The sequence below is a fragment of the Curvibacter lanceolatus ATCC 14669 genome, from assembly GCF_000381265.1.
Classification (GTDB): Bacteria; Pseudomonadota; Gammaproteobacteria; order Burkholderiales; family Burkholderiaceae_C; genus Curvibacter; species Curvibacter lanceolatus.
This window is the reverse complement of sequence record NZ_KB906259.1, coordinates 225399-280616: the sequence shown is the minus strand read 5'-3', so window position 1 is coordinate 280616 and position 55218 is coordinate 225399. Positions and strand designations below refer to the sequence as shown.

The window sequence follows — 55218 nt, the reverse complement described above, 5'->3', positions numbered from 1 at the left end:
GAGATGCTGGGGCAGCCCTTGTTGCGGCTGTTTCCGCCGGAACGGCAGAACGAAGAAAGCTTCATCCTCGAAAAGATCGTGCAGGGCGAGTGGGTGGACCACTTCGAGACCGTGCGCCTGCACAAGAGCGGCCGGCGCCTGCATGTGTCGGTCACCATCTCGCCGATCCGCGATGCCGGCGGGCGCATCGTGGGGGCCTCGAAGATCGCGCGCGACATCAGCGAGCGGGTCGAGCTGTGGCACCGCTCCCAGTTGTTCCAGGCCATCGTCGAATCCACCGACGACGCGGTGATCAGCAAGACCACGCAAGGCATCGTCACCAGCTGGAACGCCGCCGCCGAGCAGTTGTTCGGCTACCGCGCCGACGAGATGATCGGCCAGCCCATGCTGCGCCTGCTGCCGCCCGACCGCCAGAGCGAAGAGGCGCAGATCCTGCGCCGCATCGCGGCGGGCCAGCGCATCGCGCATTTCCAGACCCAGCGCTGCCACCGCGACGGGCACCGCCTGGCCGTGTCCGTCACCATCTCGCCGGTGCGCGACCCCCTGGGGCGGGTGTCGGGGGCCTCCACCATCATGCGCGACGTGTCGCAACAGAAGCGGCTGGAAGAGCAACTGCGGCTCACGGCCAGCGTGTTCACCCATGCCAACGAGGGGGTGGTCATCACCGACCCACAGGGGCGCATGGTGGATGTAAACCAGGCTTTTGAGCGCATCACCGGCTATTCGCGTGAGGAGGCATTGGGCCGCACCGCCCAGTTCCTGCGCTCCGGGCGCGATGGTCCGGACGTGGTGCAGCCACTGCTGGCCGAGCTGCAGGCCCGTGGCCGCTGCCAGGGCGAGGTGTGGAGCCGGCGCAAGAACGGTGAGGCCTACGCCGGCCTGCTCACCGTGAGCCGGGTCGATGACGCCGCAGGCCAGCCGCAGAACTACGTGGCCTTGTTTGCCGACGTGACCTCGATGCGGGTGCAGCAGGAGCGGCTGGAGCACTTGGCCCATTTTGACGCCCTGACCGGTCTGCCCAATCGCCTGCTGCTGTCCGATCGCCTGCGTCAGAGCATGGCGCACAGCCGTCGCCACAGCCAGGCCCTGGCGGTGCTGTACCTGGATCTGGACGGCTTCAAGGCCATCAACGACAGCCATGGTCACGACGTGGGCGATGCCCTGCTGGTGGCGGTGGCTGGCCAGATGAAGATGGCGCTGCGCGAATCCGACACCCTGGCGCGCATGGGCGGCGATGAATTCGTGGTGGTGCTGGGCCAGTTGCCCGGTGCCGAGGCCTGCCTGCCCCTGGTGGAACGCCTGCTGTTGGCCTGTGCCGCCCCCTTGAGGGTGGGTGAGCGGCTGTTGCAGGTGTCGGCCAGCATCGGCATCACCCTGTTCCCGCAGGACGATTCCGATGTCGATCAGCTGCTGCGCCATGCCGACCAGGCCATGTACCAGGCCAAGCAACTGGGCAAAAACCGCTACCACCTGTTCGATCCGGTGCACGACGCCCGCATGCGCAGCCGCGCCGGCGTGCTGGCCGCCCTGCGCCTGGGGCTGGAGCAGCAGCAGTTCGAGCTGTATTACCAGCCCAAGGTCAACATGCGCACGGGCGCGGTGGTGGGGGTGGAGGCGCTGCTGCGCTGGCATCACCCGAGCAGCGGCCTGCTGCACCCGCCCGCCTTTCTGCCCCTGATCAGCGGGCAGGACCTGGAAGACACCCTGGCCGACTGGGTGTTGCGCGAGGCCTTGCGCCAGTTGGAGGATTGGTCGCGCCAGGGCCTGGTGCTGGGCCTGAGTGTCAACGTGGGGGCACGCCAGATGCTGCAAGGCGGTTTTGCCGCCCACCTGCGGGCCTGCCTGGCCGATTTCCCCGAAGTGGACCCGAGCCGGCTCGAGCTGGAGGTGCTGGAGAGCAGCGCCCTCGAAGACATCCACCTGGCCTCGCGGGTGATGCGCGAATGCCGCGACATGGGCGTGCACTTTGCGGTGGACGACTTTGGCACCGGCTACTCCTCGCTCACTTACCTCAAGCGGCTGCCCGCCGAAACCCTCAAGATCGACCAGAGCTTTGTGCGCGACATGCTGGTGGACGAGGAAGACCTGGCCATCGTGCAGGGCGTGATCAGCCTGGCCAAGGCCTTCAACCGGCAGGTGGTGGCCGAAGGGGTGGAGCACATCGACCAGGGCAGCCGCCTGCTGACCATGGGCTGTGAGCTGGCCCAGGGCTATGTGATCGCCCGCCCCATGCCGGCGGCGGCCTTTCTGGATTGGTTGGCCCATTGGCAACCCTGTGCCGCCTGGACGACCCAGTAGCCCGAAGCCCATTGACGGGCGGGCACAATACATGGATGCCCAGCCTTTACGAAGCCATGAACTCTGCTCTTCAGTCGCACTGGAAGCAGCATCAGAACCAATACCCCCGATTCATCCTGTCGCCCGAAGACCATGCCTCGCTGATGCACGAGATTGCCGTGGTCCGTGAGGTGTTCGGCCCCTCGGCCCTGGAGTTTCCGCGCGACCAATACCATGGCGCGCCGATCGAGCTGCGGCCTGGGGCGGCGCCCACGGTGGTGGCGCTGGACGGCAGCGAGACCCTGCTGGAGCTCTGAGCGCGGCGGGCGGCCCAGGCCCCGGGGCGCGCCCTGTTTTGTGGCGTGGCCAGCCCGGTTCACCCGGTTTTGCACCAAACCAGGGCGTTCGGGCGGGCCTGTCAGGGCAGGCAGACATCTTGCATGGCAGTGGGTCAGGCACCGCCCCGGCGGTGATCTTCCATCACCCACGACCACAGGACCCCGTCATGATTCCCTGCAAACGCCAATCGCTGATCACACTGGCCGGTGCCACCCTGGCCCTGGGCCTGAACCTGGGCCTATTGCAAGGCGCCCATGCCCAGAACGCCCTCGACGAGGTGCTGAAGAACAAGACCCTGCGCCTGGCCATCCCGACCGACTTTCCGCCCTATGGCTTTGTGGGCACCGACCTCAAGCCCCAGGGCCTGGACATCGATGTGGGCCTGCTGATCGCCGACAAGCTGGGCGTGAAGGCCGAGCTGCTGCCGGTCACCAGCTCCAACCGCGTGCCCTACCTGCAGACCCACAAGGCCGATCTGGTCATCTCCACCCTGGGCAAGAACGCCGAGCGCGAGAAGGTGATCGACTTCACCGTGGCCTATTCGCCCTTCTTCATCGCCGTCTTCGGCCCCAAGACCCAGGCCCTGAAGGCGCCCGCCGAGCTGGCCGGCAAATCCATCGGCGTGACCCGGGGCTCGGTGGACGACACCGAACTCACCAAGGTGGCCCCGGCCAGCGCCGAGGTGCGCCGCTTCGAGGACAACACCGCCACCATCTCGGCCTTCGTGGCGGGCCAGACCCAGTTCATCGCCACCAGCGCCCAGGTGGCGGGCGCCATGATGGCGCGCAACCCGCAACTGGGCACCGAATACAAGTTCGTGCTCAAGGACTCGCCCAACTACATCGGCCTCGCCAAGGGCGAAGACAAGCTGCGCCTGCGCGTCAACGAGATCCTGCTGGAGGCCAAGAAGAGTGGCGATCTGGACCGCCTGGCCGTGAAGTGGCTGGGCCGCCCCGCGGGCGACCTGCCGCAATGAGCGGCCTCACCCGAACAAGCTGCATCCCATGACCGGCGCAGCGCTCTGGCGCCTGGATGCCACCGCACTGGTGGCCGGATACCGCGCGGGCCGCTTCACACCCGAGCAGGCCTTGCAGGCCTGCCTGGCGCGGGATGCGGCCACCCGGGAGTGCCTGAACGCGCTGATCTGGCGCGACCCCGAGGGCGCACTGGCTGCCGCCCGGGCCAGCACCCGGCGCTGGGCCCAGGGGCAGCCTTTGAGCGAGCTTGACGGCGTGCCCGTCACGGTCAAAGACAACCTGCATGTGCAGGGCTGGCCCACCCGCTGGGGCAGCCGCCTGCTGCCCGAGCAGCCCCGCCCGGCCGACGAACTGCCGGTGGCCCGGCTGCGCGCCGCCGGTGCCGTGCTGTGGGCCAAGACCCACCTGCCTGAATTTGCCATGCAGGGCATCACCGACAACCTCTTGCACGGCCCCTGCCACAACCCCTGGGACCTGGGCCGCACGCCCGGCGGCTCGTCGGGCGGTGCCGCGGCCGCCGTGGCCGCGGGCCTGGGCCCGCTGGCGCTGGCCACCGATGGGGGCGGCTCGATCCGCCGGCCGGCCGCCCACTGCGGCGTGCTGGGCTTCAAGCCCTCGGCCGGCCGGGTGCCGCGGGCGGGCGGCCTGCCCGAGATCTTTCTGGACTACGAGGTGGTGGGTGGGCTGGCCCGCAGCAGCCGCGACCTGCAGACCTTGCTGGGGGTGCTGGCCGGTGGCGCGAAGGCCGCTCTGCCCGAGCCGCCCTCCCGACCGGCCCGCATCCTGGTGCTGCCCCGTTTCGGCCAGCACCCGGTGCAGGCCGGGGTGCGTGAGCGCCTGGCCCAGGTGACCGAGGGCTTGCAGGCGCTGGGCCATGAGCTGGTGCAGCCCGCCTCGTTCGATCTGGCCGACGATTTGAATCAGCACTGGTCCAGCCTCAACGGCGTGGGCCTGGCCTGGTTGCTGGACACGCCCGCGGCCTGGGCCCGCCTTGGAACCGGGCAGCCGGCCCCGGCCGATCTGCGCCTGGCTGGCCCGGTGGCGCAGGCCGCCTTGGCCGCCGGGCGCCAGGGCACGGCGCAAAGCCTGTTTCGCCTGCTGGCAGCCATCCATGTGCTGCAGCAGACGATGCGGGCCCTGTTCGAGCAGGCCGACTTTGTGCTCACCCCGAGCACGGCCTGCGTGGCCTGGCCGCTGGGCGCCAGCCACCCCGAACAGATCGATGGCCAGGCCGTGGGCCCGCGCGGGCATGCGGTGTTCACCGCGCTCGCCAATGCCGCCGGCCTGCCCGCCATCAGCCTGCCGACCGGCTTGGTGGATGGGCTGCCCTGTGGCCTGCAATTGATCGGCCCGGCCGGCGCTGACGCCGCCGTGCTGGCCCTGGCCCGCGAGTGGGAGCCCGTGCTGCGCCAGGGCCCGCTCTGGCCGCCCGGCCTGGAGCCCGCGCCCGCTGAGGCCCTGGCATGACGCCTGCGGCCCTGGCCCAGGTCTTGTGGCAGGCCCGGCAGCCCGGCCAGCCCCGGGTCAGCGGCCCGGTCTGCGATGCCTCTACCTTGCCCGATGCGGCCGCCGCCTATGCCGTGCAGGACCAGAGCCTGCGTTGGCTGGGCCCGGTCGGGGGCTGGAAAGTGGGCGCGGCCGGCCCCACCCAGAACCCCACCCACACTCCCATCTGCGCGCCCCTGCCCGCGGCCGGCCTGCTGGCTTCGGGCCTGGCCCTGAGCCCACCCCGGGGTGCCTTGCGGGGGCTGGAGGTGGAGCTGGCCCTGCGCGTGGCGCACGACCTGCCGCCCCAGCAGCAGGGGCTGGGCGATGCCCTCTTGTGCACGGTGTTCGATGCGGTGCTGCCGGCCATCGAGTGGGTGGACTCGCGCTTGGCCGGGGGGCAGGCCAGCCCGGCCCTGCTGCGACTGGCCGATCTGCAAAGCCACGGCGCTTTGATCCTGGGGCCCGCGCGCCCGCTGGGCCCGGCCGAACCCGAACCCGATCTGCCGACCCTGGGCGCCACGCTGTGCTGGAACGGCCAGACGGTGGCCAGCACGGTGGGCGGCAACCCGGCGCAAGACCTGCGCCGGCTGGTGGATTGGCTGATCGGGCACACGGCACGGCGGGGCCTGCCGCTGCGCGGCGGCCAGATCGTGACCACAGGCTCCTGCACCGGCCTGCTGTGGGCGCCGGAAGGTGCGGTGAGCGTTCAGGGCCGGCTCGGGTCCTGGGGCGAGGTGGGGCTGAGTCTGATCTCTTAATCTTCAGCCGGCGGGCTGTTCTGCGCCTTGCGGATCAGCAAGGTCATCAGCAGGGCGGCCGCTGCCGAGGAGGCCAGCACCGGTGATTTGCCGATCACATCGGCCAGGCGCAGCAGGGCGTCGGTGCCCACCAACTGCACGCGGTCGGCCAGGGCGACCACGTCATCCGCGCTGATTTTCTGCAATTCGGGGGCCAGGCTTTGCAAGTCATGCCAGCCTGTCTGAAGTTTGAGGCGCGCAAATGCCCCATGCGCCACCGCCACAGCGGCCAGCACACCCAGCGGGGCGATCATTCGCTGCAGCAGGCGCGCCTTCAACGGCGGGCTGGCGGATTCATACACCTGACCGATCAACAGGGACAAGGCCTTGCCTTGCTCTTCGGGCGCTTCAGCCGTCACGGCGCGGGCCAATTCGGGGCCGCCGATCTGGCGCGCCAGCACCGCGGTGGGCAGGCCGGCAGGCACCAGCGTGGGCTCAGTGTTCAAGCTCATGGACATGCTCCTTGAAAGAGGGTTTCCTTGAAGCAGGGAGAGCTGGAATCATCGTCGTGAACGGCTGCTTTTCAATGACGATCGTAGTAACGGCATGTAATGTATTTGTGATTTGGCGAACTGCTGTGAGCACTTGCGGCGCGCACGTTCGGGTGTGATCGGGTTGGGGGATCGCAGTCTGGTGTTGCAGCGATGCCAGAATGAACAAAGCCCGCTGTCGTTTCCGAAGCGGGCTTTGGGGTTGCCTGTGAGGCTGTATGAGTGGTGGGTCCTGAGTGACTCGAACACTCGACCTACGGATTAAGAGTCCGCTGCTCTACCAACTGAGCTAAGAACCCACTCTTTGTTTTCTTGCCGCTTTGCTGTTCTGCACTGCGTCAAGACCTCTATTATGCATGGAAAAATTCGGGCTTTGCAAGCTTTCGAACAAAATTTTTAAAAAATCTTGTTCGGGGCCGAATCGGGTCAGCTCATGCCGTTGCGGCTGGCCAGTTCGACGAACAGGCCGGAGTGGTCCAGATCGGTCAGGCCGTGCTCGATGCCGCTGGCGTAGAGCGATTCGAACAGGGCGGTGACCGGGGCATCGAAGCCGATGTCCTGGGCGGTGTCCAGGGCGTTGCGCATGTCCTTGAGTTGCACCGACATGCGCGCACGCGGTGCAAAGTCGCGTTCGACCATGCGTTGGCCGTGCAGTTGCAGGATGCGGCTCTCGGCAAAGCCGCCGCCGATGGCTTCGCGCACCTTGGCCATGTCGGCCCCGCCCTTGGCGGCAAACAGCAGGGCTTCGGCGACGGCGCCGATGGTGATGCCCACGATCATCTGGTTGGCGAGCTTGGCCAACTGGCCGGCGCCATGCGGGCCCACATGGGTGGCGCGGCCAAACACCTTGAAGACGGGCAGGGCGCGTTCGTAGTCGGCGGCGCGCCCGCCCGCCATGATGGCCAGCGTGCCCTGCTCGGCCCCCACCGTGCCCCCTGAGACCGGGGCGTCCAGGTGGGCCACGCCCTGTTCACTGAGGCGGGCGGCGTGGTCGCGTGCCTCGGCGGGCTTGATCGAGGCCATGTCCACCACCAGGGTGCCGGGGCGCATGGCGGAGGCCGCCCCTTGCTTGAACAGCACGTCGCCGACCACGGCGCCGTTTTCCAGCAGGCTCACCACCAGGTCGGCCTGGGCCACGGCGGCGCCCGGGCTGTCATGCACGGTGGCGCCAAAGGGCAGCAGACGCTCGGCCTTGTCTCGGCTGCGGTTCCAGGCATGCACGGCAAAGCCGGCCTCGCACAGCCGGCGCGCCAGCGGGAAGCCCATGAGGCCGATGCCGAGCACGGCGATGGTGGGTTGGGGGGAGGGGGTGGCGGTGGTCATGGGCTGAAGCGGTGGATCGAACAGGGCCCTGTGAGGGCAGTTTCCGGCGACGGGCCACAGCAAGGGCCCGTCCATGACCCTGAATGATCGTGCAATTTGCCCCCGCCTCGCTGTCAGGGGGCTGTCAACCCGGTGCCGCGCAGGGCTTCAGGCGCCCTGCGGCGGGCATGGCTCACATCAGCAGGTGCTCGCCGGCGTTGTCGCCGCCCAGGATCACGTAATTCACCTTGCGGATGTCCATCAGCTTCTTGCCGCCCGAGTAGCTGATCGAGCTTTGCACGTCCTGCTCCATCTCGATCAGGGTGTCGGCCAGTTGGCCCTTGACGGGTTCCAGGATGCGCTTGCCTTCCACGTGGCGGTATTCACCCTTGTTGAAGTCGGAGGCCGAGCCGTAGTACTCCTTGTAGAGGCGGCCATCCACCTCGACCGTGGCGCCGGGCGATTCCTCGTGGCCGGCCAGCATGGAGCCGATCATCACGAAGGTGGCGCCAAAGCGGATGCTCTTGGCGATGTCGCCATGCTCGCGGATGCCGCCGTCGGCAATGATGGGCTTGGTGGCCACCCGGGCACACCACTTCAGGGCCGACAGCTGCCAGCCGCCGGTGCCAAAGCCGGTCTTGAGCTTGGTGATGCACACCTTGCCCGGGCCGATGCCCACCTTGGTGGCGTCGGCGCCCCAGTTTTCGAGGTCGATGATGGCCTCGGGCGTGCCCACGTTGCCGGCAATCACGAATGCTGTGGGCAGCTTGTTCTTGATGTGGGCAATCATGTTCTTCACGCTCTCGGCATGGCCGTGGGCGATGTCGATGGTGATGTACTCGGGCACCAGTTCGCTGGCGGCCAGGGTGTTGACGGTCTCGTAGTCGGGGGCCTTGACGCCCAGCGAGATCGAGGCATACGCGCCCTGTTCATGCATGTCGCGCACGAACTTCACGTTGTCGATGTCAAAGCGGTGCATCACGTAGAAGTAGCCGTGCTGCGCCAGCCACAGGCAGATGCTTTCATTGACCACCGTCTTCATGTTGGCCGGCACCACCGGCAGGCGGAAGCGCCGTCCGCCCAGTTCGACGCTGGCGTCGCACTCGGACCGGCTCTCCACGCGGCATTGGCGCGGCAGCAGAAGGATGTTGTCGTAGTCGAAAATTTCCATGAGAAAACCAAGCTCCAGAAGGGTCGTTGAAAAACGATTGAGCGCTTGGCTTGAGACCGGCCTGAGCGGCGCGGGCATCGCAGACGTCGTGTAGGACGCAGATACCGGCCACAAAAAACCGGGCGCAAGAATCTTGGGCCCGGTGCTTGATTCTATCGACCTGCCCCGGTTTCCGGGGTGTTTTCGCATACGGTTTCACTTATGGCCAGCATACGGCCACGGGCATCCTGCACCCAGCCCAGCAGCTGCAGCCGCTCGGGGTTGGCCCCTTCGGGGATGCGCATGGCGCGCAGCTCTCGCCAGGGCTTGGAGGCAGGGCGGGGCAGCTCGAGGTTCAGGCTGTTGCGCACCAGCAGCCGGGCCACGGGCGAACCCTCGGTGCCGGCCGGCAGTGCCTCGACCAGCAGCAGCCAAAGGCTTTGGCCAGCTTGTTTTTGGGGGGATTGCCATTGCACCGAGGTGCCGATGTAGTCGTTCACGGCCCGCCCCTGGGCCACGCGCAGGCGGCCTTGCCGGGTGGCTGGCGGGTGGGTTTTTTCGAGGGCGGTGGTGGTGCTTTGCCGCACGGCTTCTTCTGTCAGGCCCCAGCGGGGCAGGCGCTCGAGGCTGTCTCGGGTGGCTGCCGCCGACAGCGGGGCCTCATCACCTTGTTCGGCCGAGGGCACGATCCAGTCGAGTGCCACGGTGCCGGCCGGCACGGCCGAGCCGGCGGTGGCCCAGCAGTCGGCGCATTGCGCCGACAGAAAGCGCTCGCGCACGGCGCGCGGGCTGGCCTGGCCGTCGCTGCTGCAGGTGGATTGGGCGTGGGCCGCCGCAGAGGCCAGCAGCGCGGTCAGAACCGCCAGACCGACGAGGGCCGGGGCGCGAAGAAACATGGTGCAACTCCAGGGCGGGGGATGCACCATGGTCGCACAGGCGGCCCGGCCCCTGCCGGGCGGGGCCTATTCGGGCTTCAGGTTCATTCGGGCTTCACGTTGGCGCGGCGCACCACGTCGCCATACACCACCAGGCGATCGGCCATCATCTTCTCGAAGTCCTTGGGCGACATCTCCTCGGGGGCGATCACGCCACGCTGCTTCAGGGTGTCTTGCATGGCGGCGCTGGTGGCCACCTCGCGCACGGCCTTGTACAGGGCCTGCACCACCGGGGCGGGGGTGTTGGCCGGCGCGGCCAGACCGGTCCAGGAGGTCTGGTTCAGGTTGGCGTGGCCCAGCTCGGTGAAGGTGGGCACATCGGGCAACTGGGGCAGGCGGGTGGGCGAGGCCACGGCCAGGGCGCGCATCTTGCCGGCCTGGATGTGGGGCACCATGATCACCAGGTTGTCGAGGGCAAACTGAACCTCGTTGCTCAGGATGGCCGTGATCAGCGGCGAGCCGCCCTTGTAGGGCACGTGGGTGGCCTTGATGCCGGTGTTGAGCATCAGCATCTCGACGTTCAACTGACCCATGCTGCCAGCCCCTGCCGAGCAGAAGTTGAGCTGGCCCGGGCGCTCCTTCACATAGGCCAGAAACTCCTGGAAGGTGCGCACCGGCAGGCTGGGGTGCACCACCAGCACGTTGGGCTGGCGGCCCAGGATGGCGATCGATTCGAAATCCTTGATCGGGTCGTAGCCCAGCTTGGGTTGCACCAGTGGGTTGGCCAGGTGGCTGCTTTGCGACGACACGACCAGGGTGTAGCCGTCAGGCTTGGCGCGCGCCACGAACTGGCTGCCGATCGAGCCGCCGGCCCCCGGTCTGTGGTCGATCACGATGGGCACGCCCAGCAGGCGCCCCAAGGGGTCGGCATAGGTGCGGGCCATCACGTCCACCGAGCCGCCGGGCGGGAAGGGCACGATCAGGTTGATCGGGCGCGAGGGGTATTTGTCGCCGTCGGCCAGGCTGGCCAGCGGGTTGGACAGTGCGGCCAGGCCCAGGCCACCGGCCAGCAGGCGGCGGCGTGGCATCAGGGGCAGTGCAGACAGAGGGGTGTGCTTCATGGGGTGAGCTCCAGTTCAGAGACAAAGAAATCAGGTCAGTCCAGCCCGAGCACCGTCAGTGCCAGGGCCTGGGCGCGGGGCACCAGGGTGTCGAGCAGGCAGAACTCGCGTTCGCTGTGGGCATAGCCGCCCACGGGCCCCAGGGCGCACAGGGTTGGGATGCCCATTGACGAGGTGATGCCGCTGTCGGCCGCACCGCCGGTGAATTCGCCCTCGACCGCAAAGCCGGCTTCGGCGGCACTGCGCTGGTACAGCTGCAGCAGCGGCGCCGGGGTCGGGGCCATGGGCAGGGTGCTGTGCTGTTCGATGATGCGGCCACGGGTGCGCTCCAGGCTGGGGGCTTCGATGATCTGGCGCACCGTCTCCAGCAGGCGGGGCAGGTCGGTGTCGGCGGTGTAGCGCAGGTCGAGCTGGGCGCGGGCCAGCGGGGCCACCACATTGGCCGCCATGCCGCCCTCGATGTGGCCCACATTGGCCGTCACGCCGTCTTCAAGCCCATTGAGGGCGTGCAGGGCCACGATCTTGAGCGCCAGGGCGCCGATGGCGCTGGCGCCCTGGGCCGGGTTGATGCCGGCGTGGGCGGCCACGCCCTCCACCTCGAACACCGTCACGCACGAGCCCTTGCGCGAGGTCACCACATTGCCGCTGATGCGGCCGGGCTCGGCATTGAGCACCGCATGGCAGCCCTGGGCCGCCTGGCGGATGGCGCCGCGCGTGGCGGGCGAGCCGATCTCTTCGTCGCACGAGAAGAACAGCCTCAGCGGCCGGGGCGCGCCACCGCTGCGGGCCAGGGCCTGGGCCACCCAGGTGTGCAGCACCAGGCCCGACTTCATGTCGGCCACGCCGGGGCCGAAGGCCTTGCCGTCTTCCACCCGGTAGGGCCGGGCGGCGGCGGTGCCGGCCGGAAACACCGTGTCCATGTGGCCCAGCAGCAGCACCGGGGCAGCTTGGGGGTCTTGCCCGGGCAGCTCGGCCTGCAGGCAGGCGCCGTAGCCCGGCTGGGCCAGCCATTCGGTGCGCCAGCCGGCCTGCTCCAGCGGTGCGCGCAGCAGGCTGGCCACCTGCTCGATGCCGGCGCTCTGGCGGCTGCCGCTGTCGGTGTTGACGATGCGCGCCAGCATGGCTTCCATCTCGCCGCGCTGGCTGGCCAGCCAGTCGCAGACCTGGCGGCGCTGTTCGGCAAGAGAAACGGCTTGGACTGGGGTGGCAGGGGCTTGATTCATGGTGCGTTTGAAATAAATATTTCACAAATCATATTCATTGCAATATTTATTGCAATGCCATCGCTATGCTTGGCCCCGCCGTCCGTTGTTTTTTGAGAGACCGACATGCTTCTGACCGAGCGCCTGGTGCGCCATGCCAACACCTTGACCGCCAGCGAGCGCGCCCTGGCCGACGGCCTCATGCGGGGCTACCCCGACAGCGTGCTGGACTCGGCCAGCGCCATGGCCGCCGCGGTGGGCACCAGCGCCTCCACCGTGGTGCGCCTGTTCGCCAAGCTGGGCTATGCCAGCCTGGCCGAGGTCCGGCGCGAGGCCCGCGGCGTGGTCAGCACGCGCCTGCACTCGGCGGGCCAGCGGGCCAGCGCCACCCTGGGCGCGCACCGCAGCCTGAACGAGTGCATCGACGACGCCTTGCTGCACGACCAGCACAACCTGGCCGCCACCCGCGACGGCATCGATCTGTCGGTGTTTGCCAAGGTGGTGGAGTGCCTGAGCCAGCCCCGCGGGCGCCTGTTCGTGATGGCCGAAAAGAACAGCGCCCCGATCGGCGCCTACCTGGTGGCCCACCTCAACATGTGCCGCCCCGGCGTGCACGACCTCAGCGCCGGGGCGCCGGCCGTGGTCGACAAGCTCTTGTGGGTGGAGCCGCCCGACGTGCTGCTGGTGTTCACCATCCGCCGCTATTCCGCCAGTGCGCTGCACGCGGCCCGGCATTTCCGGCGCCAGGGCTGCGAGGTGCTGGCCCTCACCGACGGCCCGGCCGCCCCGGTGATCGAGCACGCCAGCCACTGGCTGCAGGTGCACACGGCCAATGCCTCGCCGTTCGACTCGTACACCGCGGCCTTCTTCTTGTGCAATGCCCTGGTCAGCGCCGTGGCCCAGGGCCGCAGCGAGGAGGTGAGCCAGGCCCTGCAGCGGCGTGATGCGCTCTGGCAGGGCTTCCAGAAAGACCTGGTGCTCGACCCGGTCAGGCCGCCCAACCCCGCGCGTTGAGCGCGGCGCCGCCCACCGGGGTGCGGCTTTCTACAATGGCGCCATGTCCCCGCAAAATTCCCTGTTCGACGCGCCGGCGCCCGCCACCCCGGCGCCCGCCGCGATGGCCTCGCCGCTGCTGGCCCAACTCAATGACGAACAACGTCAGGCCGTTGCCCTGCCGCCCGAGCACGCGCTGATCCTGGCCGGGGCCGGATCGGGCAAGACCCGGGTGCTGACCACCCGCATCGCCTGGCTGCTGCAGACCGGCCAGGTCACGCCCGGCGGGCTGATGGCGGTCACCTTCACCAACAAAGCCGCCAAGGAGATGCTGCTGCGCCTGGGCGCCATGCTGCCCGTCAACGTGCGCGGCATGTGGATCGGCACCTTCCACGGCCTGTGCAACCGATTTTTGCGGGCGCACTGGAAGCTGGCCAACCTGCCGCAGAGCTTCCAGATCCTCGACACGCAAGACCAGCTCTCGGCCATCAAGCGGCTGATGAAGCAGTTCAACATCGACGACGAGCGCTTTCCGGCCAAGCAGACCCAGTGGTTCATCTCGGGCTGCAAGGAAGACGGCCTGCGCCCGGCCATGGTCGAGGCGCGTGACGAGGAAACCCGCAAGAAGGTCGAGATCTACCAGCTTTATGAAGAGCAGTGCCAGCGCGAGGGCGTGGTCGACTTCGGCGAGCTGATGCTGCGCAGCTACGAGCTGCTGCGCGACAACGACCCCGTGCGCGAGCACTACCAGCGGCGCTTCCGCCACATCCTGATCGACGAGTTCCAGGACACCAACAAGCTGCAGTACGCCTGGATCAAGATGCTGTGCGGCGAGGGCAATGCGGTGCTGGCCGTGGGCGACGACGATCAGAGCATCTATGCCTTCCGTGGCGCCCGCGTGGGCAACATGGCCGATTTCGTGCGCGAGTTCCAGGTGCGCCACCAGATCAAGCTCGAGCAGAACTACCGCAGCTACAGCAACATCCTCGACTCGGCCAACGAGCTGATCAGCCACAACAAGAAGCGCCTGGGCAAGACCTTGCGCACCAACCAGGGCCCGGGCGAGCCGGTGCGCGTGTTCGAGGCCAGCAGCGATTTCGCCGAAGCCACCTGGATGATCGACGAGATCAAGAACCTCATCCGCGACCAGGGCAGCGAGCCCGGTTTCGAGCGCAAGGAAATCGCGGTGCTCTACCGCAGCAACGCGCAAAGCCGGGTGATCGAAACCGGCCTGTTCAACAACGGCATTCCCTACCGCGTGTACGGCGGCCTGCGCTTCTTCGAGCGGGCTGAAATCAAGCACGCGCTGGCCTACCTGCGCCTGCTGGAGAACCCGAACGACGACACCAGTTTTCTGCGCGTGGTCAACTTCCCGCCGCGCGGCATCGGGGCGCGCAGCATCGAGCAGTTGCAGGACGCGGCCCGGGCGGCCGGCTGCTCGCTGCACGACGCCGTCAGCGCCTTGAGCGGCAAGGCCGGCACCAACATCGCCGCCTTTGTGGCCCGCATCGACGTGATGCGCGAGCAGACCGAGGGCAAGACCCTGCGCGAGATCATCGAGCTGGTGCTGGCGCAGAGCGACCTGCTCGAGCACTACAAGGCCGACCGCGAAGGCGCCGACCGGCTGGAGAACCTGGAGGAACTGGTCAACGCGGCCGAGAGCTTTGTCACCCAGGAGGGCTTTGGCCGCGATGCGGTGGCCATGTCGGCCGAGCAGCAGGTGGCCACGCTCAGCCAGCCGCTGAGCCAGTCCCCCGCCAGCCAGGGCCTGGACCTGAGCCGCCCCCTGATCCAGGCCGACGACCCGCTGCCCCCCGACGCCGAAACCGGCGAAACCCTGTCGCCCCTGGCCGCCTTCCTGACCCATGCGGCGCTGGAGGCCGGCGACAACCAGGCCCAGGCCGGGCAGGACGCGGTGCAGCTCATGACCGTGCACTCGTCCAAGGGGCTGGAGTTTGATGCGGTGTTCATCACCGGGCTCGAAGAAGGCCTGTTCCCGCACGAGAACTCGATGAGCGATTACGAAGGCCTGGAGGAAGAGCGCCGCCTGATGTATGTGGCCATCACCCGGGCCCGCAAGCGCCTGTACCTGAGCCACTCGCAGACCCGCATGCTGCACGGCCAGACCCGCTACAACCTGCGCAGCCGCTTCTTTGAAGAGCTGCCCGAGACCGCGCTCAAATGGCTCACGCCCAAGCAGCAGGGGTTTTCGGCACCCTCTGCGGGTGGTTTCGGAGGCGGTTTTGGCGGTGGGGCCCGTTCAGGCGGTGGCTCATCGTTCGGCGGCTCGCGCAGCAGCCTGCCCGATTTCTCGTCCTACACCGCAGCCGCCCCGGCCCCGCTGCCGCCGCAAAAGGCCGAGCCGCCGCAGGGCCTGCGCGCCGGCATGAAGGTGTTCCACAACAAGTTCGGCGAAGGCCAGGTGCTCACGGTGGACGGCAGTGGCGCCGACGCCCGCGCCCAGGTCAACTTTCCGCGCCACGGCGTGAAGTGGCTGGCCCTGAGCGTGGCCAAGCTCACCGTGATCTGATCGGCGCTGTGTTCAGGCGCTGGTGTCGACCACCGGCGCCTGCAGTGCAAAGCAGTCGCGGAAGGTGAACACCAGCGACGCAAAGAACATGGCCAACAGCACCAGCATGGCCACCATCACCAGGGTGCTGCCGATCAGCGGGCCCAGCAGGCCGCCCACCACGCTGGCCAGCAACAGGCCGGTGGTCAGCACGCCCATCCAGGCCAGGCCGAAGAGCGTGAAGGCGCCCTTGTTGCGCCAGCAGGCCACCAGGCTGAAGAACAGGCTCTTCACCGGGGGCACGTGGTCCCAGTGCACCAGGGCCGGCGCATGCCAGAACAGCAGCGACAGTGGCAGGTAACCCAGGGTGAACAGCCACATGGCGCCCAGAAAGCGTTCGTCATTGAGCAGGTCGGCGTTGATGCGCCCGCCCACCAGGTAGAGCTGGGCAAACTGGCCGCCATCGAGCAGGGCCGTCAGCCCCAGCAGGCCCACAAAGCCGGCGGCGTACAGCGCGCCCAGCACCAGCATCGAGCGCATCTGCTGGTGGCCGGCGCGAAACGCCGTCACCAGGATGGTGGGCATCGGAAAGCGCCCGCGTGAGGCCTCATGGCTGGCCGCCATCATGCCCAGGGTGGCGCCGGGGATCAGCACCAGGGCCAGCACGCTGCCGATCCAGGGCAGGATGGTGCACATCGAGATCACGGCCATGAACATGAAGAACAGGCCAGACAGGGCGATGGGCTGCTTGAAGAAAGCCCTCATGCCCTGTTTGACCCACAAAAGGCCGGTGCGTGCGGGAACGATGTTCAGTTTCATGGAGCAACAGGTGGTCGCCCCGCGCCAGATGGCGGGGCAGGACGCGCTAATTTAACCGGGATGGGCCTCAGGTGCCGGCCGATGGGGGCTGGGGGGCCCGCCTCGGCGGCTGACTCCGTCAGGGCCGCCACGGCGCCGCGATGCGCTCGCGCAGCACGCGCTCGAAGTGGGTCGGGTCGTGCGGCTTGAGCATGGCGGCTTCGCGCGGCAGGTGAAAGTCCCACAGCCGCGAGATCCAGAAGCGCAGCGCCCCCGCCCGCAGCAGGGCCGGAAACAGCGCCCGTTCGGCCGCCGTGAAGGGCCGCACCGCCGCATAGGCCTCGACAAAGGCCTGTGCCCGGGCCGCGTCGTGGCGGCCACTGGGCAGGTCGATGCACCAGTCGTTCAGGCACACGGCCACATCGAACAGCCAGGTGTCCACGCCCGCAAAATAGAAGTCGAAGAAGCCGGTCAGGCGCTCGCCGTCGAACATCACGTTGTCGCGGAACAGGTCGGCATGCACCGGGCCCCGCGGCAGGGCCGCATGGTCGGGCGAGGCGGCGGTGTGGTTCTGGAACGCCAGTTCGGCCTTCAGCAGGTCGGACTGGGCCGGCTCCAGGTAGGGCAGCACCACGGGCACGGTCTCGTTCCACCAGGGCAGGCCGCGCAGATTGGGCTGCTGGCGCTCGTAGTCGCGCCCGGCCAGGTGCATGCGGGCGAGCATGTCGCCCACCGCCGCGCAGTGCACGGGTTGGGGGGCCAGCTGGCTCTTGCCCTGCAGGCGGTTGACCATGGCGGCCGGCTTGCCGCACACCTGGTGCAGCACCTCGCCGCGGGCGTCGGCCTGCGGGTCGGGCACCGGAATGCCGGCCTGGGCCAGGTGCTTCATCAGGTACAGGTAGAACGGCAGTTGTTCGGCCGTCAGGCGCTCGAACAGGGTCAGCACATAGTGGTTGGCGACGCCCTCGTGTTCGGCACTGGCGAAGTAGTTGGTGTTTTCAATGCCGCCCTCGATGCCACGCAGGTCGGTCAGCTCGCCCAGGTTCAGGCGGCGCATGAGTTTCTGTGCCTCTTCGCGAGAGACTTCGGTAAATACAGCCATCGGTCGGAAAAATGGGTTTCAGAACTTGAACACGTTCCACACGCGCTGGCCCAGCGGGCCGTTGTTGCCCTCCAGCGTCAGGGGGCGCGCGCGCGAGCCGTCGTTGGACAGCACTTCGTACTCGGGCAGTTGGGTGCCCTTGGGTTGCACGGTCACGCTCTGGGTATGGCCGCCGTAGCGCACCTCGTCCACCTTGCTGCCGCTGTCTTCCACGTGGATGTGCTGGATGCGCTGATCGCCCTTCAGGGCCGCGGGGGATGCCGGGGTGATGGGGGCCGCAGAGGCCGCGGAGGCCTCGGCGGGCGCTGGCGCTGCAGGGGCCTGGGCCCGCGCCAGCGGGGCACACAGAAGGGCTGCCGCAGCAGCCAGCGGGTAAATGAGAGAAAGGGTAAGGGCGCGCATGGACTTGATTGTAGGCAATGCACAATCGCGTCCATGCAAGACGAATCCCGCGACCCCGCCGACCCCTCCACCACCGTGACCGGTTCCGCTGCCGACGCCGCCAGCGCGCCACGCACCCTGCTGCTGGTGGATGGTTCCAGCTACCTCTACCGCGCCTTCCATGCCATGCCCGACCTGCGTGCCGTGCCGGGCGACCCGGGCAGCGCCGCCACCGGGGCCATCCGCGGCATGATCAACATGATGCAGAGCCTGCGCAAGGAAGTGCCGGCCGACTACGCGGTGTGCATCTTCGACGCCAAGGGCCCCACCTTCCGCGACGAGATCTACCCCGAGTACAAGGCCCAGCGCGCGCCCATGCCCGACGACCTGCGCAGCCAGATCGAGCCCATCCACGAGGTGGTGCGCCTGATGGGCTGGACCGTGCTCGATGTGCCCGGCGTCGAGGCCGATGACGTGATCGGCACCCTGGCCGTGGGCGCGGCCCGCCAGGGGCTGACGGTGGTGGTGTCCAGCGGCGACAAGGATCTGTCGCAACTGGTGAACGAGCACATCACCATCATCGACACCATGAACGGCAAGAAGCGCGACGTGGCCGGTGTCACCGCCGAGTTCGGCGTGCCGCCCTCGCTGATGATCGACTTCCAGGCCCTGGTGGGCGACACGGTGGACAACGTGCCCGGCGTGCCCAAGGTGGGCCCCAAGACGGCCGCCAAGTGGCTGGCCGAGTACGGCTCGCTCGATGCCCTGATGGCACGGGCCGGCGAGATCAAGGGCGTGGCGGGCGAAAACCTGCGCAACACCCTGGGCTGGCTGCCCACCGGGCGCCAGCTGGTCACCATCAAGACCGACTGTGATCTGCAGGCCTGGGTGCCGGGCCTGCCCGATTTCTCCACCCTGGCGCTGCAGGCCCCGCAAAACGAGCCCTTGCGCGTGTTCTACGAGCAATACGGCTTCAAGGGCCTGGCCCGCGCTGTGGGCGGGGCTGCGGCCCCGGCACCTGCCAAGGCAGGCGCCAAGGCGGCCGCAGCGCCCGCCGATGACGGCGGCACCGGCGACCTGTTCGCCGATCCGGCACCGGCGGCCGAGGCGCCTGCGGCCAACGAGCACTACGACACCGTGCTCGACTGGCCGGCCTTCGAGCGCTGGCTGGCCTTGCTGCAGACGGCCGAGCTGAGCTCGATCGACACCGAGACCACCTCGCTGGACGCGATGCGCGCCGAGATCGTGGGCCTGAGCCTCAGCGTGAAAGAGGGCGCTGCGGCCTACGTGCCCCTGGGCCACGACTACACCGACGCCCCGGCCCAGCTGCCGCGCGACGAGGTGCTGGCCCGCCTCAAGCCCTGGCTGGAAGATGCCAGCCGGCCCAAGCTGGGCCAGCACATCAAGTACGACCGCCATGTGTTTGCCAACCACGGCATCGAGGTGCAGGGCTATGTGCACGACACCATGCTGCAAAGCTATGTGCTGGAGGTGCACAAGCCCCACGGCCTGAGCAGCCTGGCCGAGCGCCATGTGGGGCGCAGCGGGCTGAGCTACGAAGACCTGTGCGGCAAGGGCGTGCACCAGATCCCCTTCAGCCAGGTGGCCATTGACCGGGCCTCGCAGTACGCCTGTGAGGACGCCGACCTGACCCTGGCGGTGCACCAGGTGCTGTGGCCGCAGCTGCAGGCCTTGCCGCGCCTGCGCGAGATCTACGAGCTGGAGATCGCCAGCAGCGAAGCCCTCTACCGCATCGAGCGCAACGGCGTGCTGATCGACGCGCCCACCCTGCAGCAGCAAAGCCACGAACTGGGCCAGCGCATCCTGCAGCTCGAAAACGAGGCCTATGAGATCGCCGGCCAGCCCTTCAACCTGGGCAGCCCCAAGCAGCTGGGCGAGATCTTCTTCGACAAGCTGGGCCTGCCGGTGATCAAGAAGACTGCCACCGGCGCCCGCAGCACCGACGAAGAGGTGCTTGAGAAGCTGGCCGAGGACTACCCGCTGCCGGCGCGCATCCTGGAGCACCGCAGCCTGTCCAAGCTCAAGAGCACCTACACCGACAAGCTGGCCCAGATGGCCTTGCCCCGTGACGGGCGGGTGCACACCCACTATGCGCAGGCCGTGGCCGTGACGGGGCGCCTGTCCAGCAACGACCCCAATCTGCAGAACATCCCCATCCGCACGGCCGAAGGTCGGCGCGTGCGCGAGGCCTTCGTGGCCCCGGCTGGCCGCCTGATCGCCAGCGCCGACTACTCGCAGATCGAGCTGCGCATCATGGCCCACCTGAGCGGCGACGAGGCCTTGCTGAACGCCTTCCGCGAAGGCCTGGACGTGCACCGCGCCACCGCGGCCGAGGTGTTCGGCGTGGCCCTGGAGCAGGTCAGCACCGAACAGCGCCGCTACGCCAAGACCATCAATTTCGGCCTGATCTACGGCATGAGCAGTTTCGGCCTGGCCAAGAGCCTGGGCATCGAGACCAAGGCCGCCGCGGCCTACATCGACCGCTACTTCCAGCGCTACCCGGGCGTGCGCCGCTACATGGACGACACCCGGGCCCAGGCCAAGGCCCAGGGCTATGTCGAGACCGTGTTCGGCCGGCGCCTGTACCTGCCCGAGATCAACTCGCCCAACGGCCCGCGCCGCGCGGGGGCCGAGCGCGCCGCCATCAATGCGCCCATGCAGGGCACGGCGGCCGATCTGATCAAGATGAGCATGGTGCAGGTGCAGAAGTTGCTTGATGCCGAGCAGCGCGGCACCCGCATGATCATGCAAGTGCATGACGAACTGGTGTTCGAGCTGCCCGAGTCCGAGCTGGACTGGCTGCGCCAGGCCATTCCGGCCGCCATGGCCCATGTGGCCAGCCTGCAGGTGCCGCTGCTGGCCGAGGTGGGCGTGGGCCACAACTGGGACCAGGCGCACTGATGTTCGATGGCTCGGCGCCACAGGCGGTGCGCTGAGCGCGCAAAAATGAGAGAACTGCTTATTTGACGCGTTTCATTGGTTAGTATCAGCCAATTCGGCACCAGACGCCGTTCGGAACTGGATTTCAGGAGTTGTCATGGCCAGATGGAGGATGCCGCTGTGGGTCGCGCTGGCACTGCCCTTCGGGGGGGTGCTCCTGACCGTGATCGGCATCCTGATCGGCGCCCAGCGCCTCACCTCGGACCGCCTCATCGAGGCCAGTGGCCGCAACCTGCTGTTTGCCACCAGCGACCACATGCGGGCCGAGGTGATCAGCCACCTCCATGTCATCTTCACCCTGCAGCTCAGCATGGCCGACCTGCTGGCGCGCCAGGACCTGATCCAGGGCGGCGACATGACGGCCGTGCAGACCCTCTTCAGCGGTCACTTCAAGTCCATCTACCGCCCCCACTTCCCCCAGGTCGGCATGATCCAGCTGGGCACCGAACAGGGGGATTTCTTCGGCATCAAAATCGGCCCCGAGGGCCGCTTGCAGACCTTTCTGAAGGACCGCCGCACGGCCCAGCGCCTGATCAGCTACGACACGGAAACAGGGGCCGAGCAGGCCGTGATCCAGCGTTACGACCCGCGCCAGCGCCCCTGGTACACGCCCGCTGCGCGCCAGGGGCAGCAGCGCTGGACGGAGGTCTACGTCTCCAGCTTTGGCGACTCCACCTCGATCTCTGCCACCACCCCGGTGCTGCGTGCCAATGGCCGCCTGCTGGGGGTGTTGGGCACCGATGTGTCGCTCAATGACCTGTCCGCGCTGCTGCGCCGCCTGCCGCTGATGCAGGACCACCCCTCGGCCCTGGCCTATGTGGTGGACCCGCAGGGGCACATGCTGGCGCACTCGCATGTGGAAGAGGCCCGCCCGGCCAAGAAGGGGCAGATCCTGACCGCGGCGCAAAGCCGCCAACCCCTGGTGCAGACCAGTTTTGCCGCGCTCGATTCGTTCGGCGAGGCCGAGGCGGCCGATTTCAGTGTGGAGCAGGGCGGGCAGCGCTACTTTGGCCGCAGCACCCTGCTGCACGATGAGCGCGGCCTGAACTGGCGCCTGGTGGCCCTGGTGGCCGAGTCCGATCTCAACGCCCAGGCCAAAGAGACCGCCCGGCTGGCCCTGGTGCTGGTGCTGTCGCTGTCGGGCGCCGGCTTGCTGGTGGGTCTGCTGGTGCTGCGTCGCATTGCGCACCCGATCCGTGAGGCCGCCAGCGCCGCCACTTTGCTGGCGGCCGGCCCCGAGGCCCCTCCGGCCGTGGTCGAGGCGAGTCACGTCCATGAGATTGCCACCTTGACCGATGCCTTCAATGCCATGTCTCAGCGCATCCGGGCCCAGTTGGGCAAGCTGCACGACATGGCCCTGTTGGATGCCGTCACCGGCCTGCCCAACCGCGAGGGTCTGATGGCGGCCTGCCGCTGGCCTGAGCCGCGTGAGGTGACGCTGCTGCTGTTCGGGGTCGACCGTTTCCGCGCCGTCAACGCCTCGCTGGGGCCGCGTGCGGGCGACGAACTGCTGCGCCTGATCGGGATGCGCCTGCGTTCGGCCTGCCCGAACGAGGCGCTGGTGGGGCGCATCTCGGGGGACGAGTTTCTGGTGGTGCTGCCCGGGACTGCGGGCGATGCGCGCACCGAGTCCTGCATCCGCACCTTGCGGGGCTGCTTCAACGAGCCGTTCCAGACCGACACCGACGAGGTGCTGGTGGGCGCCAGCCTGGGCGTGGTCAGTGCGCCGGCCCATGGGGTGGCGTTTGAGCGCGACCTGCTGCGCTTTGCCAGCGCGGCGCTGCAAAAGGCCAAGTCGGGTGAGCGGGGGCAGCGGGTCGACTTTGACGAGTCGCTGCTCGAGCGCAATCGCCTGGCCGCCGAGTTGACGGCCGACATGCATGTGGCGCTGGTGCAGGGGCAGTTCAAGGTCTACTTTCAACCCCTGGTCAGCCTGGACACCGGCGCCCTGTGCGGTCTGGAGGCCTTGTTGCGCTGGCAGCACCCGCAGCGCGGCGCCATCGGCCCGGCCCAGTTCATCCCCTTGGCCGAAGAGTCGGGCTTGATCGTCGAACTGGGGCATTGGGTGATGCGCCAGGCGGCCGTCGAGGTGGCCCAGTTGATGCGTGAGCACACGCTGAGCGAGGGCTTCATCGTGCACGTCAATGTGTCGCAGCGGCAATTGGTGCAGGCCGACTTCATCGACCGTGTGCACGAGGTGCTGGAGCGCAGCGCGCTGCCACCCGGGGCCCTGGTGATCGAGATCACCGAGAGCCTGCTGGTCGAGGACGACCCGGTCATGCGCGCCACCCTGGGTGAACTGCAGGCCCTGGGCGTGGGCCTGGCCCTGGACGACTTCGGCACCGGCTACTCCTCGCTCTCGTACCTGAACAAGTTCCCCTTCACCGAGATCAAGATCGACCGCAGCTTTCTGGTGGCGGCGCAGCAGAACGCGCGCAGCGCGGCCATTCTCAAGGCCTTCATCGACATCACCCACGGCCTGCAGGTGCCGGCCATTGCCGAAGGGGTGGAGACCGAAGAACAGGCGGAATTGCTCCGGGCGCTCAACTGCACGCTGGGGCAGGGTTACCTGTTCGGGCGCCCGGCGCCCATGGCCGAGATGTGGCGCCAATGGGTGCTCACGCATCCCCAGGCCGACGCCAGCGCCTGAGTTCGGACGCTGGGCGCTGTCAGTGGCGCCAGGCCCGCGCCACCAGTTCACCGCTGGGGGTGGCTGCGTGACCCAGCAGCGCTTCGAAGCGGGCTGGGTTGCCCACGTTGTCGCTGCCCAGCATGGCCAGGGTCTCGCTGCACCAGGGCACCGAGGCCGGGGCCAGGTCACCCAGGCGGGCGCTCAGGGCCGTCAGCACATCGGGCAGCCTCAGCACCCAGGCCGGCCCGTGGCCCGATTGGGCCCGCAGGCTGGCCACCAGCTCGCCCAGGCTCAGCGGGGCGGGCCCGGTGCATTCGATGATGCCGCGCTGCTCCAGCGCCGGGCCCAGCAGGGCCACCACGCCTTCTGCCAGGTCGTGCACCGACACGGGTTGAACTTTGGCGGTCAGCATCGGGCCGGGGAACACCGCCAGCGGCAGGCGTGCCAGGCCCATGAACATGGCGCTGCTGGCGCCCCCATGGCCAAACACCACGCTGGGGCGCAGCACCACCGCGCTGGGGCCACCCGGGGCCGCGGCCAGGCCCAGCAGGTGCTGGTCAGCGGCGCGCTTGGTGCTGGCATAGCGTGTCGGGCTGCCCTCGATGCCCAGCGCCGAGATCTGCAGCACGCGCTTCACGCCGGCCTGGGCGCAGGCACTGAACAGGGCGATGGGCGTGTCACGGTGCACCGCATCGATGGGGCGGCTGCGGCTGTCGCGCAGCACGCCCACGGTGTTGATGACCGCATCCACCCCTTGCAGGCGGGGCAGCCACACTTCGGGACGGGTGTCGTGGGCAAAGTCCATCACGCACTCGCCGGGCCCGGGGCTGCGGCCCGGGGACACCCCGCCCAGCACCGTGTGACCCGCGCGCTCCAGGGCCTGTTTGAAGGTGCGACCGATGAACCCGCGTGAACCGGTGAGGAGGATGTACATGGAGCGCATTGTCAGCGATCAGGCGGCGCCAGGTGGGGGCGTGCGTCCATGTCCTGCAATTCGCTGGCCAAGACGTAGCGGGCCCGGCCCGTCTGCTTGGCGTGGTAGAGCGCGGCGTCGGCCGCGTTGATCAGGCGGTGGGCCTGGTGCGGGTGGGCCTTGCCATCCGGTACCCAGGCGGCCACGCCGATGCTCAGCGTCAGCCGGGGGCTGGTCGGTGAGGCGGCGTGGGGGATGTTTTCGGTGCGGATGCGTTCCAGGCAGCGCTGGGCCACCTCGCGGGCGCCCTCGAGCGCAATACCGGGCAACAGCAGCACGAACTCTTCGCCGCCATAGCGGGCCACCACCTCGCCTGAGCGGCGGAAGTCGGCATTCAGCACCTGGGCCACGCGCCGCAGGCAGTCATCGCCGGCCAGGTGACCGTAATGGTCGTTGTAGAGCTTGAAGTGGTCGATGTCGACCAGCAACAGGGCCAGGGGCAGCTCATGGCGCGCGCAGCGCTGCCACTCGGCCGTCAGGGCCTCGTCAAAGCTGCGTCGGTTGTGCAGGCCGGTCAGGCCATCGGTGGCCGACAGCGTGGCCAGCAACTGGTTGGCATGGGCCAGTTGCTGCTCCTTGAGCACCAGCTCGGTCACGTCCACATGGACGCCCACCGTCATTTTTTCGGCGGTCTTGCGTTCGTGCACCCGGAACCAGCGCCCATCGTGCATGGGCACCAGCATGGCGGCGCCAGGTTGGCGGTGCGAGGCCAGGCGCTGGGCGGCCCAGTCTTCCGCGGTCTCGCCGCTTTGCGGGGCCTGCCCGAAATGCTGGTGGGTCACTGAATACTCGATCAGTTCGTCGAAGGATCTGCCCGGTTGCAGCAGATGGGCCAGCCCGTTGTACATCACCCGGTACTGGGTGTTGCACATCAGCAGGCGGTCGTCGGTGTCGTACACCGCCAGGCCTTCGGGCAGGGCTTCCAGCGCATCCATCAGCAACTGGCGCACCCGCTGGCCTTCGCGCTGGGCCTGTTCCAGCGCCTTGCGCTGTGTCACCTGTTCGGTCATGTCGAGGCGGATCGCCACCACATAGCCCTCGGGCGTGCGGGTCTCGAAGGCCTGTACCCAGCGCCTGCCCGACAACTCTTGCAGAAAGCTGCGGCTGCTCATGCTCGCGCGGCTTTGCAGGCGCTGCGCCAGCCATTGTTCCTCCTGTCCCACGGCTTCGACCACCGCGTGGTGGCGCAGGCTCTCAGCCGCCATGTCGGCGAAAGCCCGGCCCACCGAGCGTGGGTAGTCGATGTGCGGGAACATGTTCTGCAGAGCCCGGTTGTAAATCACCAGTCGGTCCTGCTCGTCAAAGATCTCCAGCGCCGCGGGCAGTGCGTCCAGGGCCCGCACCAGCAGGCGACGCGCCTGCTGGGCATCGCTGCGCGCCTCCTGCAAGGCCTGCTGCTGGCGTACGAAGTCGGTCACGTTGGTGCGCAGGCCGATCAGGCCGCCGTCTGGCGTGCGGCACTCGTTGACCCGCACCCAGCGGTTGCCGGCCAGGCCCTGCAGAAAGTCCTGGCGCAGGCTCTGGTGCTGACTGAGCCGCTGGCGCACCCAGTTGTCTTCATTGCCCACGGCTTCGGTCACTTCTCCTGCGGCCGCGGCGGCGCGCAGGATCTGTTCAAAGGGCACTCCCGGCTGCAGCAAGGGCGCCACCGCCGGGTTCATGCTGCGGTAGCGGTCGCTGGCCAGCACCAGCCGGTCATCGGCGTCGAACAAGGCCACGGCGTCTGGAAAGCAGCGCAGCGCGCCTTCCAGACGTTCGCAGCGTGCCTGGGCGGCCAGGAGTTCGGCCTGTTGCTGCAGGCTGTGCTCGTGCACCAGACGCACGTGCTGCCACAGCCACATCAGGCCGACCAAGGGCATCACCATGGCCAGCACGCACAGGGTGAGGCCGGCCGCGTCGTGTTCCAGTGCCAGCAACCAGGCCGATCGGGCCAGGGCCACCAGGATCAGCAAGGCCCCGGCCGCACACAGGATCAGGGGCCTGCCCAGACGGTGGACAGGGGTGGGGGCTGGGCTGGGGTGGGCTGGCATGGCGGGGGGCTGGTGGCTCAGTCTATGTGTTTTGTCATTAATTGTTACAAAAATACGGATGGGGTGGTCTGCGACGGGGCACCCTGAGGCCGTCTGTCGGCAGGGTTGGTGCGAATTGCCTACACTGCCAAGCCTCACCGACCCGAACCTCACTCATCACCTGGAGAGTTTCATGCTGCCTGACGACCTGAAGACTGAATTCGAGGCCTTGCTGCCGGCCGGCCAGAGTGGCGTGGCGGGCCCCAGCCGCCGCACCGCGTTGCAGGCGGCCTTGGGCCTCGGGCTGGGTTACGCCGCCGCGGCCCAGCCGCTGCAGGCCCAGACCGCCATCCACACCACCGCCGAAGGCCTGGAGGCCGGGCGCGTGAGCATCGACGCCAACGGTTTTGCCCTGTCGGCCTATTGCGCCTCCCCGACCGGCAAGACCCACCTGCCGGTGGTGCTGGTGGTGCAGGAGATCTTCGGCGTGCACGAGTACATCGCCGACGTCTGCCGGCGTTTCGCACGCCATGGCTACCTGGCCATCGCGCCCGAGCTGTACAGCCGCCAGGGTGACGCTTCCAAATACACCGACATGGCCCGCCTGATGAGTGAGCTGGTGTCCAAGGTGCCCGATGCCCAGGTGCTGTCTGACCTGGACGCCACCCTGAAATGGGCGGGCGCCCATGGGGGCAACCTCGACAAGACGGCCATCACGGGCTTTTGCTGGGGTGGGCGCATCACCTGGCTGTATGCTTCGCACGCGCCCGTCAAGGCCGCCGTGGCCTGGTACGGCCGCCTGGTGGGCCAGCCCAGCGAGCTCACGCCGCAGCACCCGATCGACCGGGTGGCCAGCCTCAAGGCCCCGGTGCTGGGCCTGTACGGTGGCGCCGATACCGGCATCCCGCAAGACACGGTGGAGCGCATGAAGACCGCGCTGGCGGCCGGCCCGGAGGCCGCCCGCGCCTCGCAGTTCGTGGTCTACCCCGACACGCCGCACGCCTTCCATGCCGACTACCGCCCCAGCTACCGCAAGGAAGCGGCCGAAGACGGCTGGAAACGCACCCTGGAATGGTTCAAACAGCACGGGGTGGCCTGAACCCGGCCGGCCCAGCCGCTAAACTGCCCCATTGGCCTGCCGGGCCTGGGCAAGCGGTTTGCCTGATGCGGCAGGCCCGCTCCTGATGTGGGGGCCCCGGCCCCGGCCGCGGCCGACCTGCCCGCCCGACGATTGCTTATGACTTTGCTACAAATCATCCTGGCCACCCTGACTGCCGGCATCGGCAGTGTCTGGGTGGCCGCTTTTCTGATGCGTGCCGGCGTGGACTCGGGGCGCGGCGGCATCAATGCCCAGCACCTGCTGAGCCTGGCAGCCGGCGCCTTGCTGGCCACCGCCTTCATGCACCTGCTGCCCGAGGCCTTTGAAGGCCAGGCCAGCCCGCATGCCTTGTTTGCCACCCTGCTGATCGGGGTGGTGTTCTTTTTTCTGCTCGACAAGGCCGAACTCTGGCACCACGGGCATGAGCATGGGCACGGCCATGACCATGACCACGGTCATGTTCATGGTTCAGCGGCGGCACTCACAGGCCATGTTCATGCGCACGGCGCTGGCCAGGCTCAAGCGCATCCTCCGCATCAGCATGAGGGCCACGCCCATGCCCATGCCCATGCCCACACCCAGGAGCCTGGCCCCAGCCTGTCGGGCGGCTGGTCACTGATCACGGGCGACAGCGTGCACTGCTTCGGCGACGGCATCCTGATCGCCTCGGCCTTTGTGGCCGACCCGCGCCTGGGCCTGGTGTCGGCACTGGCCGTGCTGGCCCACGAGGTGCCGCACCACATGGGTGACCTGGTGGTGCTGCGCCGCGCCAGCCGCAACCGGCGCCTGGCGCTGATGAAGGTCTCGCTGGCGGGGGCCGTGACCGCGCTCGGCGGTCTGGTGGGTTTCTTCCTGGTCGAACAGCTGGAAGACCTGCTGCCGTACTTTCTGACCGTGGCCTCCAGCAGCTTCATCTATGTGGCCCTGGCCGACCTGATCCCGCAGTTGCAGAAGCGCCTCACGGCGCGCCAGACCCTGGCGCAGGTGTTCTGGCTGGGGCTGGGTATCGTGCTGGTGACCTGGGCCAGCGGGCTGGCCCATGGGCATTGACTGTGGCCCCCACGCTCCCTCACTTCGTGTGGTCGCTGCCCCCCGAGGGGGCCCAGCCCGCCTTGGGGCGGCCCGGCGGCGGGCTGACCGCTTCGTTGCAGGTCTGCTGAGGGGAGAAGGAGTCCGGCAGCCCCCACGGTCGCGCACTGCGTGTCACTCCCACGAGCGGCTGCCCTGGCAATTCAATCCGGTTTGATGTTGCCGGCGCGGATGGCCTTGTCGTAGCGGGCGCGTTCGGTGTGCAGCAGGGTGGCGAAGGCTTCGGCGCTGCCGGGTTCGACTTCGCCGCCGGCGGCGCTCAGTTTGTCGCGCACGTCTTTCTGGGCCAGTGCTTTCTGCAGGGCGGCATTCAGCTGGGCCAGCACGGGCTTGGGTGTGGCGGCCGGGGCCAGCAGGCCGTACCAGACCGAGGCTTCAAAGCCGGCAAAGCCCGATTCGGCCAGGGTGGGGGCTTCGGGGAACAGGCTGCTGCGCTTGGCGCTCATCACGGCCAACACCTTGAGCCGGCCGGCGCGCACCTGGGCCACGGCTTCGAGCGCGTTGACCGCCACCATGGGCAGTTGGCCGCCCACCACATCGGTGATGGCCGGGCCGCCGCCGCGGTAGGGCACATGGGCCAGTTGCACGCCGGCGGCGCGCTCGAACAGCTCCACCGCCAGGTGCGGGGTCGAGCCATTGCCCGGGGTGGCGTAGTTCACGCTGCCGGGCTTGTCCTTGGCCGTTTTCAGCAACTGGGCCAGGCTGTCGATGCCGGCCGTCGGGTTCACCGCCAGCACCACCGGCACGCGGCCGATCAGGCCCACTGGGGCCAGGTCGCGCTCGGCATCAAAGGGGGCCGGCTGGTACAGCGCCATGTTGGCCGCCAGCGCGTTGGCGGCCACCAGCAGGTTGTAGCCATCGGCCGGGCTGTCGATCACCGACTTGATGGCGATGTTGCTGCCCGCGCCGGGCTTGTTGTCGACGATCACCGGCTGGCCCAGCACCGTGGACATGGCCTGGCCCACGGTGCGGCCCACGATGTCCACCGCACCGCCTGCCGGGTAGCCCACCACGAAGTGCACAGGCTTGGCCGGATACCCGGCCTGGGCCTGCACGCTTGAGCCGCATGAAAAAACCGCCAGGGCCCCTGCGGTCTGCAGGAGGGCCTGGCGGCGGGTGGGGGTTGCGGCGCCCGGGCGGGCTTGGCGTTCGGTCATGTTCGGGTCTCCAACGGTTGTTGTGGCCGCGATTCTAGGCAGAACGCCCGCCCAGGACAGGCAGGTTGGCGAGCTTTACGCGGCCGCAAAGGCCATGGTGCCGGCCGCGGTGTTGGAGATCGGGATGTGGTAGTTGGTGTGCACCTTGCGCACCTGGCCCGGCACGGCGGCGCGGGTGGCCAGCCACATCAGCAACTCCACGCCCTGGGTGCCGGTCTTCTCGACCAGTTCGGGGATGCTGAACTGGGTGGCCCATTCGGGGTCGTTGAACAGGCTGTCCATGAACTTCAGGTCGAAGGGCTTGTTGATGAAGCCGGCGCGCTCGCCGTCGAGCTGGTGGCTCAGGCCACCGGTGCCGATCACCACCACCTTCTTGTCGCTGTCCCAGCTGGCGATGGCCTGGCCCACCGCCTTGCCCAGGGCCAGGCAGCGCTTGGCACTCGGCAGGGGGAACTGCACGGTGTTGATGCAGATCGGCACCGTCAGCACCGGGCACTCGCCCTCGGGCCAGAACAGTTTCAGCGGCAGGGTGAAGGCGTGGTCCACCAGCATTTCCTGGCAGGTGGTGATGTCGAACTCCTGCTCGACCAGGTGGTTGATGATGTGCCACGACAGGTCGGGCACCCCCTTGAAGGGCGGCAGCGTGGGGATGCCCCAGCCTTCGTCGGCGTTGTTGTACTGCGGCGCGGCCCCGACCGCGAAGGTGGGCATCTTGTCGAGGAAGAAGTTCAGGCCGTGGTCGTTGTAGAACACCACCGCGATGTCGGGCTTGACGTCGTCCAGCCACTGGCGCACCGGCAGAAAGCCGTCAAAAAAGGGCTTCCAGTAGGGCTCGTTCTGAATGCCCTTGGCCATGGCGCCGCCGATCGCGGGCACGTGGGAAGTGGTCATGCCACCAACAATCTTTGCCATTTTGTTTCTCCGTTGTCGTCGTTATCGTGCTTGTGGGGGGCGGCTCAGGCGGCCAGGGTGTCGGGTTGCTGGTTCTGCGCCAGCAGCATGGCCTTGAAGGCGTCCTTGCTCATGCCGGTCTGGGCAGCGCCCAGGTCTTGCACATCCAGGCCCAGGATGCCGGCGAACTTGGCGAGGTAGTACACATTGCCGCCGGCCGCCAGCAGGCCCAGCACGTCGCGTTCACGGATGGCCCGGGCCTGTTCCTCGTTCAGGCCGTAGGCGGCCATGTAGGCGGCTTCGTCGGCCTTGAAGGCGTTGCGCTGGTCGGCGCTGTTGAACGAGAAGCACATCTTGTTCAGGGCATAGCCTTTCTGGGCCTGGTCGCCGTCGAACAAGGTGGTGCCCGGGATCTGGGGCTTGGTGGCGGTCATCGGGGTCTCCTGCGGTTGATCTGTGTCAGGGGCGGAGTATTCCGGGGCCATTGCCAAAGATAAACAGATGGATACTCATACATCTCATGAATAAATTTGATTGGTTGAGTCTGGACGCCCGCCTGCTGCAACTGCTGGTCACGGTGCAGGAGGCTGGCAGCGTGACCGGTGCCGCCCAGCGCCTGGGCCTGACCCAGTCGGCGGTCAGCCACGGCCTGGACCGGCTGCGCGCCATCGTGGGCGATCCGCTGTTCGTCAAGTCGGGGCGCGGCATCGTGGCCACGGCCCAGGCGGGCCTGCTGGCGCAGCGGGCCCGCCACCTGCTCGATGAACTGGAGGCCTTCAGCGTGGCCGCCGGCTTTGAGCCGGCCCGGCTCAACACCTGTTTCACCATCGCGGCCAACGACCTGCAGCGCGACCTGCTGCTGCCGCCCCTGCTGCGCCGCCTGCGCGAGCAGGCCCCGGGCGTCACCCTGCGGGTGATCAAGTCGGGCGCACCCGGCCCGGCCTTGCTGCGCGATGAGGTGTGCCAGCTGATCATCACGCCGCGCCCGCCCGAGGGCTCGGACATCCTGCAAAAACGCCTGTTCGAAGACCGCTACGCCGTGTTCTACGACCCCGGCCAGCGGGCCGCCCCGGCCAGCCGCGAGGCCTATCTGGGCGCCGACCACGTGACCGTGCTGTACGAGCCGCGCCGCACGCTGGACATCGACCAGTGGATGCTGGCCCAGGGCCTGGAGCGCCGCTTCGTGGCCAGCGTGCCGGGCATGGCTGCGCTGGGTTCGATGCTGCGCGGCAGCGACTGGCTGGCCACCGCGCCCTCGCTGCTGGCGCGCCACAGCCTGCGGGGCCTGGCCATGGCCCCGGTGCCCCTGGTCACACCGCCCATGCCCATGTACCAGGTGTGGCACCTGCGCCACCACAGCGACCCGGTGCACCAGTGGCTGCGCCATGCGCTGGACGACGTGGCCCGCGCTGTTCAACCCGATGGCGTGGCGCCTGCGCCACCTTGAGCCTGTTGGCGGTAGGCGCGGGGCGACTGGCCGGTGTGGCGCTTGAAGAAGCGGCAGAAGTAGGCCGGGTCTTCAAAGCCCAGGTCGAAGGCGATGCGCTGCACGGGCGCGGCGATGTGCACCAGCCGGCGGCAGGCCTCGCGTGCCAGGCGGGCGTGCAGCAGCTCTTGCGCGTTGCGCCCGGTTTCGGCCGCCACCATGCGGTTCAGCCGTTCGGTGGACAGGCCCAGTTGCTCGGCATAGCGCGACACCGGCCAGTGTTCGCGGTAGTGCGACTCCAGCAGCACCACCCAGCGGGTGTAGAGGGCCTGGCGGCGCGAGGGGCGGCTGGTGTCGCCCGGCGGGCCGGCGTCTGAACCCTCGGCTTGGCCGCGCTGGCCCAGTTGGGCCAGGCGCCAGACCACGGCCCGGGCCAGCCACAGGGGCACAGGCGCCTCGGCGGCGTCGTCGGCGCTGTTTTCGGCGTGCAGGGCCTCGAACAGGGGCTGCAGGCGGGATACGTCGGGTGAGCCCGCCTCCAGCGGCAGGGTGCGCGGGCGGGCGAACAACTGCTGCAGCGCCTGGCCCATGCCGGCGGCTTCGCCCTCGGCCAGCAGGTGGGCGTTGACGGTCAGCACATGGCCGTCGCTGTCGGACGAGAAACGGAAGGCGTGCGCCACGCCGGGGGGGATGAGCACCGCCGTGGGGCCCTCGCAGCGACTGCGACTTTCGTCCAAGACCACCTCGGCCCAGCCCGAGCGCAGCCACAGCACCTGGTGCAAACCCTGATGCACGTGGGCATCGATCTCCCAGTCGTACAGCCGGCTGCGCGACTCGATGGATTCAATGTGCAGCAAGGCTGCGCCGGGGCTGCCGGCTTCGCCATAGAGCGCAAACGCGGGCAGGGTGTTGAAGCGGCGGCGCACCGGCTGGGGGGATCGGGGCGAGTGGGGCATGTCAGGCAGGGTGCGTCAAAAGTGCAAGTATTGGCCGGCTTTCGTCCACTGCGCTTTGCCCTGGGTCAAAACAGAATTCAGCCCAGCCCCACAGCGGGTGCCCCAGGAGACAACATGAGCTTCAGTTTCGACCCCTATTCGCCGGCCATCGATGCCGATCCCTTTCCGTACTACAAGATCCTGCGCGACGAACACCCCTGCTTCTGGAGCCCCGAGGCCCAGATGTGGGTGCTGTCGCGCTACGCCGACATCGTGACGGCGGGCCAGGACTGGCAGACCTATTCCTCGGCCAGCGGCAACCTCATGACCGAGTTGCCCGGCCGCGCCGGCGCCACCCTGGGCAGCTCCGATCCACCGCGCCATGACCGCCTGCGCGGCCTGATCCAGCATGCCTTCATGAAGCGCAACCTGCTGGCGCTTGACGAGCCCATCCGTGCCGTGGCGCGCCAGGTGTTCGGCCAGCTGCGCGGGGTGGAGCGCTTTGACTTCAAGGAGGTGTCCTCGCAGTTCACCGTCAAGGTACTGATGGCGGCCCTGGGCCTGCCCATGGGCGACGAGGCCATCGTCGACGAGCAGACCGTGCGCGACAACGCCGTGCTGATGGTGCAGAGCGACGCCCGCACCCGCACCAAGGGCCCCGAGCACATCGCGGCCTACAACTGGATGCAGGAGTACGCCTCCAAGGTGATCGCCATGCGCCGCGCCGAGCCGCGCGACGACCTGATCAGCCACTTCGCCATGGCCGAGATCGACGGCGACCGCCTGGACGAGCGCGAGGTGTTGCTGACCACCACCACGCTGATCATGGCCGGTGTCGAATCGCTGGGCGGCTTCATGATGATGTTTGCCTACAACCTGGCCAGCTTCGATGAGGCGCGCCGCGCCGTGGTGGCCAACCCGGCCCTGCTGCCCGATGCCGTCGAAGAGTCGCTGCGTTTCAACACCTCGGCCCAGCGCTTCCGCCGCCGCCTGATGAAGGACGTGACCCTGCACGGCCAGACCATGAAGACCGGCGACTTCGTCTGCCTGGCCTATGGGTCGGGCAACCGCGACGAGCGCCAGTACCCCAACCCCGATGCCTACGACATCACACGCAAGCCACGCGGCCACCTGGGCTTTGGCGGCGGCGTGCATGCCTGCCTGGGCACGGCGATCGCGCGCCTGGCCATCAAGACCGCGTTCGAGGAGTTCCACCAGGTGGTGCCCGAGTACCACCGCATGCAGGACCAACTGGCCTGGATGCCGTCGTCCACCTTCCGCAGCCCCCTGGTGCTGGACCTGAGCACCCGCTGAACCTGGAGCCCCACCCATGACCACACTCACCTACATCGAAGCCTCGGGCCAACGCACCGACGTGGACGTTCCCGACGGTTGGAGCCTGATGCAGGCCGCCATCGCCAACGGCATCGACGGCATTCTGGGCGAATGCGGCGGCTCCTGCGCCTGTGCCACCTGCCACTGCTACGTGGACGATCTGCTGATGGGGGCCCTGCCCGCGCCCAGCGCCAGCGAGCTCGACATGCTGGACAACGTGTCCGCCGAGCGGCGCCCCAACAGCCGCCTGGCCTGCCAGATCAAGGCCAGCCCGGCCCTGGCCGGCGGCAGCCTGACCCTGCCCGAGACGCAGGAATGAGCGGCCTGCCCGACACCGCCCCGCAAGACCCCGGGGCGCACATTGTCATCATCGGGGCCGGCCAGGCCGGCCTGATGGCGGCCGAGGCCCTGCGCAGCGGCGGCAGCAGCGCCGCCATCACCCTGCTGGGCGACGAGCCGCATGCGCCTTACCACCGCCCGCCACTGTCCAAGGCCTGGCTGGCCGGCGAGGTGGATGCGGCTCAGTTGCTGATGCGCGCGCCCGAGATGCTGGCGCGCAAGCAGATCACCCTGCGCACCGGCAGCCCGGTGCAGGCCATCGACCGCGCGGCACAGCAGGTGCGGCTGGCCGATGGCAGCGCACTGCCCTACACCGGCCTGGTGCTGGCCACCGGGGCCACGCCGCGGCGCCTGCCCTTGCCCGGCGCCGAGGCCGCCAACGTGCTGACCTTGCGCAGCCGCGACGACGCCGTGGCCATCGCTGCCGGGCTGGCCCGTTGCCAGGCCGAGGGTCTGCCCCTGGTGGTGATCGGCGGCGGCTTCATCGGCCTGGAGGTGGCGGCCACGGCGCGCAAGAAGGGCGTGGCCGTGACCGTGCTTGAAGCCGCGCCGCGCCTGCTGGGCCGGGTGCTGAGCCCGCAGTTGTCCGACTGGTATGCCGCACTGCACCGCAGCCACGGGGTGGCGCTGGAGCTGGGCGCCGCCATCGAGCGTCTGGTGGTGCAAGACGGCCAGGCCCGGGCCGTGCAACTGGCCGATGGCCGCGCGCTGCCTTGCGGTCTGGTGGTGCTGGGTGTGGGCGTGCAGCCCAACGATGCGCTGGCCCGCGAGGCCGGCCTGGCGGTGGACCGTGGCATTGTGGTGGACGCCTGCGGGCGCACGGCCGATCCGCTGATCGTGGCGGCGGGCGATTGTGCCGCGCGCCGCCTGCCGGACGGCCGGCTGCTGCGCCTGGAGTCGGTGCAGAACGCCTCCGAGCAGGGCAAGTCGGCGGCGGCGGCCCTGCTGGGGCAGGAGCGGCCCTTCACGGCCACGCCCTGGTTCTGGTCTGACCAGTACGACCGCAAGCTGCAGATGGCCGGCCTGTCCGAAGGCGCCGACCAGGCGGTGCTGCGCGGCAGCCTGGACGAGGGCCCGTTCTCGGTCTTCCAGTACCGCGCCGGGCGCCTGGTGGCGGTGGATTCGGTGAATGCCGCCAAGGATCACCTGACGGCGCGCAAGCTGCTCGACGCGGGCGTGTCGCCCACGCCCGAGCAGGCGGCGGATCTGGGCTTCAACCTGGCGGGGCTGCTGGCGGGGTAATGGTGGGCTGAGGGCGTCCTGCGCCTGCAGGCCCCTGTGCGGGGAGGCTGCAGGCGCGTCCAGCCACACCCGACTTCTGTCGCGTGGGTGAGTGTGGTTTTTGACCTGGAGCCTAGGATGACCCTGGTCAGCCAACCAGGAGGCCTAGCTCATGACGCAAGACTTCGACGTTCTCATCATCGGCGCCGGCATCTCCGGCCTCGGCGCGGCCCGTCAGCTGAGCCAACGCTTCCCCGACCGTTCCTTCTGCCTTCTTGAGGCCATGCCTGGCTTTGGCGGCACCTGGTGGACCCACCGCTACCCGGGTGCTCGCTCCGACAGTGACCTTTTCACCTATGGCTATGGCTTCAAACCCTGGACAGGGCGCGCCATCGCAAGCGCCGAAGAGATCCGAGCCTACCTGGACGAGGTGATCGCAGAGAACGACCTGGCCCCGCACATTCGCTACGGCCACAAGGTGCAGTCGGCCGCTTGGTCGTCCGACACCCATCGCTGGACGCTCACCGTCAGCCGCGATGGGGCCGGCGAAAGCCAGACCTTCACCACCGCCTTTCTCTGGATCTGTGCGGGCTACTACGACCACGACCAGGGCCACACCCCGGAATGGCCCACGCTCAAGGACTTCCAGGGGCAGGTGGTGCACCCCCAGCATTGGCCGCAGGATTTGTCCTGCGAGGGCCGGCGCGTGGTGGTCATTGGCTCGGGCGCCACGGCCGCCACACTGATCCCGAGTCTGGCCGAAGAGGCGGCCCACGTCACGATGCTGCAGCGCTCACCCACGTTCTTCTCGGCCGAGCCCTGGGAGCATCCGCTGGCGGCTCAGCTGCGCCCGCTCCATCTGCCCGATGACTGGTTTCACGAGATCATGCGCCGGGCCTTCGTGGCCCGATCGGACGAGGTGATTCGGCTGTCGTTTGAGCAGCCCGAGGCCTTGCGTGCCCTGCTGCTCGACGATGTGCGGGCGCGGCTGCCCGAGGGTTACGACCTGGATCGGCACTTCAGCCCGCGTTACCGACCCTGGCAGCAACGCATTGCCAAGGTGCCCGACGGGGATCTGTTCCAGGCCCTCTGCACGGGCCGGGCCTCGGTGGTCACCGACACCATCGAGCGCTTCGATGCGCAAGGCATTGAGCTGGCCAGTGGTGAGCGCCTGGATGCCGACATCATCGTCACCGCGACCGGCTTCAATCTCAAGTTGTTCGGGGGCATCCACTTCGAGGTCGACGGGGTGCCGGTGGATTGGCGCGAGCGCGTCACCTACCGCGGCCTGATGATCGAAGGGGTGCCCAACATGGCCTACACCCAGGGCTACTTCCGCTCCAGTTGGACGCTGCGCGCCGACCTGGTGTGCGACTGGGTGTGCCGCCTGCTGGCCCACCTGCGCGAGCAGGGCCATGCCATGGTGGTCCCCACCGTGCCCGATGCCGACGCCGGCATGCCACGCCGGCCCTGGAGCGAGGCCGACAACTTCAACGCGGGTTATGTCATGCGCGCGCAGGCCACCCTGTTCGGCCAGGGGGATCGCCACCCGTGGCGGCACGGCCTGGAGTATGCCGAGGAGCGTGTCATCCTGCCCGGGGCGTCGCTGCAGGACGAGGCGCTGGTCTACCGCTGAGCCCTCACTCCGGTGTGATCCCCGCCTTGCGCACCACCTCGCCCCAGTGCGTGATTTCCTGGCCCAGCAACTGGGCCAGTTCGGCCGGTGTGCCGGCCTGGGGGGTGACGCCCAGCTTGCGCAGGCCGTCCTGCACCTCGGGCTGGGCGACGGCTTCACGGGCCGCCCAGGCAATGCGGGCCACGGTGCTGGCCGGTGTGCCCGCGGGGGCGGCCAGGGCGTTCCAGCTGTCCACCTCGTAGTTGGCCAGGCCCTGCTCCTTGACCGTGGGCACCTGGGGCAGGCCGGCAAAGCGCTTGGGGCCGGTGACGGCCAGCAGGCGCAGCGCCTGGCCGCTCACCTGGGGCAGCAGGGGGCTGAGGATCTCGAAGCCCACGTCCACCTCGCCGGCGCGCAGCGCATTGATCAGCGCGGGCGAGCCCTTGTAGGGCACCACCGTGGCCTCGATGCCGGCGCGCCACTTGAACAGCTCGGCCGCCAGGTGCTGGGTGCTGCCGGGCGCGATGCTGCCCAGGGTCAGGCGCCCGGGCTGGGCCCGGGCGTAGGCCAGCAGATCGGCCAGGTTCTTGAAACGCGAGTTGGCCGGCACCGCCAGCGCCAGGTCAAAAAAGCCCAGCGTGCTGATGGGGCTGAGCTGGCGCGTCACGTCGTAGGGCAGCTTCTTGAACAGGTGCACGCTGACCGCGCTGGCGTTGCTCATCAGCAGCAGGGTGTGGCCGTCGGCCGGTGCATTCACCACCAGGTTGGTGGCCACCACGCCGCCGGCGCCCGGGCGGTTGTCGATCACCACGGGCTGCTTGAGCAGTGTGCCCATGGCCTGGCCCACGATGCGCGCCGTGAGGTCGGCCACGCCCCCGGCACCAAAGGGCACCAGCAGCGTGATGGGGCGCTGCGGAAAGGCCGCGCCCTCGGCACGCGCGCCGGTGGCGCCCAGCAGGGCCAGGGCCGGCAGGGCGGCCAGGTGTTGCAGGCCCCGGCGGCGGTCGGCCCTCATGCCGTGAACTCTTCGGTGTCGATCTCGACCTGGTTGCCGGCGTTGTAGCGCGGGCCCTTCACGGTGTGGCGGTTGATCAGCTCGTCCAGGCGTGCCATCTGGGCCGGGCTCAGCGTGACCTGCAGGGCGCCCAGGTCTTCTTCCAGGTGGTCGATGCGGGTGGTGCCCGGGATGGGGATGATGTGCTCGCCGCGCTGCAGCAGCCAGGCCAGGGCCAGCTGTGCCAGGGTGCAGCCGGCGGCCTGCGCCACCTCGGCCACGCCGTCGAGCAGGGCCAGATTGGCCGCGTAGTTGTCGGGGGCAAAGCGCGGCATGGCGCGGCGGATGTCCTTGGCGTCAAAAGCGGCCACATCGCGCACCTTGCCGGTCAGGTAGCCGCGCGCCACGGGGCTGAAGGCCACAAAGGCGGCGCCGATGTCGCTGCAGGCCTGCAGCACGGCGATCTCGGGGTTGCGGGTCCACAGCGAGTACTCGGTCTGCACGGCGCTGATCGGGTGCACCGCATGGGCCTTGAGCAGGGTGCTGGCCGAGACCTCGCTCAGGCCGATGGCGCGCACCTTGCCGGCGCGCACCAGATCGGCCAGCGCGCCCACCGAGTCTTCGATGGGCACCTGCTTGTCCCAGCGGTGCAGGTAGTACAGGTCGATCACATCGGTCTGCAGGCGCTTCAGGCTGGCCTCGCAGCTGGCGCGCAGGGTCTCGGGGCGGCCATCGATGACGCGCTTCATGCCCTCAGGGAACTGCACCCCCTGCATGCCGCACTTGCTGGCCAGGATGAACCGGCTGCGGTGCTTGGCCAGCACCTGGCCGACCAGGGTTTCGTTGGCGCCAAAGCCGTACAGCGCGGCGGTGTCGAACAGGGTCACGCCCAGGTCGAGTGCGCGCAGCAGCAGGCGTTCGGCGTCTTCAAAGGCGGGCGGCTGGCCGTAGGCGTGACTGAGGTTCATGCAGCCCAGGCCGATGGGGCTGACCTGGAAGGGGCCGATGGAGCGGGTGGTCATCAAAAAATCCTTTCAGAAAGCCGATTTGGCCTTGCATCCCCCATGGGGAGAGTGCGTCAATACAATGATTTCTTTGCCAGGAGACTCATGCCATGAACACTTCGACTCCCAAGCCTTTGGCGCCAGTGTCTGTGGCCGATGCTGACGGTCTGCCTGCGCAAGCTCACGAAAAATGGTTTCAGCAGCAAGTCAAGCAGGCCCTCGACTTGGCTGACGATCCTGCAACGGAATGGCTCACCCAGGAGCAGGCACAGGCCGACTGGGCCCTGCAGCGGGCTGCCATTGCGGCCAAGCCAGGCTTGGCGATGACCGAATCTGAGAGGCTGGAGCATCCTGGAAATTCCGGATGAGGATCTTCTGGCTGCCCAGAGCGGTGCAAGACCGGCAGGCACAATTGGACTATATCGCTCAGCGCAATCCCCATGCCGCCCTGAAGCAGGGTGACCACCTGGAGGGGCAGATCCAGCTGTTGTTGCAACACCCGTTGATGGGGCGTCCCGGCCGGGTGCCGGGAACCCGGGAACTGGTGATCAGCAAGACCCCCTTTGTGCTTGTCTATCGGTATCACGAAGCCCGACAGCGGCTGGAAATGCTCCGTCTGCTGCACGGTTCGCAACAGTGGCCGCCCTGATGCGCCAGGCCGCCTGTGAGGCCGGCAGGCATTCGGGTGGTGACCAGGGCGCGCCGCACCCCGGCCACCACGGCTTCATCAGCCCGCGTTCAGTTGCTGCTCCAGATCGTGCAGCACCTGGTAGCAGGGCAGCACCTGGGCCACGCTCGAGTTGGGCTCGCGGCCTTCGCGGATGGCTGCGAAGAACTCGCGGTCTTGCAGTTCGATGCCGTTCATGGACACGTCCACCTTCGACACGTCGATCTTTTCTTCCTTGCCATTGACCAGGTCGTCGTAGCGCGCGATGTAGGTGGCGCTGTCGCCGATGTAGCGGAAGAAGGTGCCCAGCGGGCCGTCGTTGTTGAACGACAGGCTCAGCGTGCAGATGGCGCCGTTGGCCGCCTTGAGCTGGATCGACATGTCCATGGCGATGCCCAGGGTCGGGTGGATCGGGCCCTGGATGGCGTTGGCCTTCACGATGGGGCTGCCGCACTGGTAGGCGAACAGGTCCACGGTGTGGGCAGCGTGGTGCCACAGCAGGTGGTCGGTCCAGCTGCGCGCCTGGCCCAGCGCGTTCATGTTGGTGCGGCGGAAGAAGTAGGTCTGCACATCCATCTGCTGGATGTTGAACTCGCCGGCCTGGATCTTCTTGTGCACGTACTGGTGGCTGGGGTTGAAGCGGCGCGTGTGGCCGCACATGGCCACCAGGCCGCTGCTCTTGGCCAGGTCCACCACTTCTTGCGCGTCTTTCCAGCTGTCGGCCAGCGGGATCTCGACTTGCACGTGCTTGCCGGCCTTCAGGCAGGCCAGGCTTTGCGAGGCGTGCATCTGGGTGGGGGTGCACAGGATCACGGCGTCGACTTCGGGCAGGGCCAGGCTGTCGGCCAGGTCGGTGGTGACGTGGCCGATGCCGTACTTGGCGGCCACTTCACGGGTTTTTTCGAGGTCGCGGCTGATCAGCGACACCACTTCGACGCCGTCGATGTTCTTGATGCCATCCAGGTGCTTGATGCCAAAGGCACCGGCGCCTGCCAGGGCGACTTTGATGGTTTTGTTGCTCATGCTTGGTTCTCCAGAATCAGGTGGCCGACGGCCGTGTTGGATGCAGGGACGTGGTAGAAGCGGTGCGTCACCTTGGGCGCCGGGCCTTTGCCGTTGACGTCGTCCATGGCGCCGCGGGCGATCAGCCACATCACCAGTTCGATGCCTTCCGAGCCGGCTTCGCGCACGTAGTCGACATGGGGCTTGTGCGACAGGGCTTCGGGGTCGGCGATCAGCTGATCCAGGAAGGCGTTGTCCCATTCCTTGTTGATCAGGCCGGCGCGCGGGCCTTGCAGCTGGTGGCTCATGCCGCCGGTGCCCCAGATGTGCACGTTGAGGTTTTCATCGAAGCTGTCGACCGCCTTGCGGATGGCCTTGCCCAGGTTGTAGCAGCGCCGGCCCGAGGGCACGGGGTACTGCACCACGTTGACGGCGAAGGGGATCACGGGGCAGGGCCAAGAGAACGCGTCTGCGGGGGGCTGGCCGCACATCAGCGACAGTGGCACGGTCAGGCCGTGGTCCACGTCCATCTTGTTGACGATGGTGAGGTCGAAGTCGTCCTGGATCACGCTTTGCGCGATGTGGCTGGCCAGGTCGGGGTGGCCGATCACCTTGGGCACGGGGCGCGGGCCCCAGCCCTCGTCGGCGGGCTGGAACTCGGCTGCGGTGCCGATGGCAAAGGTGGGGATCATCTCCAGGCTGAAGGCCGTGGCGTGGTCGTTGTAGACCAGAAACACCACATCAGGCTGGTTGTCCTTCATCCATTGCTTGGAGAACTCATAGCCCTTGAACAGCGGTTGCCAATAGGCCTCTTCGGTCTTGCCGAGGTCGATGGCCGCGCCGATGGCCGGCACGTGCGAGGTGAATACGGAAGCGGTGATCTTGGCCATGTCAGGCTTTCTTGTGGGCGCTGCCCTGGGGTTGTCGATGCGCCTGGGCGTCGCCGTCTTCGCCGATGAAGCGGTTGCCCTCGACGGAGCGGCCGCCGCTGATCATCATGTTGCGGTATTCCTCTTCGGTCATGCCGGTCATCGAGCCTGCCATCTGCTGGAAGCTCTTGCCATCGGTGGCGCCGATCTTGGCCAGAAAGTAGATGTTGCCGCCCGCGGCCATGCAGCGGTTCAGGTCGCGCGTGAGCACGCCCTGCTTCTGCTCTTCGGTCATCGGCCACTCGTCGAGGTAGGCACGCTCATCAGCCTTGAAGCGTGCCCGGTTCTCGGCCTTCATCAGGCTCATGCAGAACTGGTTGAGCCAGTAGCCCTTGCGCGATTGCTCGGCGTCGAAGATGGTCGTGCCGGGCACGTCCAGGTAGGGTTTGTCGAGTGCCATTTCATTTTTCCAATTTGACGGTCGAAATCGCCGCCGGGCCGCCCCAAGGCGATTTGCGCCCCCCGGGGGGGCAGCGACCCGCGCAGCGGTGGAGCGTGGGGGTCATTGTTCTTCTGGCCAGTAGAGACGCATGGGGTTGTCCACCAGCAGCTTTTGCTGCAGCTCGGCGGTCGGTGCGATGTGCGGGATGAAGTCGACCAGCAGGCCATCGTCGGGCATGTGGTCCTTCAGGTTGGGGTGCGGCCAGTCGGTGCCCCACAGCACGCGGTCCGGGAACTCCTGCACCACGGCACGGGCGAAGGGGATCACGTCGGTGTAGGCGTTCTGCTCGCCGTTCAGGGCCTTGGGGCCGCTCACGCTCAGGCGCTCGGGGCAGCTCACCTTGCTCCACACGTTGGTGTGCTCGCGCATGAACTTCAGGAACAGCTGGAACTCGGGGCCGTCGATGGGCTTGCTCACATCGGGGCGGCCCATGTGATCGACCACCACGGTGGTGGGCAGGGCGGTGAAGAAATCCCACAGCTCTGGCAGGTCCACCGCCTCGAAGTAGATCACCACATGCCAGCCCAGCTTGCCGATGCGGTTGGCGATCTCCAGCAGCTCGTCCTTGGGCGTGAAGTCGACCAGGCGCTTGACGAAGTTGAAGCGCACACCGCGCACGCCGGCGGCGTGCAGGGCCTGCAGCTCTTCGTCGGTGACCGAGCGCTTGACGGTGGCCACGCCGCGGGCCTTGCCGCCGCTGGACAGGCAGGCATCGACCATGGCGCGGTTGTCGGCGCCGTGGCAGGTGGCCTGCACCACCACGTTGCGGGCAAAGCCCAGGTGGTCGCGCAGCGCGTACAGCTGTTGCTTGCTGGCGTCGCAGGGGGTGTATTTGCGTTCGGGGGCGTAGGGAAACTCGGCCCCCGGGCCGAACACGTGGCAGTGCGCGTCAACCGCGCCGGCCGGCAGCTTGAAAGCCGGCTTGGCCGGGCCTTCGTACCAGTCCAGCCAGCCGGAGGTCTTGGTGAAATCACCTGTGGTGGGTTTGCTCATGTCAATCTCTGTGGGGGTGGTGTTGCCAAAGAGGCGGCCCGCAGCGGGGCCGCCGGGGGGCGCATCAGTCGATGTACTTCAAGCCGGCGGCGGCCAGCGGCTCGCGCATCTTGTACATGTCCAGGCCCAGCACGCCCGAGGCCAGCTTGGCGCGCTTTTCGCCTTCGAACGATTCGCGCTTGATGGCGGCCTCCAGGGTGGCCTGGGCGCGGGCGGCGGGCACGCAGACCACGCCGTCGTCGTCGGCCACGATCACGTCACCCGGGGTGACCAGCATGCCGGCGCACACCACGGGGATGTTCACCGAGCCCAGGGTGGCCTTGATGGTGCCCTTGCTGCTGATGGCCTTGCTCCAGACCGGGAAGTTCATCTCCTGCAGCGTGGCCACGTCGCGCACGCCGGCATCGATGATCAGGGCGCGGGCGCCACGGGCCTGGAAGCTGGTGGCCAGCAGGTCGCCAAAATAGCCGTCGGTGCATTCGGCGGTGACCGCCGCCACCACGATGTCGCCGGGCTGGATCTGCTCGGCGGCCACGTGCATCATCCAGTTGTCGCCGGGCTGCAACAGCACGGTGACAGCGGTGCCCGACACCTTCTGGCCCGCATAGATGGGGCGCATGTAGGGCTTGAGCAGGCCGACGCGGCCCATGGCTTCGTGCACGGTGGCCGAGCCCAGGGCGGCCAGGCCGTCGGCGGCCGCGCGGTCGGCGCGGGTGATGTTGCGGTAAACGACTCCGAGTTCGTACATGGTGGGGGCTCCGGTTCGTTGAATGGGGTTACAGGCCCTTGGCCTGGAGGGCCTTGTCCAGGCGCGGGAAGACGCGGCGTGCGTTGCCTTCATAGACCTTGTAGCGGTCTTCGTCGCTCAGGTTGGGCGTGGCGGCCACGTAGCGCTTGGTGTCGTCGTAGTAGTGGCCGGTTTCGGGGTCGATGCCACGCACGGCGCCGATCATCTCGCTGGCAAACAGGATGTTGTCCACCGGGATCACCTTGGTCAGCAGGTCGATGCCCGGCTGGTGGTACACGCAGGTGTCAAAGAAGATGTTGTTGAGCAGGTGGTCCTTCAGCAGGGGCTTCTTCAGCTCTTGTGCCAGGCCCCGGAAACGGCCCCAGTGGTAGGGCACCGCGCCGCCGCCGTGCGGGATCAGGAACTTCAGGGTGGGGAAGTCCTTGAACAGGTCGCTGGTCAGGCATTGCATGAAGGCCGTGGTGTCGGCGTTCAGGTAGTGGGCGCCGGTGGTGTGAAAGCAGCTGTTGCAGCTGGTGCTCACGTGGATCATCGCCGGGATGTCGTACTCGACCATCTTTTCATAGATGGGGTACCAGTGGCGGTCCGACAGCGGCGGGCTGGTCCAATGGCCGCCCGAAGGGTCGGGGTTCAGGTTGATGCCCACGTTGCCGTACTGCTCCACGCACTTGACCAGTTCGGGGATGCAGGTGGCCGGGTCGACGCCGGGCGACTGCGGCAGCATGGCGGCCGGGATGAAGTGGTCGGGGAACAGCTCGCTCACGCGGAAGCACAGCTCGTTGCAGATGGCGGCCCAGGTGGACGAGGTCTCGAAGTCGCCGATGTGGTGCGCCATGAAGCTGGCGCGCGGGCTGAAGATGGTCAGGTCGCTGCCGCGCTCTTTCATCAGCTTGAGCTGGTTGGTCTCGATGGACTCGCGCAGCTCGTCGTCGCTGATCTTCAGCTCGGAGGCCTTGGGCGCCTTGCTGGGGTCTTTCAGGGCGGCGATCTGCAGGTCGCGCCAGGCGCCCAGGGCGGCCGGGGCGGTGGTGTAGTGGCCGTGAACGTCGATGATCATCGGGGATTCTCCAGAGGGTCGAAAACAGAAGGGGTTCAGAAAGCTCAGTGCGCAGCCACCGGCACGAGGCGGGCGCTGCTGTCATCGCCCCCCTTGGGGCGCTTGAATTCTTTCAGCATCAGGGCCGCGGTGGCAATGATGCCGGGGATGGCCACCACCGCAAAGATGTCACCAAAGCTCAGCTGGCGCGCCGACAACTCGGCCACCAGGAAGGAGCCGGCAATGCCGCCAAAGCGGCCGATGCCCAGCATCCAGGCCACGCCGGTGGCGCGGCCCCGCGTCGGGTAGTAAGCCGCGGCCAGGGCCGGCATCGAAGATTGCGCGGTGTTCATGATGGTGCCGGCGATGAACACCACCACCACCAGCCAGCCCACCTGGCCCGCGGCCTGGCCGATGGCCCAGATCGAGACGGCGGTGAGCGCATAGCCGGTGGCAATGATGCGGTTGGCATTGAAGCGGTCCATCAGCCAGCCAAAGAACACGGCGCCCACACCCCCCAGCGGGAACAGGGCCGCGATCAGCGTGCCGGTCTTGGGGTCGATGCCGGCGTCCTTGAACAGCACGGGCATCCAGTTGATCAGGGCATAGAAGATCACCAGGCCCATGAAATAGGCCAGCCACAGCATCAGCGAGCCCACGCGGTACGGGGCCGACAGCACCACACCGATGCCGCTCTTGGCGTCGGAGTGGGCCGCCGTCTCGGTCAGCACAAAGCGCTTGGCCTTCAGCACGGCGGGGCCGGCAATGCGGGCCAGCACGGCGCGGATGCGCTCCACCGGCTGGCCATTGGCCACCATGTAGCGCACCGACTCGGGCAGCAGCACCACCAGCAGCAGCACCAGCACCAGGGGCACGGCGCCGCCCAGGATCAGCACGCTGCGCCAGCCGAAGTTCGGGATCATCCAGGCCGCCAGAAAGCCGCCGAAGGCCGCGCCCAGCGGAAAGCCGCAGAACATGGCGTTGGTCAGGGTGGCACGCCGGCCGTCCGGGCAGTATTCGCTCATCAGGGTCACGGCATTGGGCATGGCGGCACCCAGGCCCAGGCCGGTCACAAAGCGCAGCGCGCTCAGTGTGGTCAGGTCGGGGGCAAAGCCCGAGGCCAGGCAGGCCACGGCAAAGATCAGCACCGAGCCCACCAGCACCGTCTTGCGGCCCAGCCGGTCGGCCAGCGGGCCCGCCAGCAGGGCGCCGGCCGCCAGGCCAAACAGGGCGGCGCTCAGCACCGGTGCCAGGGCGGGCTTGCTGACGCCCCATTCCTTGATCAGCGAGGGCGCGATGTAGCCGATGGCGGCGGTGTCAAAACCGTCCAGCAGCACGATGAAAAAGCACAGCGCAAAGATCACCCATTGGAAGGGTGAGAACGGGTGCTCATTGAGCAGGGTCTGGACGTTGACGTCCGAGGCATTGGGTTTCATGGCTTGTCTCTGGGTGATCCATCGGGGTTGCTTCCCTCCCTCGCTGAATCGGGCTGGCGCGGGCTCTGTGGCGGGTAGGGGTCCGCTCGGGCGCGCAGTTTGTGTTGGCGCTGATTCTCGACAGGGCCGGCCGGCCTTGCCAGCGGCCCCCCACACTAGCTGGTATATCGAATTGATATAGTTCGACGAAAGGTATTCAAAATCACGCGTCATGGACCTCAAACAGCTCGAATACTTCGTTCGTGTGGCCGAACTGGGCAGCTTCACCCGCGCCTCGATCGCCCTCAACATCGCCCAGCCCGCGCTCAGTCGCCAGGTGCGCATGCTGGAGGTGGAGTTGCGCCAGAACCTGCTCGACCGCAATGGGCGCGGCGTCAAGCTGACCGAAAGCGGCAAGCTGCTGCTGGAGCATGGCCGCGGCATCCTGCACCAGGTGGAGGTGGCGCGCGAGGAGATGGGCAGCGCCCGCGGCGCCCTGGCCGGCCGGGTGTCGGTGGGCCTGCCGCCCAGCCTGTCGCGCCTGATCACCGTGCCGCTGGCACGCGCCTTCATGCAGCACCTGCCGCAGGCGCGGCTCACCCTCACCGAAGGCTTTTCGGTGCAGATGTACGAGGGCCTGCGCGTGGGCAACCTCGACATGGCGGTGCTGTACAACCCGGTGCGCTCGCCCGATCTGGAGATGAGCACGCTGCACGAAGAGCAACTGGTGCTGATCGCCGCCCGCGACCACCCCCTGCGCCAGGACACGCCCCTGCCCGCCACGCTGAGCCTGCGCGAGGTGGCGGCCCTGCCGCTGATCCTGCCCAGCCGGCCCAATGTGTTCCGCATCCTGATCGACGCCGAAATGGCCCGCTTCGGCCTCAAGCCCCAGGTCACGCTGGAGGTGGACGGCCTGAACGCCATCCTCAACCTGGTGCGCGAAGGCCTGGGCCACGCCGTGCTGCCGGCCTACACCCTGAGCAGCTTCAGCAACGCCACGCCCTTTGTGCTGCACGGCATCCACTCGCCGCGCATCATGAGCGAGCTGAACTTGGTGTGGTCCTCGCGCCGCCCCTCCACCGAAACCCACAAGCGCGCCCTGGCCCTGATCCGCGAGGTGGTGCAGCAGGCGGTGGCGGGCCATGCTGCCGGGGAAGACCGTGAGGCGCCGCCGCCCGTGCTGGCTACTGCGCCACCCACGCCACCCACCCCGAGCGAGCCCGCCGGGCAACGCCCTTCGCGCCGACGCTGAGGCCGGGCCAAGAAGGGTAGGCCCCCCTCAATACGACTTCGGCAGCCCCAGCACTTTCTCTGCAATGAAGCACAGGATCAGCTGCGGGCTGACTGGGGCCAGGCGGGGGATCCAGGCTTCGCGCAGGTAGCGCTCCACGTGGTATTCCTTGGCATAGCCCATGCCGCCGTGGGTCAGGATGGCGTTTTCGCAGGCGTGGTAGCAGGCTTCGGCGGCCAGGTATTTGGCGCTGTTGGCCTCGGCACCGCAGGGCTGGTGCTGGTCGTACAGCCAGGCGGCCTTGTGCACCATCAGGTGGGCGGCCTCCAGCTCCATCCATGACTTGGCCAGCGGGTGCTGGATGCCCTGGTTCATGCCGATGGGGCGGTCGAACACCACGCGCTCCTGGGCGTACAGCGCGCCGCGTGCCAGGGCGGCGCGGCCCAGGCCCACGGCCTCGGCGGCGATCAGGATGCGTTCGGGGTTCAGGCCGTGCAGGATGTAGCTGAAGCCCTGGCCTTCCTCGCCCACGCGGTCTTCCACCGGGATGCGCAGGCCGTCGATGAAGACCTGGTTCGAGTCGACCGCCTTGCGGCCCATTTTTTCGATCTCGCGCACCTCCACGGTGCTGCGGTCCAGGTCGGTGTAGAACAGGCTCAGGCCTTCGGTGCCACGGCATTCCTCGACCGGGGTGGTGCGGGCCAGCAGCAGGATCTTGTTGGCCACCTGGGCGGTCGAGATCCACACCTTCTGGCCGGTCACCACATAGTGGTCGCCCTGGCGCACGGCGCGGGTCTTGAGCTTGAGGGTGTTGAGGCCGGTGTTGGGTTCGGTCACGCCAAAGCAGGCCTTGTCGCGGCCCGCGATCAGGGGCGGCAGCCAGCGCTGTTTTTGCGCCTCGTTGCCAAACACCACCACGGGGTGCAGGCCGAAGATGTTCATGTGCACGGCCGAGGCGCCCGACAGGCCGGCGCCGGTGGCGGCGATGGTGTGCATCATCAAGGCGGCCTCGCTGATGCCCAGGCCGGCGCCGCCATAGGCCTCGGGCATGGCGATGCCCAGCCAGCCGGCCTCGGCCAGGGCCTGGTGGAAGTCGCCCGGAAAGCCGCCCTCGCGGTCGTGGCGCAACCAGTAGTCGGCGTCAAAGGGCGCGCACACGCGCTCGACCGCGTCGCGGATCTGCTGCTGTTGCTCGGTCCAGCCGAAATTCATGCGGCACCTCCGGCCGGGTTGGCGCGGCGCACGCGCTCGGGGTTCTCGCCGTAGGGGGGGCTGTAGATCACCAGCAGCTTCACCGGGTTGGCGCTGGTGACCTGGAACACATGCATCTCGTCTTGCGGAAAAAAGCAGGCGTCGCCCGGCCCCAGTTCGAACGACTGGCCGGCCACTTCGACGTGGGCCGTGCCTTCGAGCAGGTAGCAGGCCTGCTCCATGCCCGGGTGGGCGTGGGGCAGGGCGCCGCCGTCCGGGGCCAGGGTGCCCAGCACCACCTCCAGGTGGCGTGCGCCCACATTGTCGGGGCCGATCAGGCGCTGGTTGTGGGTGTGGGCGTGGTTGGCCGGCTGGTAGCTGGGCACGCTGCCGGCGCGCACGCAGTAGTCATATCGGGGGGCTTGAGACATGGTGTTCTTTCAAGGGGCAGAGCTCATTCGGGGCGGATGCCGGCCTGGCGGATCAACTGCCCCCAGTGCCGCAGTTGCTCGGCCACGTACTGGGCAAAGGCCTCGGGCGTGGCGCCCGGCCACACCTGAAAGCCGATCTGGGCCAGCTTGTCTTGCACATCGGTGTCGGCCAGCACGGCGTTGATGTCGCGGTTGAGCCGCTCCACCACCGGCGGCGGCAGGCCGGCGGGGCCGAAGACGCCGTTCCACGAGGTCAGGTCAAAGCCCGGCACCGTCTTGCCGATCGGGGGCACGCCGGGCAGCAGGCGCGAGGCCTCGGCCGTGGTGATGCCCAGGGTGCGCACCTTGTCGCTCTTGAGCATGCTCATGCCCGAGCCCAGGTCGGCCACGTACATCTGCACCTGGCCGCCCACCAGGTCGGTCATGGCCTGTGGGCTGGATTTGTAGGGCACGCCCACGATGTCCAGGCCGGCGATGCGCTTGAGGGTTTCACTGGCCACCAGCGAGGTGCTGTTGGGCGTGGCGTAGCTGAGCTGGCCGGGGCGGGCCTTGGCATAGGCGATGAACTCGCTCAAGGTGCGGGCCGGCACCGAAGGGTGGACCGCCAGGGCAAACGGCAGCTCGCCCACACCGGCCACGGGGGTGAAGTCCTTGATGGGGTCGTAGCGCAGTTGCGCAAACAGGCTGGGGTTGGCCGAGTGCGAGGTGTTGGTGGTCATGAACAGCGTGTAGCCGTCGGGCTTGGCCTTGGCCACGTACTGCGCACCCAATTGGGCGCTGGCGCCGGGGCGGTTGTCGATCAGCACCGGCTGGCGCAGGCGTTCGCCCAGCTTCTGTCCGATGGCGCGGGCCACCGAGTCGGTGCCGCTGCCGGCCGCAAAGGGCACGACCAGGGTGATGGGGCCGTTGGGGTAGCTGCCTGGCGCAGTGCCCGGTGCGGTGGCGGGTGAGGGCAGGCCCTGGGCCCGGGCGGCCAGCGGGGCGCCCAGGGCCAGGGCCAGCAGTGCCGTGCAGGCATGCAAGCGGTTCATGGTGTTGTCTCCAAGGGGTGGCGCCCGGTCTGTGCCGGCTGCCGGAGGCCCATCTTGGAGTGCACTGGCGCCCAGGTCCAATTCAAAAAAGCGCGTCGGCGATTGCTTTTGTGAATCGCGGCCCCGGGGCCGGAGCCTGACCCGGCGCTGGGGCCGGGTTGGGTGGCCCGCCCGGTGCGGGGCCAGGACTGGGTGGGCGGCTCAGCTCAGCGGCTGGCGGCAATCGCCTCGCGCACCGAGGTCAGCTGGCGGCGCGACACCGACAGGCGCTCATCGAGGCCTTGCAGACGCACGGCCCAGCCATCGCCTTCTTCGCTGTCGTAGTGCTTCTCAAGCGCGCGCACCGCCTGGCGGGCCACCAGCGCATTGCGGTGGATGCGCATGAAACGGTTGGGGTAGCGGGTTTCGAGGTCGCTCAGCGAGCCATCGAGGATGTAGCTGCGCACGGCCGTGCGCACGGTCACGTACTTGAGCTCGGCCTTGAAGTACAGCACCTCGGCCAGGGGGACCCGCTCGGTGCGGCCGCGGTCCTGGATGATCAGGTGCTCGGAGGGGTTGTTGTCGGGCTGCGGCTGGCTGCGCTGGGTCTGCAGGCGGCGCTCTGCCTTCTGCAGGGCCTCGCTCAGGCGGTCGGCGCGCACGGGCTTGGTGAGGTAGTCGACCGCATCGAGGTCGAAGGCCTGCACCGCATGCTCGGCATAGGCCGTGATGAAGATCACCACCGGCGGGCGCCTCAGGGTGCGCAGGTGGTTGGCCAGGCCCAGGCCGTCGGTGCCGGGCATGTGGATGTCCAGCAGGACCACATCGATGGGCTCGCGATCGAGCACCGACATGGCTGTGACGGCGTTGGTGGCCTCTTGGACCGTGAAGGGGTGAGCTGCGTGCAGGTCGCTCAGCAGCGTTCGCAGACGGGAGCGTGCCAATGCTTCGTCGTCAACGATCAGAAGGTGAAGCTCCATGGTGCTTTCAAGACGTTGATTGAATCCATGCGGCAAGGTTGTCTCCATGCCTCGACTCACGTCGGAAACGTGATTCGGACATGGTAGCGGTCGTCCCTCACGCCAGCACTGAACTCAATTTCGACGTCGTGCAACAAACGCAAGCGGTCGCTTACATTGGCGAGCGCTATCCCGTGACCAGCTGTTTGAGCGGTCGTTTTTTGAGCTTCCGGTGGTAGTGAATTAATGATATCCAGGCGCACACGAGTCCCCTGATTGCGGGTTCGCACGATCAGCTCGCCGCCCACCGCACTGGGCTCCACGCCGTGCTTGATGGCGTTTTCCACCAGGGGCTGCAGCAGCAGGGGCGGCAGGCGGGCCTGACCGGCCTCAGGGTCGAGCTCCCAGTGCACGCGCAGGCGCTCGCCAAAGCGCACCTGCTCGATGGCCAGGTAGCGCTGGGCCAGGGCCACCTCCTCGTCCAGGGTGGCGGTCTCGCCGTGCTCGATCAGGGCGGCGCGGAACAGGTCGCTCAGGTCTTCCAGCAGGGTTTCGGCGCGGGCCGGCTCGGCGCGCACCAGCGCGATGGCGCTGTTCAGGGTGTTGAACAGAAAGTGCGGCCGGATGCGCGACTGCAACTCGGCCAGGCGCGCCGTGGTGGCCGCCGGGGTGCGGGCGCGGGCGCGCCACACCAGGCTGGCCACCAGCAGCCCGGCCAGCAGGGCGCCGGTGCAGGCGCTGGCCAGCCAGGGCGAACGTTCGGTGAAGCCGGTCAGGGCCAGCAGGCCGCAGCCATACAGGCCGGTGAGCGCGCCCAGCAGGCTGCCCACCCCGTACTGGGCGGGGGCAGGCAGGCGCGCCAGCGTGTGCTTGAGCAGGCAGGCCACCACCAGCCAGGCCAGGGTGCCGGGCAGGGCGGCACAGGTGAGCACGCCCAGCAGCCCGACCCAGGCCATGAAGGTGTCGACCGCGTACAGCGCGGCCACGCCCATCACGGTTTCCACGAACAACACGGCGCGCAGAACCACCCCCACATGACAGGCATCGAACACCAGCGGAGCCGGTCTGGCCGACGGCTTGGAGGCGGTTTGCGGCGCGGTTGGACCGAAGGTCGATAAAATTTGCGAATCTTTCATGGCCTATCGCCTTTTCAGCGACCTCCTGGGCAGCGGCCCAGTGGCCCCCTCGACACGGATTATTGCTTTTCATGACCACCAGCTCCAACGCCAACCCGGGTGCTAACCCGGCTGCCAGCACCCCCCAAGCCGCCGTCAACCAGCTCGACAACAAGTCGGAAGGCTGGTCGGCGCTGTTCTCCGAGCCGATGAGCGATCTGGTCAAGCGCTACACCTCCAGCGTGTTCTTTGACAAGCGCCTTTGGCTGGCCGACATCACGGGCTCGCTGGCCCACGCCGACATGCTGGCCGCCCAGGGCATCATCGGGGCGGACGACCTGGCCGCCATCCAGCGCGGCATGGCCCAGATCCGCGCCGAGATCGAGGCCGGCACCTTCGACTGGAAGCTGGACCTGGAAGACGTTCACCTGAACATCGAGGCGCGCCTGACCCAGCTGGTGGGCGATGCCGGCAAGCGCCTGCACACCGGCCGCAGCCGCAACGACCAGGTGGCCACCGATGTGCGCCTTTGGTTGCGCGGTGAGATCGACTTGATCAGTGGTTTGCTGGTGGACCTGCAAAAGGCCTTGCTCGACATCGCTGCGCGCAATGTCGAGGTGATCCTGCCCGGCTTCACCCACCTGCAGGTGGCCCAGCCGGTGAGCTTCGGCCACCACATGCTGGCCTATGTGGAGATGTTCAGCCGCGATGCCGAGCGCATGGTCGATGTGCGCCGCCGCACCAACCGCCTGCCCCTGGGCGCCGCCGCCCTGGCCGGCACCAGTTACCCGCTGGACCGCGCCCGCGTGGCCGCCACCCTGGGCATGGACGGTGTGTGCCAGAACAGCCTGGACGCCGTGAGCGACCGCGATTTCGCGATCGAGTTCACTGCCGCCGCCTCGCTGGCCATGGTGCACATCAGCCGCCTGTCCGAAGAGCTGATCCTGTGGATGAGCCAGAACTTCGGCTTCATCCAGATCGCCGACCGTTTCACCACGGGCAGCTCGATCATGCCGCAGAAGAAGAACCCCGACGTGCCCGAGCTGGCCCGGGGCAAGACCGGCCGCGTGGTGGGCCACCTGATGGGCCTGATCACCCTCATGAAGGGCCAGCCCCTGGCCTACAACAAGGACAACCAGGAAGACAAGGAGCCGCTGTTCGACACGGTGGACACCTTGAAGGACACGCTGCGCATCTTCGCCGAGATGGTCGAAGGCATCACCGTGCGCCCGCAGGCCATGGAAGACGCGGCCAAGCGCGGTTACGCCACCGCCACCGACCTGGCCGACTACCTGGTCAAGAAGGGCCTGCCCTTCCGCGATGCCCACGAGACGGTGGCCCATGCCGTCAAGGCCGCCATCTCGCACAACGTGGACCTGTCCGAGCTGCCGCTGGCCGTGCTGCAGCAGTTCAACCCCAGCATCGACAAGGACGTGTACGAGGTGCTCAGCCTGCGCGGCTCGCTGAACGCCCGCAGCACCCTGGGTGGCACGGCCCCCGACCAGGTGCGCGCCCAGATCGAGCGCCACCGCACCCGCCTGGCCTGAGAACGTCAACACGTTCTGAGCGGGCAGGGGCGGGCTTCAGCCTGCTCTAAGCCTGCCCGGCTAGGCTGTGTCGGTCCCTGTGAACGGAGTGCTGCGCGATGCGTTTGCTGCTGGTGGAAGACGACCCCATGATCGGCCAGGCCGTGCTCGATGTGCTGCGCGCCGAGCACTACGCGGTTGATTGGGTGCGCGATGGCGAGATGGCCGACACGGCCCTGCGCAGCGCCACCTATGACCTGATGCTGCTCGACCTGGGCCTGCCGCGCCGCGACGGGCTGCAGGTGCTGCGGGATCTGCGCGCGCGGCGCAGCACTCTGCCGGTGCTGGTGGCCACCGCACGCGATGCGGTCAGCGACCGCGTGGCCGGGCTGGATGCCGGCGCCGACGATTACGTGGTCAAGCCCTTTGACACCGACGAGCTGCTGGCCCGCGTGCGGGCCCTGCTGCGGCGCCAGGCCGGGCAGGCCGGCCCGGTGTTCGAACAGCATGGCGTCAGCCTCAACCCCGCCACCCACGAAGCCCGCCTCAACGGCCAGCCCGTGACGCTGTCAGCCCGCGAATGGGCGGTGCTGGAGCCCCTGATCTCACGCCCCGGGGTGATTTTTTCGCGGGCTCAACTCGAAGAAAAGCTCTTCAGCTGGAAGGAAGACATCAGCAGCAATGCGGTCGAGGTCTACATCCATGGCGTGCGCAAGAAGCTGGGGGCTGGCCTGATCCAGACCGTGCGCGGCCTGGGTTACTTGGTGCCGCGCGAGTGATGCGGCGAATGATGTGGCGTTTTTGGGCCCCGGCCCGGCATTCGCTGCGGGCGCGCCTGCAGGCGCTGGTGCTGGGCACCATCTTGCTGGCCTGCGCGGTGTTGGCCGCCACCGCCTACCGCAACGCCTTGTTCGAGGCCGATGCCCTGTTCGACGAGCACCTGCGCCAGATGGCCCAGGCGGTGCAGCAGGGCGTGCCGCTGGGCTGGATCAACCCCGAAGAGGCCAGCGAAGACGCCGGCATCGAGGTACAGATCTGGGG

At 68.1% G+C, this 55218-nt stretch carries 51 protein-coding genes and 1 tRNA gene (2 of these 52 running past the window's edge); 22 read left to right on the top strand and 30 right to left on the bottom strand.

The window, feature by feature from the left end; all coding sequences use genetic code 11:
* From F624_RS0114905 to F624_RS0114885, 5 genes are all read left to right on the top strand, one after another.
* A protein-coding gene (locus tag F624_RS0114905; protein ID WP_019575119.1) for a sensor domain-containing protein crosses the window boundary here: on the top strand, positions 1-2298 show its 3' portion. It extends 153 nt beyond the left edge of the window; 2298 of the gene's 2451 nt are visible here — the last part of the coding sequence; the start codon falls outside the window, past its left edge; its stop codon occupies positions 2296-2298.
* Positions 2299-2354: 56 nt separating this feature from the next.
* The gene (locus F624_RS0114900; protein WP_157443470.1) at positions 2355-2594 is read left to right on the top strand and encodes a hypothetical protein; all 240 of its coding nucleotides are present in this window, start codon (positions 2355-2357) and stop codon (positions 2592-2594) included.
* Between the two features lie 188 nt (positions 2595-2782).
* Complete coding sequence (locus F624_RS0114895) at positions 2783-3592, top strand: transporter substrate-binding domain-containing protein (protein ID WP_019575117.1); 810 nt, start codon at positions 2783-2785, stop codon at positions 3590-3592.
* 28 nt (positions 3593-3620) lie between these two features.
* Positions 3621-5060 carry an amidase gene (locus tag F624_RS0114890; RefSeq protein WP_019575116.1) on the top strand — a complete coding sequence of 480 codons (1440 nt, stop codon included), beginning with the start codon at positions 3621-3623 and terminating at the stop codon, positions 5058-5060.
* Positions 5057-5839 (top strand): 2-keto-4-pentenoate hydratase, encoded by a 783-nt coding sequence (locus F624_RS0114885; RefSeq protein ID WP_019575115.1) that lies wholly within the window; start codon positions 5057-5059, stop codon positions 5837-5839. The genes F624_RS0114890 and F624_RS0114885 overlap by 4 nt, the downstream gene beginning before the upstream one ends.
* On the opposite strand, the gene F624_RS0114880 is transcribed toward F624_RS0114885, so the two are convergent.
* From F624_RS0114880 to F624_RS0114850, 7 genes are all read right to left on the bottom strand, one after another.
* Entirely contained in the window at positions 5836-6330 is a 495-nt protein-coding gene (locus tag F624_RS0114880; RefSeq protein WP_019575114.1) for a hypothetical protein, read from the bottom strand. The genes F624_RS0114885 and F624_RS0114880 overlap by 4 nt on opposite strands.
* 262 nt (positions 6331-6592) lie before the next feature.
* Positions 6593-6668: transfer RNA gene (locus F624_RS0114875), tRNA-Lys, on the bottom strand.
* 127 nt (positions 6669-6795) lie between these two features.
* On the bottom strand, positions 6796-7692 hold the full coding sequence (locus tag F624_RS0114870; RefSeq protein ID WP_019575113.1) for an NAD(P)-dependent oxidoreductase: 897 nt from the start codon (positions 7690-7692) through the stop codon (positions 6796-6798).
* A gap of 172 nt (positions 7693-7864) precedes the next feature.
* Positions 7865-8842 (bottom strand): GMP reductase, encoded by a 978-nt coding sequence (locus F624_RS0114865; protein WP_019575112.1) that lies wholly within the window; start codon positions 8840-8842, stop codon positions 7865-7867.
* A gap of 152 nt (positions 8843-8994) precedes the next feature.
* The gene (locus F624_RS0114860; protein WP_019575111.1) at positions 8995-9717 is read right to left on the bottom strand and encodes a hypothetical protein; all 723 of its coding nucleotides are present in this window, start codon (positions 9715-9717) and stop codon (positions 8995-8997) included.
* An 83-nt stretch (positions 9718-9800) separates the two neighbouring features.
* On the bottom strand, positions 9801-10817 hold the full coding sequence (locus F624_RS0114855; RefSeq protein WP_019575110.1) for a Bug family tripartite tricarboxylate transporter substrate binding protein: 1017 nt from the start codon (positions 10815-10817) through the stop codon (positions 9801-9803).
* A gap of 35 nt (positions 10818-10852) precedes the next feature.
* Positions 10853-12040 carry a M20 family metallopeptidase gene (locus F624_RS0114850; RefSeq protein ID WP_019575109.1) on the bottom strand — a complete coding sequence of 396 codons (1188 nt, stop codon included), beginning with the start codon at positions 12038-12040 and terminating at the stop codon, positions 10853-10855.
* 105 nt (positions 12041-12145) lie between these two features.
* On the opposite strand from F624_RS0114850, the gene F624_RS0114845 reads away from it, so the two are divergent.
* A complete protein-coding gene (locus F624_RS0114845) occupies positions 12146-13033 on the top strand; it encodes a MurR/RpiR family transcriptional regulator (protein WP_019575108.1) in 888 nt (295 codons plus the stop codon).
* 43 nt (positions 13034-13076) lie between these two features.
* On the top strand, positions 13077-15542 hold the full coding sequence (locus F624_RS0114840) for a UvrD-helicase domain-containing protein (RefSeq protein WP_019575107.1): 2466 nt from the start codon (positions 13077-13079) through the stop codon (positions 15540-15542).
* Between the two features lie 12 nt (positions 15543-15554).
* Here the strand turns inward: F624_RS0114840 and F624_RS0114835 are convergent, their stop codons facing one another.
* The 3 genes from F624_RS0114835 to F624_RS0114825 form a co-directional block, all read right to left on the bottom strand.
* Positions 15555-16340 (bottom strand): BPSS1780 family membrane protein, encoded by a 786-nt coding sequence (locus F624_RS0114835; RefSeq protein WP_031255082.1) that lies wholly within the window; start codon positions 16338-16340, stop codon positions 15555-15557.
* Positions 16341-16458: 118 nt separating this feature from the next.
* Positions 16459-17421 carry a homoserine kinase gene (locus F624_RS0114830; protein ID WP_031255080.1) on the bottom strand — a complete coding sequence of 321 codons (963 nt, stop codon included), beginning with the start codon at positions 17419-17421 and terminating at the stop codon, positions 16459-16461.
* Positions 17422-17439: 18 nt separating this feature from the next.
* A complete protein-coding gene (locus F624_RS0114825) occupies positions 17440-17823 on the bottom strand; it encodes a hypothetical protein (RefSeq protein WP_019575103.1) in 384 nt (127 codons plus the stop codon).
* A gap of 33 nt (positions 17824-17856) precedes the next feature.
* On the opposite strand from F624_RS0114825, the gene polA reads away from it, so the two are divergent.
* Positions 17857-20724 carry a DNA polymerase I gene (polA, locus tag F624_RS0114820; protein ID WP_019575102.1) on the top strand — a complete coding sequence of 956 codons (2868 nt, stop codon included), beginning with the start codon at positions 17857-17859 and terminating at the stop codon, positions 20722-20724.
* A gap of 136 nt (positions 20725-20860) precedes the next feature.
* Positions 20861-23413 carry a putative bifunctional diguanylate cyclase/phosphodiesterase gene (locus F624_RS0114815; RefSeq protein WP_084679519.1) on the top strand — a complete coding sequence of 851 codons (2553 nt, stop codon included), beginning with the start codon at positions 20861-20863 and terminating at the stop codon, positions 23411-23413.
* 19 nt (positions 23414-23432) lie between these two features.
* Here the strand turns inward: F624_RS0114815 and F624_RS0114810 are convergent, their stop codons facing one another.
* Together F624_RS0114810 and F624_RS0114805 are read right to left on the bottom strand one after the other, a co-directional pair.
* Positions 23433-24329 (bottom strand): NAD-dependent epimerase/dehydratase family protein, encoded by an 897-nt coding sequence (locus tag F624_RS0114810; RefSeq protein WP_019575100.1) that lies wholly within the window; start codon positions 24327-24329, stop codon positions 23433-23435.
* An 11-nt stretch (positions 24330-24340) separates the two neighbouring features.
* Positions 24341-26398 (bottom strand): sensor domain-containing diguanylate cyclase, encoded by a 2058-nt coding sequence (locus F624_RS0114805; protein WP_019575099.1) that lies wholly within the window; start codon positions 26396-26398, stop codon positions 24341-24343.
* A 172-nt stretch (positions 26399-26570) separates the two neighbouring features.
* Between F624_RS0114805 and F624_RS0114800 the strand changes: the two genes are divergently transcribed.
* Both F624_RS0114800 and F624_RS0114795 read left to right on the top strand, forming a co-directional pair.
* A complete protein-coding gene (locus tag F624_RS0114800) occupies positions 26571-27476 on the top strand; it encodes a dienelactone hydrolase family protein (RefSeq protein ID WP_019575098.1) in 906 nt (301 codons plus the stop codon).
* Between the two features lie 138 nt (positions 27477-27614).
* A complete protein-coding gene (locus F624_RS0114795) occupies positions 27615-28526 on the top strand; it encodes a ZIP family metal transporter (protein ID WP_019575097.1) in 912 nt (303 codons plus the stop codon).
* 182 nt (positions 28527-28708) lie between these two features.
* Here F624_RS0114795 and F624_RS0114790 read toward each other — a convergent pair whose 3' ends face one another.
* From F624_RS0114790 to F624_RS0114780, 3 genes are all read right to left on the bottom strand, one after another.
* A complete protein-coding gene (locus tag F624_RS0114790) occupies positions 28709-29722 on the bottom strand; it encodes a Bug family tripartite tricarboxylate transporter substrate binding protein (protein ID WP_019575096.1) in 1014 nt (337 codons plus the stop codon).
* Between the two features lie 75 nt (positions 29723-29797).
* Entirely contained in the window at positions 29798-30634 is an 837-nt protein-coding gene (locus F624_RS0114785) for a class III extradiol dioxygenase family protein (RefSeq protein ID WP_027476736.1), read from the bottom strand.
* Positions 30635-30678: 44 nt separating this feature from the next.
* On the bottom strand, positions 30679-31047 hold the full coding sequence (locus tag F624_RS0114780) for a protocatechuate 4,5-dioxygenase subunit alpha (protein ID WP_019575094.1): 369 nt from the start codon (positions 31045-31047) through the stop codon (positions 30679-30681).
* Between the two features lie 86 nt (positions 31048-31133).
* On the opposite strand from F624_RS0114780, the gene F624_RS0114775 reads away from it, so the two are divergent.
* Positions 31134-32060 (top strand): LysR family transcriptional regulator, encoded by a 927-nt coding sequence (locus F624_RS0114775; RefSeq protein ID WP_031255072.1) that lies wholly within the window; start codon positions 31134-31136, stop codon positions 32058-32060.
* Here the strand turns inward: F624_RS0114775 and F624_RS0114770 are convergent.
* On the bottom strand, positions 32027-32995 hold the full coding sequence (locus F624_RS0114770) for a helix-turn-helix domain-containing protein (RefSeq protein ID WP_019575092.1): 969 nt from the start codon (positions 32993-32995) through the stop codon (positions 32027-32029). The two genes, F624_RS0114775 and F624_RS0114770, sit on opposite strands and share 34 nt — an antisense overlap.
* Before the next feature lie 114 nt (positions 32996-33109).
* On the opposite strand from F624_RS0114770, the gene F624_RS0114765 reads away from it, so the two are divergent.
* From F624_RS0114765 to F624_RS0114750, 4 genes are all read left to right on the top strand, one after another.
* A complete protein-coding gene (locus F624_RS0114765) occupies positions 33110-34288 on the top strand; it encodes a cytochrome P450 (RefSeq protein WP_019575091.1) in 1179 nt (392 codons plus the stop codon).
* Between the two features lie 16 nt (positions 34289-34304).
* Positions 34305-34628: a 2Fe-2S iron-sulfur cluster-binding protein gene (locus F624_RS0114760; protein ID WP_019575090.1), complete on the top strand. Its 324-nt coding sequence runs from the start codon at positions 34305-34307 to the stop codon at positions 34626-34628.
* Positions 34625-35890: an NAD(P)/FAD-dependent oxidoreductase gene (locus F624_RS0114755; RefSeq protein WP_019575089.1), complete on the top strand. Its 1266-nt coding sequence runs from the start codon at positions 34625-34627 to the stop codon at positions 35888-35890. Before F624_RS0114760 ends, F624_RS0114755 begins: the two co-directional genes overlap by 4 nt.
* 151 nt (positions 35891-36041) lie before the next feature.
* Positions 36042-37505, top strand: coding sequence for a flavin-containing monooxygenase (locus F624_RS0114750; RefSeq protein WP_019575088.1), 1464 nt, complete (start codon positions 36042-36044; stop codon positions 37503-37505).
* A 4-nt stretch (positions 37506-37509) separates the two neighbouring features.
* Here the strand turns inward: F624_RS0114750 and F624_RS0114745 are convergent, their stop codons facing one another.
* Complete coding sequence (locus F624_RS0114745; protein ID WP_019575087.1) at positions 37510-38499, bottom strand: Bug family tripartite tricarboxylate transporter substrate binding protein; 990 nt, start codon at positions 38497-38499, stop codon at positions 37510-37512.
* Positions 38496-39500: an aldo/keto reductase gene (locus F624_RS0114740; protein WP_019575086.1), complete on the bottom strand. Its 1005-nt coding sequence runs from the start codon at positions 39498-39500 to the stop codon at positions 38496-38498. Before F624_RS0114740 ends, F624_RS0114745 begins: the two co-directional genes overlap by 4 nt.
* Positions 39501-39592: 92 nt before the next feature.
* On the opposite strand from F624_RS0114740, the gene F624_RS32540 reads away from it, so the two are divergent.
* Positions 39593-39850, top strand: coding sequence for a hypothetical protein (locus F624_RS32540; protein ID WP_019575085.1), 258 nt, complete (start codon positions 39593-39595; stop codon positions 39848-39850).
* Complete coding sequence (locus tag F624_RS0114730; RefSeq protein WP_019575084.1) at positions 39847-40131, top strand: type II toxin-antitoxin system RelE/ParE family toxin; 285 nt, start codon at positions 39847-39849, stop codon at positions 40129-40131. The genes F624_RS32540 and F624_RS0114730 overlap by 4 nt, the downstream gene beginning before the upstream one ends.
* A gap of 78 nt (positions 40132-40209) precedes the next feature.
* Here the strand turns inward: F624_RS0114730 and F624_RS0114725 are convergent, their stop codons facing one another.
* From F624_RS0114725 to F624_RS0114695, 7 genes are all read right to left on the bottom strand, one after another.
* Positions 40210-41172, bottom strand: a complete 963-nt coding sequence (locus tag F624_RS0114725; protein WP_019575083.1) for a Gfo/Idh/MocA family oxidoreductase — start codon at positions 41170-41172, stop codon at positions 40210-40212.
* Positions 41169-42041, bottom strand: a complete 873-nt coding sequence (locus tag F624_RS0114720; protein ID WP_019575082.1) for a class III extradiol dioxygenase subunit beta — start codon at positions 42039-42041, stop codon at positions 41169-41171. Before F624_RS0114720 ends, F624_RS0114725 begins: the two co-directional genes overlap by 4 nt.
* 1 nt (position 42042) lies before the next feature.
* A complete protein-coding gene (gene ligA, locus F624_RS0114715; protein ID WP_019575081.1) occupies positions 42043-42480 on the bottom strand; it encodes a protocatechuate 4,5-dioxygenase subunit alpha in 438 nt (145 codons plus the stop codon).
* Positions 42481-42582: 102 nt separating this feature from the next.
* The gene (locus F624_RS0114710; RefSeq protein WP_019575080.1) at positions 42583-43515 is read right to left on the bottom strand and encodes an amidohydrolase family protein; all 933 of its coding nucleotides are present in this window, start codon (positions 43513-43515) and stop codon (positions 42583-42585) included.
* A 64-nt stretch (positions 43516-43579) separates the two neighbouring features.
* Positions 43580-44263, bottom strand: coding sequence for a 4-carboxy-4-hydroxy-2-oxoadipate aldolase/oxaloacetate decarboxylase (gene ligK / locus F624_RS0114705; RefSeq protein WP_019575079.1), 684 nt, complete (start codon positions 44261-44263; stop codon positions 43580-43582).
* 28 nt (positions 44264-44291) lie between these two features.
* On the bottom strand, positions 44292-45320 hold the full coding sequence (locus tag F624_RS0114700) for an amidohydrolase family protein (protein ID WP_019575078.1): 1029 nt from the start codon (positions 45318-45320) through the stop codon (positions 44292-44294).
* 44 nt (positions 45321-45364) lie between these two features.
* Positions 45365-46735: an MFS transporter gene (locus tag F624_RS0114695; protein ID WP_019575077.1), complete on the bottom strand. Its 1371-nt coding sequence runs from the start codon at positions 46733-46735 to the stop codon at positions 45365-45367.
* A gap of 211 nt (positions 46736-46946) precedes the next feature.
* On the opposite strand from F624_RS0114695, the gene F624_RS0114690 reads away from it, so the two are divergent.
* Complete coding sequence (locus F624_RS0114690; RefSeq protein WP_019575076.1) at positions 46947-47966, top strand: LysR family transcriptional regulator; 1020 nt, start codon at positions 46947-46949, stop codon at positions 47964-47966.
* Positions 47967-47993: 27 nt separating this feature from the next.
* Here F624_RS0114690 and F624_RS0114685 read toward each other — a convergent pair whose 3' ends face one another.
* The 5 genes from F624_RS0114685 to F624_RS0114665 form a co-directional block, all read right to left on the bottom strand.
* The gene (locus F624_RS0114685; RefSeq protein ID WP_019575075.1) at positions 47994-49157 is read right to left on the bottom strand and encodes an acyl-CoA dehydrogenase family protein; all 1164 of its coding nucleotides are present in this window, start codon (positions 49155-49157) and stop codon (positions 47994-47996) included.
* Positions 49154-49567 (bottom strand): cupin domain-containing protein, encoded by a 414-nt coding sequence (locus F624_RS0114680; RefSeq protein WP_019575074.1) that lies wholly within the window; start codon positions 49565-49567, stop codon positions 49154-49156. The genes F624_RS0114685 and F624_RS0114680 overlap by 4 nt, the downstream gene beginning before the upstream one ends.
* A 23-nt stretch (positions 49568-49590) precedes the next feature.
* Positions 49591-50598, bottom strand: a complete 1008-nt coding sequence (locus F624_RS0114675; RefSeq protein ID WP_019575073.1) for a Bug family tripartite tricarboxylate transporter substrate binding protein — start codon at positions 50596-50598, stop codon at positions 49591-49593.
* A gap of 206 nt (positions 50599-50804) precedes the next feature.
* Complete coding sequence (locus F624_RS0114670; protein ID WP_019575072.1) at positions 50805-51557, bottom strand: LytR/AlgR family response regulator transcription factor; 753 nt, start codon at positions 51555-51557, stop codon at positions 50805-50807.
* 56 nt (positions 51558-51613) lie between these two features.
* Positions 51614-52672 carry a sensor histidine kinase gene (locus F624_RS0114665; RefSeq protein ID WP_031255067.1) on the bottom strand — a complete coding sequence of 353 codons (1059 nt, stop codon included), beginning with the start codon at positions 52670-52672 and terminating at the stop codon, positions 51614-51616.
* Positions 52673-52743: 71 nt separating this feature from the next.
* Here F624_RS0114665 and argH point away from each other — a divergent pair, with 71 nt between their 5' ends.
* The 3 genes from argH to F624_RS0114650 form a co-directional block, all read left to right on the top strand.
* Positions 52744-54198 carry an argininosuccinate lyase gene (gene argH, locus F624_RS0114660; protein ID WP_019575070.1) on the top strand — a complete coding sequence of 485 codons (1455 nt, stop codon included), beginning with the start codon at positions 52744-52746 and terminating at the stop codon, positions 54196-54198.
* Between the two features lie 98 nt (positions 54199-54296).
* Entirely contained in the window at positions 54297-54956 is a 660-nt protein-coding gene (locus F624_RS0114655) for a response regulator (RefSeq protein WP_019575069.1), read from the top strand.
* An 8-nt stretch (positions 54957-54964) separates the two neighbouring features.
* Positions 54965-55218 carry the 5' portion of an ATP-binding protein gene (locus F624_RS0114650; protein WP_019575068.1) on the top strand. It continues 1105 nt past the right edge of the window, so the window shows 254 of its 1359 coding nt (coding positions 1-254); it begins with the start codon at positions 54965-54967; its stop codon lies off the right edge, out of view.

What these genes read in the sequence shown, in the direction of transcription:
- F624_RS0114900 (WP_157443470.1), top strand. Translation starts at nt 2,355, where the DNA reads ATGAACTCTGCTCTTCAGTCGCACTGGAAGCAGCATCAGAACCAATAC.
- F624_RS0114895 (WP_019575117.1), top strand. Translation starts at nt 2,783, where the DNA reads ATGATTCCCTGCAAACGCCAATCGCTGATCACACTGGCCGGTGCCACC.
- F624_RS0114890 (WP_019575116.1), top strand. Translation starts at nt 3,621, where the DNA reads ATGACCGGCGCAGCGCTCTGGCGCCTGGATGCCACCGCACTGGTGGCC.
- F624_RS0114885 (WP_019575115.1), top strand. Translation starts at nt 5,057, where the DNA reads ATGACGCCTGCGGCCCTGGCCCAGGTCTTGTGGCAGGCCCGGCAGCCC.
- F624_RS0114880 (WP_019575114.1), bottom strand. Translation starts at nt 6,330, where the DNA reads ATGAGCTTGAACACTGAGCCCACGCTGGTGCCTGCCGGCCTGCCCACC.
- F624_RS0114870 (WP_019575113.1), bottom strand. Translation starts at nt 7,692, where the DNA reads ATGACCACCGCCACCCCCTCCCCCCAACCCACCATCGCCGTGCTCGGC.
- F624_RS0114865 (WP_019575112.1), bottom strand. Translation starts at nt 8,842, where the DNA reads ATGGAAATTTTCGACTACGACAACATCCTTCTGCTGCCGCGCCAATGC.
- F624_RS0114860 (WP_019575111.1), bottom strand. Translation starts at nt 9,717, where the DNA reads ATGTTTCTTCGCGCCCCGGCCCTCGTCGGTCTGGCGGTTCTGACCGCG.
- F624_RS0114855 (WP_019575110.1), bottom strand. Translation starts at nt 10,817, where the DNA reads ATGAAGCACACCCCTCTGTCTGCACTGCCCCTGATGCCACGCCGCCGC.
- F624_RS0114850 (WP_019575109.1), bottom strand. Translation starts at nt 12,040, where the DNA reads ATGAATCAAGCCCCTGCCACCCCAGTCCAAGCCGTTTCTCTTGCCGAA.
- F624_RS0114845 (WP_019575108.1), top strand. Translation starts at nt 12,146, where the DNA reads ATGCTTCTGACCGAGCGCCTGGTGCGCCATGCCAACACCTTGACCGCC.
- F624_RS0114840 (WP_019575107.1), top strand. Translation starts at nt 13,077, where the DNA reads ATGTCCCCGCAAAATTCCCTGTTCGACGCGCCGGCGCCCGCCACCCCG.
- F624_RS0114835 (WP_031255082.1), bottom strand. Translation starts at nt 16,340, where the DNA reads ATGAAACTGAACATCGTTCCCGCACGCACCGGCCTTTTGTGGGTCAAA.
- F624_RS0114830 (WP_031255080.1), bottom strand. Translation starts at nt 17,421, where the DNA reads ATGGCTGTATTTACCGAAGTCTCTCGCGAAGAGGCACAGAAACTCATG.
- F624_RS0114825 (WP_019575103.1), bottom strand. Translation starts at nt 17,823, where the DNA reads ATGCGCGCCCTTACCCTTTCTCTCATTTACCCGCTGGCTGCTGCGGCA.
- polA (WP_019575102.1), top strand. Translation starts at nt 17,857, where the DNA reads ATGCAAGACGAATCCCGCGACCCCGCCGACCCCTCCACCACCGTGACC.
- F624_RS0114815 (WP_084679519.1), top strand. Translation starts at nt 20,861, where the DNA reads ATGGCCAGATGGAGGATGCCGCTGTGGGTCGCGCTGGCACTGCCCTTC.
- F624_RS0114810 (WP_019575100.1), bottom strand. Translation starts at nt 24,329, where the DNA reads ATGTACATCCTCCTCACCGGTTCACGCGGGTTCATCGGTCGCACCTTC.
- F624_RS0114805 (WP_019575099.1), bottom strand. Translation starts at nt 26,398, where the DNA reads ATGCCAGCCCACCCCAGCCCAGCCCCCACCCCTGTCCACCGTCTGGGC.
- F624_RS0114800 (WP_019575098.1), top strand. Translation starts at nt 26,571, where the DNA reads ATGCTGCCTGACGACCTGAAGACTGAATTCGAGGCCTTGCTGCCGGCC.
- F624_RS0114795 (WP_019575097.1), top strand. Translation starts at nt 27,615, where the DNA reads ATGACTTTGCTACAAATCATCCTGGCCACCCTGACTGCCGGCATCGGC.
- F624_RS0114790 (WP_019575096.1), bottom strand. Translation starts at nt 29,722, where the DNA reads ATGACCGAACGCCAAGCCCGCCCGGGCGCCGCAACCCCCACCCGCCGC.
- F624_RS0114785 (WP_027476736.1), bottom strand. Translation starts at nt 30,634, where the DNA reads ATGGCAAAGATTGTTGGTGGCATGACCACTTCCCACGTGCCCGCGATC.
- F624_RS0114780 (WP_019575094.1), bottom strand. Translation starts at nt 31,047, where the DNA reads ATGACCGCCACCAAGCCCCAGATCCCGGGCACCACCTTGTTCGACGGC.
- F624_RS0114775 (WP_031255072.1), top strand. Translation starts at nt 31,134, where the DNA reads ATGAATAAATTTGATTGGTTGAGTCTGGACGCCCGCCTGCTGCAACTG.
- F624_RS0114770 (WP_019575092.1), bottom strand. Translation starts at nt 32,995, where the DNA reads ATGCCCCACTCGCCCCGATCCCCCCAGCCGGTGCGCCGCCGCTTCAAC.
- F624_RS0114765 (WP_019575091.1), top strand. Translation starts at nt 33,110, where the DNA reads ATGAGCTTCAGTTTCGACCCCTATTCGCCGGCCATCGATGCCGATCCC.
- F624_RS0114760 (WP_019575090.1), top strand. Translation starts at nt 34,305, where the DNA reads ATGACCACACTCACCTACATCGAAGCCTCGGGCCAACGCACCGACGTG.
- F624_RS0114755 (WP_019575089.1), top strand. Translation starts at nt 34,625, where the DNA reads ATGAGCGGCCTGCCCGACACCGCCCCGCAAGACCCCGGGGCGCACATT.
- F624_RS0114750 (WP_019575088.1), top strand. Translation starts at nt 36,042, where the DNA reads ATGACGCAAGACTTCGACGTTCTCATCATCGGCGCCGGCATCTCCGGC.
- F624_RS0114745 (WP_019575087.1), bottom strand. Translation starts at nt 38,499, where the DNA reads ATGAGGGCCGACCGCCGCCGGGGCCTGCAACACCTGGCCGCCCTGCCG.
- F624_RS0114740 (WP_019575086.1), bottom strand. Translation starts at nt 39,500, where the DNA reads ATGACCACCCGCTCCATCGGCCCCTTCCAGGTCAGCCCCATCGGCCTG.
- F624_RS32540 (WP_019575085.1), top strand. Translation starts at nt 39,593, where the DNA reads ATGAACACTTCGACTCCCAAGCCTTTGGCGCCAGTGTCTGTGGCCGAT.
- F624_RS0114730 (WP_019575084.1), top strand. Translation starts at nt 39,847, where the DNA reads ATGAGGATCTTCTGGCTGCCCAGAGCGGTGCAAGACCGGCAGGCACAA.
- F624_RS0114725 (WP_019575083.1), bottom strand. Translation starts at nt 41,172, where the DNA reads ATGAGCAACAAAACCATCAAAGTCGCCCTGGCAGGCGCCGGTGCCTTT.
- F624_RS0114720 (WP_019575082.1), bottom strand. Translation starts at nt 42,041, where the DNA reads ATGGCCAAGATCACCGCTTCCGTATTCACCTCGCACGTGCCGGCCATC.
- ligA (WP_019575081.1), bottom strand. Translation starts at nt 42,480, where the DNA reads ATGGCACTCGACAAACCCTACCTGGACGTGCCCGGCACGACCATCTTC.
- F624_RS0114710 (WP_019575080.1), bottom strand. Translation starts at nt 43,515, where the DNA reads ATGAGCAAACCCACCACAGGTGATTTCACCAAGACCTCCGGCTGGCTG.
- ligK (WP_019575079.1), bottom strand. Translation starts at nt 44,263, where the DNA reads ATGTACGAACTCGGAGTCGTTTACCGCAACATCACCCGCGCCGACCGC.
- F624_RS0114700 (WP_019575078.1), bottom strand. Translation starts at nt 45,320, where the DNA reads ATGATCATCGACGTTCACGGCCACTACACCACCGCCCCGGCCGCCCTG.
- F624_RS0114695 (WP_019575077.1), bottom strand. Translation starts at nt 46,735, where the DNA reads ATGAAACCCAATGCCTCGGACGTCAACGTCCAGACCCTGCTCAATGAG.
- F624_RS0114690 (WP_019575076.1), top strand. Translation starts at nt 46,947, where the DNA reads ATGGACCTCAAACAGCTCGAATACTTCGTTCGTGTGGCCGAACTGGGC.
- F624_RS0114685 (WP_019575075.1), bottom strand. Translation starts at nt 49,157, where the DNA reads ATGAATTTCGGCTGGACCGAGCAACAGCAGCAGATCCGCGACGCGGTC.
- F624_RS0114680 (WP_019575074.1), bottom strand. Translation starts at nt 49,567, where the DNA reads ATGTCTCAAGCCCCCCGATATGACTACTGCGTGCGCGCCGGCAGCGTG.
- F624_RS0114675 (WP_019575073.1), bottom strand. Translation starts at nt 50,598, where the DNA reads ATGAACCGCTTGCATGCCTGCACGGCACTGCTGGCCCTGGCCCTGGGC.
- F624_RS0114670 (WP_019575072.1), bottom strand. Translation starts at nt 51,557, where the DNA reads ATGGAGCTTCACCTTCTGATCGTTGACGACGAAGCATTGGCACGCTCC.
- F624_RS0114665 (WP_031255067.1), bottom strand. Translation starts at nt 52,672, where the DNA reads ATGAAAGATTCGCAAATTTTATCGACCTTCGGTCCAACCGCGCCGCAA.
- argH (WP_019575070.1), top strand. Translation starts at nt 52,744, where the DNA reads ATGACCACCAGCTCCAACGCCAACCCGGGTGCTAACCCGGCTGCCAGC.
- F624_RS0114655 (WP_019575069.1), top strand. Translation starts at nt 54,297, where the DNA reads ATGCGTTTGCTGCTGGTGGAAGACGACCCCATGATCGGCCAGGCCGTG.